This window comes from Streptomyces vastus, from assembly GCF_039532825.1.
GTDB lineage: Bacteria > Actinomycetota > Actinomycetes > Streptomycetales > Streptomycetaceae > Streptomyces > Streptomyces vastus.
Window position 1 is genome coordinate 1 of record NZ_BAAASJ010000122.1, and the last position, 54,585, is coordinate 54,585.

At 69.2% G+C, this 54,585-nt stretch carries 59 protein-coding genes and 8 pseudogenes (1 of these 67 only partly in view); 36 read left to right on the top strand and 31 right to left on the bottom strand.

Going from position 1 to position 54,585, the window contains the following annotated elements; genetic code table 11:
* Nucleotides 1-210: 210 nt before the first annotated feature.
* The 4 genes and pseudogenes from ABD357_RS40705 to ABD357_RS40720 form a co-directional block, all read left to right on the top strand.
* On the top strand, nt 211-978 hold the full coding sequence (locus ABD357_RS40705; protein ID WP_344396497.1) for an AraC family transcriptional regulator: 768 nt from the start codon (nt 211-213) through the stop codon (nt 976-978).
* A gap of 41 nt (nt 979-1,019) precedes the next feature.
* Nucleotides 1,020-1,493, top strand: coding sequence for a MerR family DNA-binding protein (locus ABD357_RS40710; protein WP_344396498.1), 474 nt, complete (start codon nt 1,020-1,022; stop codon nt 1,491-1,493).
* Between the two features lie 7 nt (nt 1,494-1,500).
* Nucleotides 1,501-1,851 carry a hypothetical protein gene (locus tag ABD357_RS40715; RefSeq protein ID WP_344396499.1) on the top strand — a complete coding sequence of 117 codons (351 nt, stop codon included), beginning with the start codon at nt 1,501-1,503 and terminating at the stop codon, nt 1,849-1,851.
* Nucleotides 1,815-1,913, top strand: a pseudogene (locus tag ABD357_RS40720) (YnfA family protein); the annotation flags it as partial. The gene ABD357_RS40715 and the pseudogene ABD357_RS40720, both read left to right, overlap by 37 nt.
* A gap of 254 nt (nt 1,914-2,167) precedes the next feature.
* Here ABD357_RS40720 and ABD357_RS40725 read toward each other — a convergent pair.
* Nucleotides 2,168-2,326 (bottom strand): hypothetical protein, encoded by a 159-nt coding sequence (locus ABD357_RS40725; RefSeq protein WP_344396500.1) that lies wholly within the window; start codon nt 2,324-2,326, stop codon nt 2,168-2,170.
* Complete coding sequence (locus tag ABD357_RS40730; RefSeq protein WP_344396501.1) at nt 2,323-2,538, bottom strand: hypothetical protein; 216 nt, start codon at nt 2,536-2,538, stop codon at nt 2,323-2,325. Before ABD357_RS40730 ends, ABD357_RS40725 begins: the two co-directional genes overlap by 4 nt.
* 92 nt (nt 2,539-2,630) lie before the next feature.
* Between ABD357_RS40730 and ABD357_RS40735 the strand changes: the two genes are divergently transcribed.
* Nucleotides 2,631-3,275, top strand: coding sequence for a TetR/AcrR family transcriptional regulator (locus tag ABD357_RS40735; RefSeq protein WP_344396502.1), 645 nt, complete (start codon nt 2,631-2,633; stop codon nt 3,273-3,275).
* Between the two features lie 73 nt (nt 3,276-3,348).
* Here the strand turns inward: ABD357_RS40735 and ABD357_RS40740 are convergent.
* The 7 genes and pseudogenes from ABD357_RS40740 to ABD357_RS40775 form a co-directional block, all read right to left on the bottom strand.
* Nucleotides 3,349-4,600 (bottom strand): annotated as a pseudogene (locus ABD357_RS40740) (IS256 family transposase).
* Nucleotides 4,601-4,735: 135 nt separating this feature from the next.
* Nucleotides 4,736-5,920, bottom strand: a complete 1,185-nt coding sequence (locus ABD357_RS40745) for an ISAs1 family transposase (protein ID WP_344396503.1) — start codon at nt 5,918-5,920, stop codon at nt 4,736-4,738.
* A 3-nt stretch (nt 5,921-5,923) separates the two neighbouring features.
* Entirely contained in the window at nt 5,924-6,145 is a 222-nt protein-coding gene (locus ABD357_RS40750; RefSeq protein WP_054237256.1) for a helix-turn-helix domain-containing protein, read from the bottom strand.
* Nucleotides 6,145-6,636, bottom strand: a complete 492-nt coding sequence (locus tag ABD357_RS40755) for a DUF2975 domain-containing protein (RefSeq protein ID WP_344396505.1) — start codon at nt 6,634-6,636, stop codon at nt 6,145-6,147. The genes ABD357_RS40750 and ABD357_RS40755 overlap by 1 nt, the downstream gene beginning before the upstream one ends.
* Nucleotides 6,637-6,928: 292 nt before the next feature.
* A complete protein-coding gene (locus tag ABD357_RS40760; RefSeq protein ID WP_344396506.1) occupies nt 6,929-7,450 on the bottom strand; it encodes an RICIN domain-containing protein in 522 nt (173 codons plus the stop codon).
* Nucleotides 7,451-8,185: 735 nt separating this feature from the next.
* Nucleotides 8,186-8,548, bottom strand: coding sequence for a hypothetical protein (locus ABD357_RS40765; protein ID WP_344396507.1), 363 nt, complete (start codon nt 8,546-8,548; stop codon nt 8,186-8,188).
* Between the two features lie 262 nt (nt 8,549-8,810).
* A complete protein-coding gene (locus tag ABD357_RS40775) occupies nt 8,811-9,566 on the bottom strand; it encodes a hypothetical protein (protein ID WP_344396509.1) in 756 nt (251 codons plus the stop codon).
* Nucleotides 9,567-10,007: 441 nt separating this feature from the next.
* Here ABD357_RS40775 and ABD357_RS40780 point away from each other — a divergent pair, with 441 nt between their 5' ends.
* A complete protein-coding gene (locus tag ABD357_RS40780; protein ID WP_344396510.1) occupies nt 10,008-10,511 on the top strand; it encodes a carboxymuconolactone decarboxylase family protein in 504 nt (167 codons plus the stop codon).
* A gap of 170 nt (nt 10,512-10,681) precedes the next feature.
* Here ABD357_RS40780 and ABD357_RS40785 read toward each other — a convergent pair whose 3' ends face one another.
* The 3 genes from ABD357_RS40785 to ABD357_RS40795 all read right to left on the bottom strand — a co-directional run bounded on the left by ABD357_RS40785 (nt 10,682) and on the right by ABD357_RS40795 (nt 12,530).
* Entirely contained in the window at nt 10,682-11,521 is an 840-nt protein-coding gene (locus ABD357_RS40785) for a transposase family protein (RefSeq protein WP_344396511.1), read from the bottom strand.
* 125 nt (nt 11,522-11,646) lie between these two features.
* The gene (locus ABD357_RS40790; protein WP_344396512.1) at nt 11,647-12,267 is read right to left on the bottom strand and encodes a dihydrofolate reductase family protein; all 621 of its coding nucleotides are present in this window, start codon (nt 12,265-12,267) and stop codon (nt 11,647-11,649) included.
* Nucleotides 12,267-12,530: an SRPBCC domain-containing protein gene (locus ABD357_RS40795; RefSeq protein WP_344396638.1), complete on the bottom strand. Its 264-nt coding sequence runs from the start codon at nt 12,528-12,530 to the stop codon at nt 12,267-12,269. The genes ABD357_RS40790 and ABD357_RS40795 overlap by 1 nt, the downstream gene beginning before the upstream one ends.
* On the opposite strand from ABD357_RS40795, the pseudogene ABD357_RS40800 reads away from it, so the two are divergent.
* From ABD357_RS40800 to ABD357_RS40815, 4 genes and pseudogenes are all read left to right on the top strand, one after another.
* Nucleotides 12,530-13,759 (top strand): annotated as a pseudogene (locus ABD357_RS40800) (IS30 family transposase); the annotation flags it as partial. The gene ABD357_RS40795 and the pseudogene ABD357_RS40800 sit on opposite strands and share 1 nt — an antisense overlap.
* Nucleotides 13,743-14,408, top strand: a complete 666-nt coding sequence (locus ABD357_RS40805) for a glycoside hydrolase family 183 protein (RefSeq protein WP_344396513.1) — start codon at nt 13,743-13,745, stop codon at nt 14,406-14,408. The pseudogene ABD357_RS40800 and the gene ABD357_RS40805, both read left to right, overlap by 17 nt.
* A gap of 12 nt (nt 14,409-14,420) precedes the next feature.
* On the top strand, nt 14,421-15,044 hold the full coding sequence (locus tag ABD357_RS40810; RefSeq protein WP_344396514.1) for a DUF6461 domain-containing protein: 624 nt from the start codon (nt 14,421-14,423) through the stop codon (nt 15,042-15,044).
* A gap of 51 nt (nt 15,045-15,095) precedes the next feature.
* Nucleotides 15,096-15,395 carry a hypothetical protein gene (locus ABD357_RS40815; RefSeq protein ID WP_344396515.1) on the top strand — a complete coding sequence of 100 codons (300 nt, stop codon included), beginning with the start codon at nt 15,096-15,098 and terminating at the stop codon, nt 15,393-15,395.
* Between the two features lie 82 nt (nt 15,396-15,477).
* Here ABD357_RS40815 and ABD357_RS40820 read toward each other — a convergent pair.
* The 8 genes and pseudogenes from ABD357_RS40820 to ABD357_RS40855 form a co-directional block, all read right to left on the bottom strand.
* Nucleotides 15,478-16,122: pseudogene (locus ABD357_RS40820) on the bottom strand (IS5 family transposase); the annotation flags it as partial.
* A gap of 82 nt (nt 16,123-16,204) precedes the next feature.
* Nucleotides 16,205-16,810, bottom strand: a complete 606-nt coding sequence (locus ABD357_RS40825) for a chloramphenicol phosphotransferase CPT family protein (RefSeq protein WP_344396516.1) — start codon at nt 16,808-16,810, stop codon at nt 16,205-16,207.
* A gap of 97 nt (nt 16,811-16,907) precedes the next feature.
* Entirely contained in the window at nt 16,908-18,203 is a 1,296-nt protein-coding gene (locus tag ABD357_RS40830; RefSeq protein WP_344396640.1) for a tyrosine-type recombinase/integrase, read from the bottom strand.
* Nucleotides 18,134-19,207 (bottom strand): hypothetical protein, encoded by a 1,074-nt coding sequence (locus ABD357_RS40835; RefSeq protein ID WP_344396517.1) that lies wholly within the window; start codon nt 19,205-19,207, stop codon nt 18,134-18,136. The genes ABD357_RS40830 and ABD357_RS40835 overlap by 70 nt, the downstream gene beginning before the upstream one ends.
* Nucleotides 19,204-20,274, bottom strand: coding sequence for a tyrosine-type recombinase/integrase (locus tag ABD357_RS40840; RefSeq protein ID WP_344396518.1), 1,071 nt, complete (start codon nt 20,272-20,274; stop codon nt 19,204-19,206). The genes ABD357_RS40835 and ABD357_RS40840 overlap by 4 nt, the downstream gene beginning before the upstream one ends.
* Complete coding sequence (locus tag ABD357_RS40845) at nt 20,222-20,554, bottom strand: transposase (protein WP_344396519.1); 333 nt, start codon at nt 20,552-20,554, stop codon at nt 20,222-20,224. The genes ABD357_RS40840 and ABD357_RS40845 overlap by 53 nt, the downstream gene beginning before the upstream one ends.
* Nucleotides 20,555-20,588: 34 nt before the next feature.
* Entirely contained in the window at nt 20,589-20,999 is a 411-nt protein-coding gene (locus tag ABD357_RS40850; RefSeq protein WP_344396520.1) for a hypothetical protein, read from the bottom strand.
* A gap of 3 nt (nt 21,000-21,002) precedes the next feature.
* Complete coding sequence (locus tag ABD357_RS40855) at nt 21,003-22,004, bottom strand: DUF6192 family protein (protein WP_344396521.1); 1,002 nt, start codon at nt 22,002-22,004, stop codon at nt 21,003-21,005.
* Nucleotides 22,005-23,237: 1,233 nt separating this feature from the next.
* Here ABD357_RS40855 and ABD357_RS40860 point away from each other — a divergent pair.
* From ABD357_RS40860 to ABD357_RS40870, 3 genes are read left to right on the top strand one after another with little or no spacing between them, the layout of a single operon-like run.
* Complete coding sequence (locus ABD357_RS40860; protein WP_344396522.1) at nt 23,238-23,612, top strand: hypothetical protein; 375 nt, start codon at nt 23,238-23,240, stop codon at nt 23,610-23,612.
* Entirely contained in the window at nt 23,609-24,217 is a 609-nt protein-coding gene (locus ABD357_RS40865; RefSeq protein WP_344396523.1) for a hypothetical protein, read from the top strand. Before ABD357_RS40860 ends, ABD357_RS40865 begins: the two co-directional genes overlap by 4 nt.
* Entirely contained in the window at nt 24,211-25,212 is a 1,002-nt protein-coding gene (locus tag ABD357_RS40870; RefSeq protein ID WP_344396524.1) for a glycoside hydrolase family 113, read from the top strand. Before ABD357_RS40865 ends, ABD357_RS40870 begins: the two co-directional genes overlap by 7 nt.
* A 645-nt stretch (nt 25,213-25,857) precedes the next feature.
* Here ABD357_RS40870 and ABD357_RS40875 read toward each other — a convergent pair.
* Complete coding sequence (locus tag ABD357_RS40875; protein ID WP_344396525.1) at nt 25,858-26,307, bottom strand: DUF5707 domain-containing protein; 450 nt, start codon at nt 26,305-26,307, stop codon at nt 25,858-25,860.
* Between the two features lie 262 nt (nt 26,308-26,569).
* Here ABD357_RS40875 and ABD357_RS40880 point away from each other — a divergent pair, with 262 nt between their 5' ends.
* The 3 genes from ABD357_RS40880 to ABD357_RS40890 are packed head-to-tail and all read left to right on the top strand — an operon-like array spanning nt 26,570 to nt 29,990.
* Nucleotides 26,570-28,951, top strand: coding sequence for a sensor histidine kinase (locus ABD357_RS40880; RefSeq protein ID WP_344396526.1), 2,382 nt, complete (start codon nt 26,570-26,572; stop codon nt 28,949-28,951).
* Nucleotides 28,948-29,628: a response regulator gene (locus ABD357_RS40885; RefSeq protein WP_344396529.1), complete on the top strand. Its 681-nt coding sequence runs from the start codon at nt 28,948-28,950 to the stop codon at nt 29,626-29,628. Before ABD357_RS40880 ends, ABD357_RS40885 begins: the two co-directional genes overlap by 4 nt.
* 32 nt (nt 29,629-29,660) lie before the next feature.
* Nucleotides 29,661-29,990 (top strand): SCO4225 family membrane protein, encoded by a 330-nt coding sequence (locus tag ABD357_RS40890; RefSeq protein WP_344396531.1) that lies wholly within the window; start codon nt 29,661-29,663, stop codon nt 29,988-29,990.
* 509 nt (nt 29,991-30,499) lie between these two features.
* Here ABD357_RS40890 and ABD357_RS40895 read toward each other — a convergent pair.
* Nucleotides 30,500-31,036: a carboxylesterase family protein gene (locus tag ABD357_RS40895; protein WP_344396642.1), complete on the bottom strand. Its 537-nt coding sequence runs from the start codon at nt 31,034-31,036 to the stop codon at nt 30,500-30,502.
* Nucleotides 31,037-31,055: 19 nt separating this feature from the next.
* On the opposite strand from ABD357_RS40895, the gene ABD357_RS40900 reads away from it, so the two are divergent.
* Complete coding sequence (locus ABD357_RS40900) at nt 31,056-31,298, top strand: hypothetical protein (RefSeq protein ID WP_344396533.1); 243 nt, start codon at nt 31,056-31,058, stop codon at nt 31,296-31,298.
* Nucleotides 31,299-31,550: 252 nt separating this feature from the next.
* Nucleotides 31,551-32,387: an SMP-30/gluconolactonase/LRE family protein gene (locus ABD357_RS40905; protein WP_344396536.1), complete on the top strand. Its 837-nt coding sequence runs from the start codon at nt 31,551-31,553 to the stop codon at nt 32,385-32,387.
* A gap of 476 nt (nt 32,388-32,863) precedes the next feature.
* On the opposite strand, the gene ABD357_RS40910 is transcribed toward ABD357_RS40905, so the two are convergent.
* A complete protein-coding gene (locus ABD357_RS40910) occupies nt 32,864-33,544 on the bottom strand; it encodes an adenylate kinase (protein WP_344396538.1) in 681 nt (226 codons plus the stop codon).
* A gap of 424 nt (nt 33,545-33,968) precedes the next feature.
* Here ABD357_RS40910 and ABD357_RS40915 point away from each other — a divergent pair, with 424 nt between their 5' ends.
* Both ABD357_RS40915 and ABD357_RS40920 read left to right on the top strand, forming a co-directional pair.
* Nucleotides 33,969-34,814, top strand: a complete 846-nt coding sequence (locus ABD357_RS40915) for a hypothetical protein (protein ID WP_344396540.1) — start codon at nt 33,969-33,971, stop codon at nt 34,812-34,814.
* 92 nt (nt 34,815-34,906) lie between these two features.
* Entirely contained in the window at nt 34,907-36,148 is a 1,242-nt protein-coding gene (locus tag ABD357_RS40920; RefSeq protein WP_344396542.1) for an MFS transporter, read from the top strand.
* On the opposite strand, the pseudogene ABD357_RS40925 reads toward ABD357_RS40920, so the two are convergent.
* A pseudogene (locus ABD357_RS40925) lies at nt 36,145-36,976 on the bottom strand (leucine zipper domain-containing protein). The gene ABD357_RS40920 and the pseudogene ABD357_RS40925 overlap by 4 nt on opposite strands.
* A 127-nt stretch (nt 36,977-37,103) precedes the next feature.
* On the opposite strand from ABD357_RS40925, the gene ABD357_RS44980 reads away from it, so the two are divergent.
* From ABD357_RS44980 to ABD357_RS40940, 4 genes are all read left to right on the top strand, one after another.
* Entirely contained in the window at nt 37,104-37,415 is a 312-nt protein-coding gene (locus ABD357_RS44980) for a transposase (RefSeq protein WP_425585210.1), read from the top strand.
* A complete protein-coding gene (locus tag ABD357_RS40930) occupies nt 37,301-37,978 on the top strand; it encodes a transposase (RefSeq protein WP_425585214.1) in 678 nt (225 codons plus the stop codon). Before ABD357_RS44980 ends, ABD357_RS40930 begins: the two co-directional genes overlap by 115 nt.
* Nucleotides 37,909-38,361, top strand: a complete 453-nt coding sequence (locus ABD357_RS40935) for an ABC transporter permease (RefSeq protein WP_344396546.1) — start codon at nt 37,909-37,911, stop codon at nt 38,359-38,361. The genes ABD357_RS40930 and ABD357_RS40935 overlap by 70 nt, the downstream gene beginning before the upstream one ends.
* A gap of 272 nt (nt 38,362-38,633) precedes the next feature.
* Nucleotides 38,634-38,831 (top strand): hypothetical protein, encoded by a 198-nt coding sequence (locus ABD357_RS40940; protein ID WP_344396548.1) that lies wholly within the window; start codon nt 38,634-38,636, stop codon nt 38,829-38,831.
* Nucleotides 38,832-39,160: 329 nt separating this feature from the next.
* Here the strand turns inward: ABD357_RS40940 and ABD357_RS40945 are convergent, their stop codons facing one another.
* Both ABD357_RS40945 and ABD357_RS40950 read right to left on the bottom strand, forming a co-directional pair.
* A complete protein-coding gene (locus tag ABD357_RS40945; protein WP_344396550.1) occupies nt 39,161-39,823 on the bottom strand; it encodes a response regulator in 663 nt (220 codons plus the stop codon).
* Complete coding sequence (locus ABD357_RS40950) at nt 39,820-40,947, bottom strand: sensor histidine kinase (RefSeq protein ID WP_344396552.1); 1,128 nt, start codon at nt 40,945-40,947, stop codon at nt 39,820-39,822. The genes ABD357_RS40945 and ABD357_RS40950 overlap by 4 nt, the downstream gene beginning before the upstream one ends.
* A gap of 233 nt (nt 40,948-41,180) precedes the next feature.
* Here ABD357_RS40950 and ABD357_RS40955 point away from each other — a divergent pair, with 233 nt between their 5' ends.
* From ABD357_RS40955 to ABD357_RS40980, 6 genes and pseudogenes are all read left to right on the top strand, one after another.
* Nucleotides 41,181-41,576 carry a DUF6223 family protein gene (locus ABD357_RS40955; RefSeq protein WP_344396555.1) on the top strand — a complete coding sequence of 132 codons (396 nt, stop codon included), beginning with the start codon at nt 41,181-41,183 and terminating at the stop codon, nt 41,574-41,576.
* 42 nt (nt 41,577-41,618) lie between these two features.
* Complete coding sequence (locus ABD357_RS40960) at nt 41,619-42,062, top strand: transposase (RefSeq protein ID WP_425585215.1); 444 nt, start codon at nt 41,619-41,621, stop codon at nt 42,060-42,062.
* 276 nt (nt 42,063-42,338) lie between these two features.
* Nucleotides 42,339-42,689 (top strand): hypothetical protein, encoded by a 351-nt coding sequence (locus tag ABD357_RS40965; RefSeq protein WP_344396557.1) that lies wholly within the window; start codon nt 42,339-42,341, stop codon nt 42,687-42,689.
* Nucleotides 42,690-42,693: 4 nt separating this feature from the next.
* Nucleotides 42,694-43,194 carry a hypothetical protein gene (locus tag ABD357_RS40970; RefSeq protein ID WP_344396559.1) on the top strand — a complete coding sequence of 167 codons (501 nt, stop codon included), beginning with the start codon at nt 42,694-42,696 and terminating at the stop codon, nt 43,192-43,194.
* Between the two features lie 669 nt (nt 43,195-43,863).
* Nucleotides 43,864-45,090 carry an alpha/beta hydrolase family protein gene (locus tag ABD357_RS40975; RefSeq protein ID WP_344396561.1) on the top strand — a complete coding sequence of 409 codons (1,227 nt, stop codon included), beginning with the start codon at nt 43,864-43,866 and terminating at the stop codon, nt 45,088-45,090.
* A 64-nt stretch (nt 45,091-45,154) separates the two neighbouring features.
* Nucleotides 45,155-46,140: pseudogene (locus ABD357_RS40980) on the top strand (ISL3 family transposase); the annotation flags it as partial.
* Between the two features lie 7 nt (nt 46,141-46,147).
* Here ABD357_RS40980 and ABD357_RS40985 read toward each other — a convergent pair.
* Nucleotides 46,148-46,798 carry a TMEM175 family protein gene (locus ABD357_RS40985; protein ID WP_344396563.1) on the bottom strand — a complete coding sequence of 217 codons (651 nt, stop codon included), beginning with the start codon at nt 46,796-46,798 and terminating at the stop codon, nt 46,148-46,150.
* A gap of 571 nt (nt 46,799-47,369) precedes the next feature.
* Between ABD357_RS40985 and ABD357_RS40990 the strand changes: the two are divergent.
* Nucleotides 47,370-48,170, top strand: a pseudogene (locus tag ABD357_RS40990) (ISL3 family transposase); the annotation flags it as partial.
* 310 nt (nt 48,171-48,480) lie between these two features.
* Nucleotides 48,481-48,954, top strand: coding sequence for a transposase (locus ABD357_RS40995; RefSeq protein WP_344396565.1), 474 nt, complete (start codon nt 48,481-48,483; stop codon nt 48,952-48,954).
* 40 nt (nt 48,955-48,994) lie between these two features.
* On the opposite strand, the gene ABD357_RS41000 is transcribed toward ABD357_RS40995, so the two are convergent.
* Nucleotides 48,995-49,609, bottom strand: a complete 615-nt coding sequence (locus ABD357_RS41000) for a TetR/AcrR family transcriptional regulator (RefSeq protein WP_344396567.1) — start codon at nt 49,607-49,609, stop codon at nt 48,995-48,997.
* A gap of 113 nt (nt 49,610-49,722) precedes the next feature.
* Here ABD357_RS41000 and ABD357_RS41005 point away from each other — a divergent pair, with 113 nt between their 5' ends.
* Nucleotides 49,723-50,745, top strand: a complete 1,023-nt coding sequence (locus ABD357_RS41005; protein WP_344396569.1) for a glycoside hydrolase family 113 protein — start codon at nt 49,723-49,725, stop codon at nt 50,743-50,745.
* 244 nt (nt 50,746-50,989) lie between these two features.
* Here ABD357_RS41005 and ABD357_RS41010 read toward each other — a convergent pair whose 3' ends face one another.
* Nucleotides 50,990-51,427 (bottom strand): hypothetical protein, encoded by a 438-nt coding sequence (locus ABD357_RS41010; protein ID WP_344396571.1) that lies wholly within the window; start codon nt 51,425-51,427, stop codon nt 50,990-50,992.
* Nucleotides 51,428-51,855: 428 nt separating this feature from the next.
* On the opposite strand from ABD357_RS41010, the gene ABD357_RS41015 reads away from it, so the two are divergent.
* Nucleotides 51,856-52,320 (top strand): hypothetical protein, encoded by a 465-nt coding sequence (locus ABD357_RS41015; protein ID WP_344396574.1) that lies wholly within the window; start codon nt 51,856-51,858, stop codon nt 52,318-52,320.
* Nucleotides 52,321-52,364: 44 nt separating this feature from the next.
* Here the strand turns inward: ABD357_RS41015 and ABD357_RS41020 are convergent, their stop codons facing one another.
* On the bottom strand, nt 52,365-52,568 hold the full coding sequence (locus ABD357_RS41020; RefSeq protein ID WP_344396649.1) for a hypothetical protein: 204 nt from the start codon (nt 52,566-52,568) through the stop codon (nt 52,365-52,367).
* Between ABD357_RS41020 and ABD357_RS41025 the strand changes: the two are divergent.
* Together ABD357_RS41025 and ABD357_RS41030 are read left to right on the top strand one after the other, a co-directional pair.
* Nucleotides 52,485-52,873, top strand: a pseudogene (locus ABD357_RS41025) (transposase family protein); the annotation flags it as partial. The gene ABD357_RS41020 and the pseudogene ABD357_RS41025 overlap by 84 nt on opposite strands.
* A 223-nt stretch (nt 52,874-53,096) precedes the next feature.
* Nucleotides 53,097-53,735, top strand: a complete 639-nt coding sequence (locus ABD357_RS41030) for an LPXTG cell wall anchor domain-containing protein (RefSeq protein WP_344396576.1) — start codon at nt 53,097-53,099, stop codon at nt 53,733-53,735.
* Nucleotides 53,736-54,021: 286 nt separating this feature from the next.
* On the opposite strand, the gene ABD357_RS41035 is transcribed toward ABD357_RS41030, so the two are convergent.
* Nucleotides 54,022-54,585 carry the final stretch of a CaiB/BaiF CoA transferase family protein gene (locus ABD357_RS41035; protein WP_425585216.1) on the bottom strand. The gene runs 702 nt beyond the window's last position, so 564 of the gene's 1,266 nt are visible here — the last part of the coding sequence; its start codon lies off the right edge, out of view — the gene reads right to left on this strand; the stop codon is at nt 54,022-54,024.

Consider the following 54,585-nt stretch of genomic DNA (forward strand, 5'->3'; position numbering starts at 1 on the left):
TCGGTAAGTTGCCTGCGCGTCACGACCATCTTCCTATCGGATCCGCCCTCCGAGCGGACCCGAATCGGCAAGATGATCACGACATCACACAGGCCCTAGGTCCCCGTCTTGAACATCCTTGCGCGGGTGATTGTCAGACCCTCGGCGTAGCGTTCAACGGTGCTCTCAGCCACCACTCTCGCTACCCGACCCGACTTCAGCGTCACAGCTGTGACATGCCAGGACGACCATGCGCGCTGGTCGCAGCCCGAAGTACGTGAGGACTACCGGGTGGTGCTCGTGCGCCGTGGCCGGTTCCGCAGGCGCGCAGCCGGAGCCGACGCCGACATCGACTCGACGATGGCCTACATCGGCGTGCCGGGCGAGGAAGAGCACTTTGCCCATCCCGCCGGAGGCGACGACTGCACATCCATCAGCCTGACGCCGGCGCTCTGGCAAGTCATGGCCAGCGACGTCGCGCGCCTGGCCACACAGAGCGTGTACGTCGATGCCCGCCTCGACCTCACCCATCGCCGGCTCCTGGCGACCGCCCGGACCGGGGACGTCGACTACGCGCTGACGGAAGAATTGCTCGGCCTGCTCGCCACCACCGTCGGCCAAGTCGTCTCCGGGCCCACACCGCTTGGCGCACAGGCCCCTAGAAACGAAGCGACTCTCGTCGCAGCGGCCCGCCAGGCGATCGCCGAAGGCCACCCGGCCTCGGACGGACTGCTCCCGCTCGCAGAAGTGCTGGGCGTCTCGCCCTACCGCCTGAGCCGATCCTTCAGCCGCGAACTGGGGGTGTCGGTGACCCGCTATCGCAACCGCATCCGCATCGGCCGCGCCCTGGACCGCTTGGAGGAGGGCGAGAGCAACCTCGGCGCCCTCGCCGCAGACCTCGGCTTCGCCGACCAGGCACACATGAGCAGGACCATGCGCCAGTACCTGGGCCGTACACCGACAGCACTGCGACGCCTGCTCGCCCCTCGGACGCCTTGACGCTCCCCGTTGCTCGACAACGTCTTCGCCTGGGGAATTACTTGGCGTCGACAACCCGACCCATCTCAATCGAACATCGGGGTGACGCTCCGCGACCGCTCCCCAAGATCTGTGCCAGAGCCCAAAACTCACCGATACGTACTCCGCCCGCGCCAGGTGGAGTCAGAACTCACCTTCCGCTGGCCTCACTTCTCACCAATAGAGCCAGGGGCCACCGCCTCTATGGCGAGGATGCGGTCACTGCGCTGCGCGTGATCAAGGCTGCCCAGCGGCTCGGGTTCACGCTGGAGGACGTCGCCGAGCTTCTGGAGGCCGGCCGCCACCGCCACGGCCGCCCCGTGGCGGTGCTCCAGGAGCAGGTTGCGGCCAAGCTCGCCGAGGTCGACGCGAAGATCGCGGATCTGACCACCATCCGCACCGCCCTGGCTGCTGCTGTCGACGCCGGGTGCGACGACTTGACCGTCTGCGCGTCCAGTTCCTGCTGCCCCATCCCCTTCACCGACCTCGCTGAGTAGAACCGTCATGCCGGACCCTGCTGCTGACCCCCGCCCTGGGCGCGCTCCGAAGGCGCTCGGGGGCCTGGCCGCGCTGGCCTGTGTGGCGTGCTGTGCGCTGCCCGTCCTGATCACAGCGGGTGTCGTCGGTGCCGGCACCGGGGCGGTGGTGGGCTGGCTTCCTGCCCTCACCGTCGTTCTGGCCGTGCTCGCCGCCGGAACCTGGTGGCTTGGCCAGCGCGGCCGTTCCTGCTCCGGCGCGCCGAAGACCGCAGGCGAGGGCGAATGCTGCTACACGATGTCCGCCGACCGCGGGCGGCCCCGCCCACGCCGCCGCCCGCGGTCGCCGACGGCCATCGGTCCGACCGTTACGACGTGATCGGCGCTCTGGTCTGCATGGAAGGGATGGCCGTGATCATGTACACACCCCGCACCCATTGATCGGGGCGGCAGAAGCTTGCCCGGTGCCCAGAGGGGCAGTTCAGAGCGTTGAGGGTTGCGACCAGCACGGTCGTCTCGTATCGGACGGTGAGTTCGTCGTATCCCGTGGGCGACCGCCCTGTGAGCTTGAGGTGATTGATGCCGCAGCGGCGGCCGACTCCTCCCGCCTGCCCTGTACGCATGCTTTCCCTCACCCGGCAAGAGGCGTCGGGGAGGAATAGTCAATAGCTGTGGATCAGTTGAGTGTCATTGACTCAGTCGAGCCGCTTGTTTGCACGTCCAGCCCTCCGCCAGATCACCGTCATCCCGAGCGCCAGGATGCCCAGGGCCAAGACCACGATGACGACCTTGATCGCGCGGTCAAGCAACAGGTGGTGCAGGAGGTCCGACGACTCCGCTCCGAGGCCGGTCATCGCCGGCCGTCCTGTCGCCGAGACCAGGATGCCCCGCTCTTCCCGCCCTCGAGCCGTCGGGCAGCGACACGCAGCCCGGCCCTCATCACGGGGTCCGCATACCGACGTACCTCGTCGAGCCTGCCCCTGCGCTTGAGAGTCAGGGCAATGGCGAAGATCAGCAGCGCCAGCACCACGAGGCCGCCCGCTATCAGGGCGAACCTGATGAGCATGAAATTAAGGTACGTCTCCACGAAGAAGCCTCCACTGGTTCTATCACGCCTGTGATACATCCGTTGTATCACAGGCGTGATAGAAAGGCTTCATGCCTAAGCACGTAGACCCGGACGCTCGCCGTCGCCTCGTCGTCGACGCGTTGTTCCGAGTCGTCGTCCGCGAAGGTCTGCAGCGCACCTCGCTGCGAGCCGTCGCCAGCGAGGCCCAGCTCAACATCGGCTCCCTGCGGCACTATTTCGCCAGTCAGCAGGACCTGATGCGCTTTGCGATGCAGTCGATGCTCGACCGGGTCGGCAGTCGACTGCTCGAACACGTTGAGCGGATCGGGGACCTGGGCCGCCGCCCTCGTCCCGAACAACTCCAGCTCGCAGCCGGGCTCCTGGCCGAGCTTCTGCCACTCGACGAACACCGCCGCGCCGAGGTCACCGTCTTCCTGGACTTCAACACCGCCGCCCGCACCAGCCCGGCCTTCGGCGACCTGTCGCGCCAGGCCGCCGAAGGCGAGAGAAGGCTGGTGCGCCGCGTGCTCACCCGGCTCGACGCATCAGGCGCCCTGCGCCCCGGCCTCGACACCGACGTCGAGACCGAGCGGCTGACGGCACTCCTGGACGGACTCAGCCTCAGCGCCGTCCTGCACCCCGAGATCCTGAACCCGCGGGAATGTGTCGATGTGCTGCTCACACATCTGGGCGATCTGTCACGGCCCGATGGGACTCCTGGCTCGGCGCACTGACCTCAGCGCCTTCTGCTGTCTCGTCTCGCGTGATCTTGTATTGCCAAGAGACCTGTGAATCAGTGGAGGTGAGTCAGGCTGCGTGAGCCTCGGGGCGCTGGACAAGGTGTCCGCGTTCAAAGCGGGCTCCGGCTCTGACGAGGGCGACGAGGTGGGGTGCGTTCACCGCTCGCCAGCGGGCCTGAGCGGACTCGACGAGCTTGAAGACCATGGCGAGGGCGGCGGCCGCACTGCCGGCGCCCCGGGTGACCTTGGTCCGCAGGCGGACGGTCGCGAAGGTCGACGCGATCGGGTTCGTGGTGCGCAGATGGATCCAGTGCTCGGCTGGGAAATCGTAGAACGCCAGCAGCTCGTCGGCGTCGTCGGTGATCTTCTTGACGGCCTTGGGGAACTTCGCCCCGTAGGTCTTTTCGAACGCCTCGACGGCCTTCAGCGCATGCTCACGGTCCTCGGCGTTGTAGATCTCCCGCAGCGCCTTCTTCGCTCCGGGCTGGGCGGATTTCGGAAGCGCGTTCAATACGTTGGCGATCTTGTGAACCCAACACCTCTGATGGCGAGCCTCGGGAAACACCTCGGCCAGGGCCTTCCAGAAGCCGAGGGCGCCGTCGCCGACTGCCAGGACCGGTGCCCGCATGCCCCGGCGCCGGCAGTCCCGCAGCAGGTCAGCCCACGAGTCAGCTGACTCGCGGTAGCCGTCGGCCATGGCGATCAGTTCCTTGGTGCCATCGGCGCGCACGCCCATCAGCACCAGCACGCACGACTTCGCCTCGGCCGAGGCGTATGCGCAGGTGGATGCCGTCGGCCCAGACGTACCCGTAGTCCGAATCGGACAGGTCGCGTTCGCCGAACGCCTGGTGGTCAGCCTGCCACTGGGCGGTCAGCCTCGTGACGGTGGCGGGCGAGAGACCGGCCGAGGAGCCGAGGAACTGCTCCAGAGCGGGCACGAAGTCACCCGACGACAGGCCATGCAGGTAAAGCAGCGGCAGTACCTCACTGATCTTCGGGGACTTCCTCGCCCAAGGCGGCAGGATCGCCGAGGAGAACCTACGCTCGCCCGTCTCCTCATCGACGCTCCTGTCGTTGACCCGCGGGGCCCTGACCTCGATGGTTCCGGCAGCGGTGGCCACCTGCCTCGACTGGTGATGACCTTTGCAGACCACGAGCCGCCGTCCACGCTCGTCCTTCTCTTGGGCCAACTCAGCTATATACGCGTCAACTTCGGCCTCCAGGGCGGCGGCCAGCATCCGCCTCGCCCCCTCCCGGACGATCCCATCGAGCAGGGACCCGTCTCGCGTCGAGCCGTCCTCGGTGACTACCGTGAGCATGGGCGTACCTTCCCGGCCGGCGCTGCGAACGCCGGTCTACTCGGTGACCTTCAATCGATCACTCGGGAAGGTACGCCCTTCGCGTGCATCCCCGAGGCCCAGGGCTTCGGCGTAGTCGCGTGACGTCCGTTTTGATCATGTGAGTCCGAGGAGGGCGAGAGGTCGGCTGGCGTCGCGGGCGTTGCGCCGGAGGCCGGCGGCGATGCTGCTCTTCCCGGCGAGGCGAAGGGCGCCGATGGCGAGGTTGCGCCAGGTCGCCATGGCGCGAGGTGCGGAGCCGGTTCGCAGCTGGGAGGCGTCCTCGGCGAACGTCACGTCTCGGACGTGGTGCAGGGCTTCGATCTTCCAGTGGCTGCGGATCAGCCGAGCGAGCTCGGCGGGTGTGGCCTGTTCCGCAGCGAGGCTGGTGACCGCGTAGACGGTCTTGATGCTGACCTTGCCGGTCTTGCGGTCCATTCGGCGGCGTTTGAGCCGGATGGCCTGGCGGGCGCCGGGAAAGAGCAGGCTGTTCGCCGTGCACACCTTGATGCGGCGGATCTCACCGCGGCCGTGGCCGGTGTCGTGGGTGCGGCCCTGCAGCGGGATCTGCTTCCAGGGAAGGGATTTGAGCTGCTTGTGGAGCTTCTTCTGGTTCCCTTTCGCGATCACGATGTACTGCGCGCCTCGGCCGAGCAGGTAGCTGGCGTGCTCGCGCTGGGTGTGCATGGCGTCGCTGGTCACGACCACGCCCGCCAGATCGGCGAGGGTCTCCAGCAGAGGCTGGAAGCAGGTGATCTCGTTGGTCTTCTCGCCAACGTCGAGTTGGGCCAGGACCAGGCCGGAGAGGTGGTCGCAGGCGGCGAGTAGATGAATCTTGCGGCCCGTGGCCCTGGCCGCTCCGCGCAGGGTCTTGCCGTCGACCGCCACTGCGTGCAGCCGGCCGTCGGCCCCAGCGCGCCGGTCAGCCAGCCAGCGGCCCACCGCCCGGTCCAACGCGTCGCCGTCGATGCGGCCCAGCAGCCGACGCACCGTCGCCTCCGCCGGCAGGCACCGCTTCGGGGACAGCGGATCGGGCCGTACGCCGAGACGCTCCAGGACGGACGGCGGGGCGTCGTTGATCCACTCACCCACCGCCAGCAGGGAGGTCGCTCCGGCCAGAACCGCGCACGCGGTCAGCGCAAGCAGGACGACCAGAGCGTGCCGTACGCCGCGCGGATCGCGAGGGTCGGGCACCTCGGCCAGACGCTCCAGCAGGACCGGGATCTCCCCGGGTACGGCCCCGGGATGCTCGCGGAGTTGGTCAAAGGCATGCGGGATCGGCGATGACGCGTCGGCAGGCACGGTTCATTCGCCCGCGGTGTCCTCGGCCTCCCAGCGAAGCAGGTCGCCCGGCTGGCACTTGAGCACCTCGCAGAGCGCGGCGAGCGTCGCAAAGCGCACCGCCTTGGCGCGGCCGTTCTTGAGTACCGCCAGGTTGGCGGGCGTGATCCCTACGCGGTCCGCGAGCTCGCCCACGGACATCTTCCGCCTGGCCAGCATCACGTCGATGTCGACGGCGATCGGCATCAGATCACCTCGTCCAACTCGGCCTGCATCTGCGCCGCTTCGACGTCGCGCGCGACGGCCTGGGCGAGCAGCATCCGCAGCACGAGCACGATGAGCGCGACTCCCAGGATGGCCACGCCAATCCCGCCCATGATGAGGGTGACGCCCGGGTCGTCCCGCTGGCCGGGCGCATTCAGGGCCGTGACTGCGAACCACACGAGAGCAGCCGCAACGATCGCGCCGATGATGACGTCCACGTACCGGAAGGCGGCGCGGGAGAACACGGTTCCGCGTCGCACCATCGTTACCAGTCGCCATACACAGACCAGGGCGACCTGGGCCGTCCCGATGCCCAGGATCGTGATCACGCGCAGCGGGGTCAGCGGGAGCGACCCGTCCTCCGGGTCACTCCCGCTGACCAACGCCCACACCATCAATGCCTGTACGAACACGGTGCCGGTGAGCACCACCACGAGCACGGCGCGCAGCGCGCGCACTGTCAGCTTTCCCATGACCCATCCTTCCATCGAGCTACGATGGGAATCTATCGAATCTCGATAGGTGAAGCAAGGGCTGGGTCGGAGGGCGGGCGGCGGTTTCGCACCATGGCGGGATGCCGTCGCCCCCTCCCGCGGCATGGCGCGATGCGAAGGTTTTCGATCTTGCCGAAGTCGACCTCGCTTAGCCACAAATCGGACGCCATACGACTACGCAGAAGCCTTGCCCCGAGGCCGATCCACAGATACTGAGCATTGCTCGCGTCGGGTGAGGGAGAGCATGGTCTGGTTCACCTTGGTGGGTGGATCAGGAATTCGGCTCGAACTTCCACAGCCGGTCGGCGCTCGGGTACTTGTAGGCGGTATCGAGGTAGAGGTGGTTCCACGCACCGGGGCCCACATAACTCTTGAGGGTCATTGCCAGACTCTCGTCGGTCTTCGGGCGGTATTGCCACCAGTTGGTGCCGCCGTCTGTGTCCGGGGTCGCCAGCCACAGTTGGTCGTCACTTCCGTTGCAGGTCTTGACCACGATGGTGCCCCCGCGCTGTGGCTGCGGGTCGGACGGCTGGAGGCATTTGTTGGCGGCCTCGTTCCGCACTGTGCCGTACCAGTTTCCCTGGCTGTCCTTGGTGAAGTTCGATTCCCACTGTTCTGTCTTGTATTTGTATTGGGGGTCGCGGAGTGTGATCGCCTGAGCTTCCTCTCCGGTGCTGTCGTTAAGGAGCGCGAGCCGGCTTCCGTCCATCCGGTTGACCATGTCCACGTGGGGTTCGACTGAGGCCGCCTGCGGTGCGGTGGCGAGCATGGTGCAAGCGATGGTGGCGGCCAAGACGACGGCGTTACGAATCGAACGAGCCTGATTGGGCACAGGGAACCCCTCTTTTCGGAATACTTCGGTGAACACTAAAAAGCGTGAGGGGAGGGATTGATCTCCAACAAGGCCTGGAGGGTGGATTCACCTGCTTCAGCGACTCTCGTGATAATTGCATTTTCCAGGCGGGGAGTTGGAGCTGTCCCCGCCTGGACTGTCCTTTCCCGCCCTCGCTGAACTGCCTGGAGGGGCACTCAGGCGACGCGTCTCGTCCGTCGTCCGATACGAGGCGACCGTGCTGGTCACAACCCTCAACGAAGGGCTACGACCAGCACTTTCACAACAGGCCCTATAGCTCCGACGCTGCAGCCCACAGCAGTCCGGCTGGCCTAGTTGTGCTGCCCTTCGGGATCTGTAGTCGGCTACCACTCGCAGCGCTGGGGCAGTCGGCGAGCGGCGAGGCGGCCTTCTCCGGCGGCACCGTCGACTTCTCTCATGCGACCGGCGAGGTGCCGTCCGAACTGGTGCCCGCGAACGGGTCCCCGGCGGCAGGGTTGCTCCTGCCCCCAACCTGGTCCAGCTGGCACCGTTGTGACGCCGGAGAACCTACCGGGCCTGACACGAGGCGGGCCCTGCCCGGGAGTTGGGCGTGCTCGCTGTGGTGTGCTGGTGCAGCGTCCGGGGCCGGTAACGACGGTCCCGGACGCGTCAGTACGGGAGGATCGGCCGTTCCCGGCTTCGGCGGGCGGGACGTCAGGGGCGGGTGGCGATGATGGCTTCCGCCCGTACGAGCTCGTCGAACGTGCCAGCAGGGCTGAACTCCGTCAGGGCCCGGCGCACATCGCGCTCGAAGGCGTCCTTCTGGTCACCCAGCTGCGCGGGGCTGGAGTAGCTGTAGGAGAACTGCAGGCCGAGGACCTCGTCCAGGTGCGGGTGATGGTGCAGTCCCAGCGGGCGGTGTCGACGTTGGAGAACGGGGAGCGGGCCGTCCTGGTGGCGTTCCTTGGGATGGGAGTAGGTGCCGGACCCGGCCCTGCGCTCGGGGCCGGAGTCCCCGCCCCCTATACGGACCCGCCCACAAATCAGCCCCCGGCCGCCGGGGGCTGCGTGCCCCACGGAGGAGCCCACCGTGCCGACCTACAAGACACTCCCCCGCTTCACCTCGGACTCCACCAGCTCACCCCCGAACAGCGCTGGCGCTTTCGTCGCATCGTCACCCTCCCGGAACGGCGTCCACGCGGAATCCAGCGCTCGCCAGGTCGGGGCCCCAGGCACCGAGTTCCGCCGGGCGGCGGACATGTCCGGAACACGGCAGCACCGCGTCACAGGCGGTCCTCGTGCGTGTGGTGGCCGCGCACCGCACCGATGCAGCGCACTCTCACCCCGAGCGGGCCCGGGTGCCCTCCGGGCCCGACCTGTCCGGGAGGTCCAGGAGGAAAACCGTCAGCCAGTCGGCGTCCGACGCGTGGTAGCCCAGGCCGACCAGGGCGTCGGCCGCGGCGCGCATGTGCTCGGCGCCGTAGACGACGCCGATGGTGAAGGAACCGGTCCTGTCCGCAGAACCGCGGTGGAAATCCATCAGCGCTCGCACGAGCAGCCGGTCGCGGCGCCGCATCACCAGATCCTCAAGGCCCGGCAAGAAGTCCGCTGTCGCCTCCTCGGCCTCACTCAGCAGGTCCTCGGTGGCCAGATACCGGGCGAGGTAGCGGCGGGTGCCGAACAGCCGCATGCCCGCCGTGACGGCCGGCACCATCGCGGCCAGCATCACCCGTTCCTTCAACGGCAGCCGCCGGAAACCCTCCTCGAACTCCTCCCCGCCCATGTCGGGGCACACCACGGGCATGCCGAGCGTGTCGAAGTCGATGTCCTGCACGACGAGCCCCAGCCGCTCGTGCCCGTCCAACCGGGCGTACGAGGCCACCAGCGCGTCCGCGCTGACCGAACCCTTGCCGACTCCCTCCGCGATCACCAGATCGCAGCGGCGGCGCAGCCGGACCGTCACCTCCTGGTAGAAGTCCGCCTCGCCGAGGTGGATCATCGGGAAGAGCAGGAACTCGAGCCCCGTCCCCGGCTTGCGAAACCGTATGACCGCCGAGCGCACCCCCGCCAACTCGGTCACCTCTATGAACTGCATGCGGCCCCCGTCCCCGCCCCATCGAGGAAGCAGCGCGAGACGGCAATGCTGACCGTACCCGCACTCCCGCGCCCCTCGTTGCGGGATTACAAACAGACCTGCTGACGTCAGGACGCCCCGAAGACGCTCAACCGAACGTGTCTCCGTGCTGCGGCACTGGGAGCACGTGGCAGAGATTCCGCCAGCTGCCGCAGACCGGACCGCGGGCGGCGACGGTGGCGCGGTCACCACCCACGAGGCATCCGACACCTCAGAGCATCCCTCACGACGAGCTCAACGCCCCGATGATCCGACGCTTCAGCGACATGGCTTGTCGTCGGCGTTTCCCCCGGACTGCCCTTGGCGTAGCGTGGCCGCGTGCCAGAGCCCCCGCTGTCGCCCGCCGCGCCCCGCATTCCTCCGCAGCCCGCGGATGAATGGGCTGAATCCGTGCGGGAGACGTTGTCCGCCGACATCGGTTCACTAGGCCTCGGCGTGTCTTCGCTCGGTGAGGCACATGTGTTTACAACCCTTGCTCGCCATCCGGAGTTGTTCGCCGCCTGGCTTCCCTTCAGCAGCCAGTTGCTGCTTGCGGGCGACCTGCCCTTCGCTGAACGCGAGTTGGTGATCCTTCGAGTGGCGCGCAATTGCAAGTCGCCCTACGAGTGGGGCCAACACGTGAGGATCGCCGCGAAGGCCGGCCTGTCATCGGACGACATGGCGCGGGTCGCTGCGGGTCCCGACGCGCCGGGTTGGACGGAACGGCAGTCGTTGCTGCTGCGGGCCACGGACGAGTTGCACTCCGGCGCCCGGATCGGCCAGTCGACGTGGGAAGGGCTGGCCCAGCACCTGACGGAGCGCCAGTTGATCGAGCTGCCGATGCTGGTGGGTCACTACCATCTGCTGGCCTTCACCCTGAACTCCCTGCAGGTGCTGCCGGAACCCGGACTGCCCCCCATGAGCTGACGGGATGTCTCGGGCAGCAGCCAGGTCCGCTTTTTCCGAACCCGGTTGTGCGCACTCGTCCTCAGTGAGCAGGGTGCATCGTGAAAACTGCACGTCAGATAGCCTGGTGTGCGTAGGCGTCGGGAGGCTCGGGCAGGTCCGGAGCGGTAGTCCACCGACAAGGTCATCCGTCAGCGGGCGACTTCCCGGTTTGTCAGCAACAGCAGGGCCCGCACCAGCGCAGTCGCCCACCTCGGATCCGTGCGGACCTTGCCGAGGACACGCCAGTTCTTGAGATGGGCGAAGCCGTGCTCGACCGGGGCCCGCACCGCGGCCAGTGCCTTGTTGGACAGCTTCTGACCACGGGTCAGGGGCCGGTTGCGGGCGGCCTTGTAGCCGGTGATCACCGCCGGGTCGGCGTCCGGACCGGCATCGTCGAGTCCGACGAACCCCAGGTCGGCGATGGCGCCGAGACCGGCCACCCGCAGGTGAGCGGTGAGTTTGTCGTGGCGGCAGGCGGTTATCTCCGAAGACCGTCCGGGCCGCACCGCGGAGACCCATGACAGTCGGCCGCGGTCGTCGGTGAGAGCGATCACGAGCAGGCCGTGGCATTTGTGCTTGCCCGAATAGTTCTTCCGGTTCTCGGTCCCGGTGCGCCGCCGGGTGCGTATCAGGGAGCCGTCCAGCAGCACCACCCCGCCACCCTTCCGGGCGATCTTCCTCAGCGCGCGGTCCAGACGCGGGGCACGGGCAGCCAGCAGTCCGACGACTTCCCGCACCCAGCGGGTGACGGTGGTGCGGTGCACCCCGTTCCCGCCGGCCAGATCGCCGGGCCGCTGGTCACAGCGCAGGACTGCCAGCACGATCCCCGCGATCTTTCCCGAGGGCAGGGCCCGCCACCGCGAGCCGATCTTCTTGCAGTGGCCGCGTATCAGGCCGGCGAGATAGTTCAGGGTGGCGCTCGACAGCGGCAGGCGGGCGGTGTAGACAAGGCCGTCAGGGCCCTCGGTGAGACCGTTGTTTTTCTTCACACCAAACTCAACTGCCGCCGGGGGTCCGCCAGTTACGCAGCTATTCGCAGTTGGCCGTGGTGGCCTGCTGATTCAAGCGTGTGCGCCGTGGGTGCTCGGGTCGCTGAGGTGGAGTGGTGGCGCGGCTACCGTGGGTGCACGGCGTAGGTCAGGTGCGTCACCCGCGACGATGGCTCCGAACGGACCGGCTCCAGCGCGACCCTGGACGCGTCCACGCCCTCGAACAGGCGGATTCCGGAGCCGAACAACACGGACGACAGCGCGATCGAGAACTCGTCGACCAGGCCGGCGTTCACGTACTCCAGGATCGTCGCGCCGCCGCCCGCGATGCGGACGTCGCGGTCGCCGGCGGCCTCGCGGGCCTGGTCGAGCGCGGGCTCGATGCCGTCGTTGACGAAGTGGAACGTGGTCCCGCCCGGCCGCTCCCAGGGGTCACGCTTCTCGTGCGTCACGACGAAGACCGGCGTGTGGAACGGCGCCTCCTCCGGCCACATCTGCTCGCCGGCGTCGAACATGCGCTTGCCCATGACGCTCGCGCCGGTGCGCTCGAACGTCTCCCGCACGATGTCGTTGTCGCGCCCCTCCTCGCCGCCCTCGCCCAGCTTCAGGTTCTCCCGGAAGAACCGCTGCGGGAAGATCCACTGCTGCAGTTCCATCCACTGCTGCCCCATCAAGTCCCCGAGGGACTCGGGCGCGATGAACCCGTCCAGCGACATCGACACGCTGAAGAACACTTTCCCGGCCATCAGCCCTCCGCCCCCTTCCGAACGATCTCGGTGACGTAGGCCGCCAGGTTGCTCAAGGTCTGCCGGCCGCCCTCGACCGCGTGGTACTTCTCGACCGCTTCGTCGCGCAGTTCCTTGGTGGGGAACACGGTGCGCATCACGATCCGGGTCGCCGCGCCGTCCGGCGCGAAGGTCAGGACCGACTCGAAGGCGTTCGGGTCGTCGCGGGACTCACCGTGCAGCAGCGCGATCCGCTCCGGAGGGGCGATCCGCAGCCAGCGGATCCACTCGGAGTAGTCGTCACGCTGGCGGCATGCCGCCCATCAGCCTGGACGAGCCCACCGGCCGCTACCTGTCGTTCGCCGAGCGCGAGGAGATCGCGCTGCTGCGCGCCCAGGAACTCGGCGTGCGCGAGATCGCCCGCAGGATCGGCCGCGACGCGGGCACGATCTCACGCGAGCTGCGCCGCAACGCGGCGACCCGCGGCGGCAAGCCGGTCTACCGGGCTCTGGTCGCGCAGTGGAAGGCGCAGCAGGCCGCGAAGCGCCCGAAGACTGCGAAGCTCGCAGGCAACGACAGGTTGCGTGAGTACGTGCAGGATCGGCTCGCCGGCAGTGTCCGTCGTCCCGACGGCACGATCGTCACCGGCCCCAAGACGCCCGCGTGGAAAGGGCTGAACAAGCCGCATCGGCAGGACAGACGATGGGCGACGGCATGGAGCCCGGAGCAGATCTCACACCGTCTCCATGCCGACTTCCCCGATGATGAGTCCATGCGCATCAGCCACGAAGCCATCTACCAGGCGCTGTTCATCGAGGGCCGTGGCGCGCTCAAGCGGGAGCTGGTCACGTGTCTGCGTACCGGCCGGGCGCTGCGGACTCCCCGTGCACGGTCACAGAACAAGCCGCAGGGGCATGTCACCGCGGACGTCGTCCTCAGCGAACGCCCCGCCGAGGCTGGGGACCGCGCGGTCCCCGGACACTGGGAAGGCGATTTGATCATCGGAACGGGCCGATCCGCAATCGGCACGCTCGTCGAGCGCAGCAGCCGCTCCACGCTCCTGGTGCACCTGCCTCGGCTCGAGGGCTGGGGCGAGATTCCGCCCGTGAAGAACGGCACCTCACTCGGGGGCTATGGCGCGATCGCGATGAACGCGGCGCTCACGACGTCGATGACGCAGCTGCCCGAGCAGCTACGCAAGACCCTCACCTGGGACCGTGGGAAGGAACTCTCCGGCCATGCCCAGTTCGCTCTCGACACCGGGACGAAGGTGTTCTTCGCCGATCCGCACTCGCCCTGGCAACGACCGACGAACGAGAACACGAACGGGCTGCTGCGTCAGTACTTCCCGAAGGGCACCGATCTCTCCCGGTGGTCGTCCACGGACCTCGAAGCCGTCGCCATGGCGATCAACAACCGGCCCCGCAAGATCCTCGGTTGGCGGACGCCGGCCGAGGTCTTCGAAGAACAGCTACGCTCGCTGCAACAGCCCGGTGTTGCAACGACCAATTGAACTCGCCGTCTCCGACCTCAACTCCCCGCTGAGCGTCGTACCGTTGCCGTCGGCGGCGGGCGTCACCTGGGGATCGGGGATCCTGCCGTCCAGCAGGAGCGGCGACGGATACACCTACATCTACGGCGTGGACGACGCCCCCACCGGGAAATCCATGCGGGTCGCGCGCGTCCTGGGCGACGACCTCAACACCCGCTGGGAGTTCCTCGACCCGGCGCACAACCGGTGGGCCCTCGACGAGCGGCGCACCTCCAACTCCCTGAGGGGCGTGGCCAACGAGTACAGCGTCACCCCCTGGAACGGCCAGTTCATGCTGCTCACCCAGGACAGCAACCTGGCCTTCAACGCCCAGGTGTACGCCTATTCCTCCTGCGATCCAGCGGGCGGCTGGTACAACCAGGCCGAGGTGTACAAGATGCCGGAGACCGGACTGTGGGGTACGTACGGCGACGAGAACGTCTTCGCCTACAACGCGCACATCCACCCTCAACTGAACTCCGACGGAACACACTTCACGTTCAGTTACAATGTAAACACGTTCGATAGCCGGGTGTCCGACGAGGGCTCGCACTACAAGGACCCCAGTATCTACAAGCCCCGCTGGGTGTCCTTCGCCGCCCACCCCAACCCCTGCCCACCGAGATGCTGACGAGGTGACGGAATGACGGACGGACTCCGCTGGGTGTACGAGGCGTATGACTTCGGCTACAGCCTCGTCTTCTGCGAGGACCTCACGCCGGAGGAGGTGCTGGAACGCCTCGGTGCCCGGCGCGAGTCCGTCTTCCCGCTCACCGCCTTCGAGGCCCGGGAGATCGAGACCCGCAACGCGGCGGACGAGCCGTATGATCTCGACCACCTGGACGATCTGGATGTGGAGGCCGTGGAGGAACTGGGCTTCCTGCGCCCTTCGACGAACGCCGTGATCCGGGCCGGCTCAATCGAGGGCTGGGCCTTCGCGATCCAGGCTTCCGTATCGTACGTCTCCGCCGTGAGCTACCTCCCCACGCTCTCCCGGGGCATCCGCGTCATCGCCGTCAGCCGGGACGTGAACGCCGTACAGCGGGTGGAGTACGCGGTGGACGGGCGTGTCCTGTCGTCCTTCGACCCCCTTTTTCCGGCGTACGACGACGGGGCCGAGCCGTTGGCGCTCGGCTGGCCGTCGGGCGAGCGCATGTCCCCGACGCAGGTTCTGGAGCAGTTGGAGAGCCGGTTCGGGCTGTGGGTGCCAAAGGACTCGGAGGAACGTCGGCTGCCGGCGGCGGGCCTGTCGACGACAGACCGATGAGTTCTTCCCGCCCCTGCCGGTCTCCCTTGTCGTTAAGTCCGTTTCTGGTAGATGCCGTTTGCGGACCCGGAATGCCTGGTCGGGGTGCTGGTTGAAAGCGTTCAGGATGGCCTGGTAGGCGGTGGTCGTCTCGGGTGGATCGGGTTCGTCTCTGGTCGGCGCGAGTTCGGCGATGACCTTCCGGGTGGTGGCCAGGTCGGCGAGGCGCGCTATTCCGGATCGACCATGCGAGCGACCTCGTCCGCAGCGCGGCGCGGGCCGCGGACGGTGATGGGCACGAAGGAGCACTTGGCCACGCTGGTCGAAGCCGGACCAGAGAGGTTGACCTCGAACCAGATCGCGGCCGGGTGATGTGGCAGAGCGTCGAGTCCTGCGCTGGCGCGAGTAGTTCGGCGACGACGGCTCCGAGTCGTCCTCGTAGGCCGGATCAGCCGGTCGTCTTCGGCTTCTTCGCCCAGTCGCGGGCGGGCTTCTTCCGGGTCAGCCGCCTGGTCATGAGGGTGATGAGCGACCAGTTCAGATGAGCCTCGGAATGCTGTGGGAGACGTTCGTAATCTCGCGCGTTGCGGCGGGCGTTCATGATCCACCCCAGCGTGCGTTCGACACGCCAGCGGCGCGGGAGGACGACGAACCCTTTAGCCCCTTTGGGGCGGGAGACGGTTTTGAGGGTGATGTGGAGGAAGTCCTCGGCCCAGGTGACGAGTCGGCCGGCGTAGGCGGAGTCGGCCCAGACCTGGGTGATCTGCGGGTGCGTGAGACGAAGGCGCCAGAGTAGTTCGCGTGCGGCGTCCCGGTCCTGCATGTCGGCGGGCGTCACCATGATCATCATGGGGAAGCCCTTCGTGTCCACCGCGAGGTGTCTCTTCCGCCCGTTGATCATTTTCGCGGGATCGAATCCGCGAGTCGCCCGGCTCACCGTGGTGGCGCCTTTGACCGACTGCGAATCGACGATCAGCGTGACCGGGTAGGGGCATCGTCCCAGGCCAGTGCGGAGACGGCGGCGGAGCTGGTCACGGATGAAGGTGACGACGCCCCGGCGGTTCCAGCGGGCGAAGAACCCGTAAACCGTCTCCCACGGAGTTCTGTGGAATCAGATTTGTCAAGCTCCTGCCGCGCGAGGAGGGGACGGCCCCTGCGGCGGATCTTGAGTCGGAATTCACTCAAAGTTCGCTCATCGAGTGCAGTTGGGTCGCCGTCGGGGGTTGCTTGCCGTCGGTCAGGTAGCGCCGACGGAGGCGGGTGAAAGCGGTGGGGCTGGGGCGGTGCGGGAGGAACTCCTTGATCCGCTGGGCGCATTCGTGTGGGCTCGCAGTGCTGGTGTCGCACTCCAGGTCGTAGTCGCCGTGACGGTGAACCAGGTCGTACTGGTGCGCCGCAAGGCCCGACGGGCGGTCACCTCGCACCTGCTCGCGGCGGGTCAGTTCGTCCAGCGGGCAGCGGATGCCGATGAAAAGGACGTCCTCAGGTCGCAGCACCGTTAGACAGTCGAGCAGTCGCCACTGCTCGCTCAGCACATGGTCGACCACGATGTCGTTGCCCGCCTCGGCCATGGCTGCGATCGAGCGGTGGAAGCCCATCCGGGTGCGCCGCAGCGCGGCGTCGAGTTCCTCCGCTCCAAGCTCGCGCTTGCTGCGCATCGCGTTGAAGGCATCGACCGCTAGGTGGAAGAAGACGCCGTCGTCCAGGATGTCCAGGAGTTCCCGCGCGACGCTCGACTTGCCTGAGCTGGACGTGCCGTTGAGGAAGATGATCCGACCAGGTGTCATATCCGCATGGTCACATGGTGCTGCCCCGGCGCCGCGTTCAGGGGATTTGAAGTGGATCTCGGCGCCTGGCAGGGTTCAAGGCTTGCCTTGGCGAACGTCAACGACCGGCAGCAGCGTCGCGGTGGCGGGGGACTCCGATCTGCTGTGGCGTCGGTCCGGCGGGAGTGGGGACGTCGGTGAGTCGTTCCAGCAGTTGGTCGAAGGCGGCCTGGCCCTCGTCGACAGCCGCGCGTTCGTCGTCGGTGAGCGGGATGCTGGCGAGCATCTTCTGCAGGTTCTCCTTCGCCTCCAGTAGCTGGCCCTTGCTGGAGTCCTTCGGGGTGTAGAAGTCGCAGCGTGCGCAGGCCATGCGGTGCTGGCACTGCTCGAAGAAGGTGTAGGTGCACCAGCCGTGGCCGAGGTCGTAGTACTGCCATGGCTCGCCGTTGGCGGCGGCGCCGGAGGTGACCGCGTCGCGGTCGACGAGCACTTCGATGGTGCGGACGTTGCGGGCGAAGTACCCGGCGTCGTTGTAGGCTCTGGCCAGCGTGTTCGGGGTGATCTTCGCGTAGTGCGCGGTCGCCTCGGGAGTCCGGTGCCCCAGCCACTCCTGCAATTCGAAGAGCGTCATCGGTTCCTTGGCGTTGTAGAGCTGGCTGGCGATGGTGGACCGGGCCCGGTGGCTGGTGATGTTGCCGCGGACGTCGGCGGTGGGGACGCCGGCCTTGCGGCAGAGCATCGGGATGATCGCCGTGTTGATGTAGTGCTTGGCGACCCGGCGGGCGCGGTGGGCGAACAGGAAATCGGCGTACTCGCCCGTCTTGGGGTCGAGCATCGCGGGCTGCTCGGGCCGGATGGCCTGCCATGCCTCGATGGCCTGGCCCAGCAGCGGGTCGACGGGCTTGGTGAACGCGGTGCCGGTCTTGTGGGTGGGCACATCTAGCAGGCAGACGGCGTCGCGGGCCAGCACCTCGCCGGAGTCGCCGGGAATGGGCATCCCGTCGTGCTGCCAGCGGATGCAGCCGACCCGCAGCCGGGCTATCTCGTCGCTGCGTTGTCCGGCGAACAGCCAGGTCAGCGTGATCGCGCGGATGAGTTCGACTGGGTAGGTGCGACTGTCGGCGGCCGGCAGGTCGCCGGGCTCGACGTTCAGGCCGGCCCACAGCAGCTTGGCCCAGATGTCGTCGGCGATCACCCGCGGGTCCGGGCCCAGGAGAGCCCGGACGCTGCGAGGAGTGCGCAGCGCGTGAGCGGGGTCGAAGCGGCGCGGGATCCACTCCCATTCGTGCAGGTCGCGGAAGAACGCCCGCGGCACCTTCAGGTAGCCGGATTTCGACTCGGGCGTCAGCGGCTTGCCGATCCGGTCCTGGGAGCGCATGCCGTGGATCCACTGAGAGAAGTCGCCGACTGCCATGCGGTCCACCGTCGCGACCCAGGACGCGCAGGTCTGGCGGGTCCACTGGCCCGGCTCGGTGATCTCGGGGTGTTCGCAGGCCAGCCACCGGCCGATCTTGGCCAGCACGCTGCGGTAGCTGGCGCGGATCTTCGGGGTGAGGGTGGAGGTCGCGTACCACCGCTCGGCCCAGTCCGCCCAGGCCGGCGAGGTGCCTTCGATCGCGGCGAGGCCGGGGCCGTGCCGGGGCCGTGCGGCGGCGGGTCCGCTTGCCCGAGGGCGGCGACCGCGCGGTGGATGCCGTGGAGATCGTTGCCCCACTGCCCGTGCATGGCCGGAGCCGTGCGGATGGCGGCCAGGGCCTCGTCGGACAGGTCCTGCAGGAGGGGGCTGCGGTTGAGCAGCAGGATCTGGCAGATGGCGGAGGTCAGCCGGTCGGCTCCGCGGCGGTAGCCCCAGTCGGCCAGTGTCGTGCAGACCTGCCGGATGGTGTCATCAACGGGCTCCGTGCCGAAGACGCGGTGGGCCAGGCTCGGCCGTTGGAAGCGGCCGAGCCGGTCGAAGGCAGTGAAGTCGCCGAGCAGGTAGGCGTAGGCGATGAGGAACGGGCGGGCGTTGGGGCCGATCTGGCCGCCCCACGAGCGCCGGAACTTGGCGCCGTCAGTGTTGATCAATTCCACCCAGTCCTGCACCGACCAGCCCCAATACGTGCGGCCCAGTTCGCCGCAGCGGATCAGCACCAGTCCGGCCGCGTCGCGCGCATACCGCCGCTGGTGACGGTCGTTCGGCGGCCAGTGCAGGGCGCCAAGGGCATCCGCCAGGGGCCGGACCAGCCGGGCGACCGGACGCAGCGCAGGCGCGGCGATAGCGAGGCCGACGTGTCGGAGCTGGTCGACGCTCAACGAGCGGAGGGCGTCCGCCTCGGTCTCGGCGAGCAGGCCGCGGCGGTCGTAGCGGGCCAGGTCCACCGGCCACGGCCAGGCCAGGGCCTGGCCTGCGGAGGACGGCATGGACTGTGCGGTCACCGGGCGACCGTCCCGGTGGCGTGGCCGGGGCGGACGAGCATGTCCACCCGCCAGGAGTGGATCTGCTCCATGCCGCGGCTCAGCTTCTCCGCCAGGTCCCGGCCGGACAGATGGATGTAGGTCATCGTCGATTCGGTGCTGCGGTGGCCGGCGAAAGAGGCGATGGCGTGTAGTTCCCAGCCCATCCTGGCCAGGACGGTCATGCACAGGTGCCGCGTGGTGTGGGTGGAAAAGCGCGGCAGGTCAGCGGTCAGAGCGACGCGTCGGATCACCTTCGACCAGGTCCACAGGCTCAGCGGCTCACCGTAGTTGCGGCGGGACTCGGACAAGAAGAGCGGCCCGCGGGCCCGGCTGATGGTGGCTCGGTGGGCCAGGTAGCCGGACAGCAGTACCCCGGTCGGCGCGGAGTACGGAACGATGCGCTCACGCCGGGTCTTTGTCGTCTCCGCCCGGATCCGCAGCGTGCGGTGGGCCGGGTCGAGGTCGTCGGTCCGCAGCGAGCACAACTCCTCGCGCCGCAGGGCCGCATCGTAGGCGAGGGCGAGCATCACGCGGTTGCGTACGGGCTCGTCACGCACGACATCCAGCAGGCCAAGCCACTGCTGTTCGCTGGGGATCCAGGGCAGCTTCACTATGCGCGGCACCAGGCCGCGCTGGTGCCCGCCGAAGCGGCGGCCGGGAGTGTAGCGGCCCCGGCCGACCGGGTTGGACTCCCGCAGCCCCTCCTCGATGAGGTAGTCGTAGAACAGCCGCACCGGCACCAGCCGCTGCTGCAGCGTCGCGTTCGCCAGCCCAGTCCCCGAGTCGAGCACGACGACGTTGCTTCCTCGGCGGCTCGGCCGCGTGGTCAGCTCCTTCACGAACGCGACCACGTGCAACCGGTTCGCGGTGACCGGGTCGATCCCCTCTCGCTCGCAGACCAGCAGGTATTCAGCAAGTCCCCGCGCGTACGCGTCAATCGTCCGTGGAGCCCGCCCCAGATCCGTCCATACCCGCAGCCACTCGGCCGCCCGCTCATGCCGGCCCAGGACCGGCCACTTGTCCTCCAGCACCACCGCGCTGCCCACCAGATCTGCTCAGTACGTGGCGACGCCGCAGGACACGAGGAGCCTCCCACGGCGCTTGATTCCACGTAACTAATAGGTAGTCGGACGGCAGCGCGCGCCACTTCGCGCCGTTGTCGGTGATGTAGCGGATGGCGTCGACGATCTGGCGCCGGGGCCACTTCTCGGGGTGCGCGCCGGTCTTGGTCTGGCAGGCCGGGACGGGCAGGAGCGGTTCGAGTAGGGCCCACTCGGCGATCGTGGTGTCGGACGGATAGCGGCGACGGCGGTCAGGGCTCGGCATGGCGGACTCGTCGATGGCGTAGAGAGGACAGGGGTTACTTCGAGAGCTGGGCGAGGGTCGCGGGCACGCCGGTGAGCTGGGCGGATACCAGCTGGGCCCATTCGTCGTCGGGGCAGCGGGCCAGGTGCGGGGCGAGCGTGCCCGTGATCATCCGGGTGAGGCGTCCGAGGACCTGGGCGAGTTGCTTCTTCTCGTACTCGATCCAGTCCGCGGGGTCGTCGGAGAACATGTAGCCGTCCTTGCGCCGCCAGATGATCGGGGTGAGGTTCTCCGCGGCGCCGACATCGCGAAGGTGCCGGACACCGCGCTGGACCTGGGACTTCTTCAGCCTCGTGGCGGCAACGAGCTGGACGGTGTGCAGGCCGGCCGGTCTGGCTTCCATCAGCGCGACGCGGACCAGGTCGCCGTAGTGCTCGGACAGCGGCTGGCCGGTGCGAAGGGCCATCGCCTACTCGCCCTTGAGGAGCTGGGTCAGCTGCTCGTCCAGCGTGAACTCGCCGTTGTCGAGGGCGCCTTCGAGCCAGTCCGCCGCGGCCCGGACACGGCCGATCTGCCGCCGCACGGTCTCGCGCTCGTCGTCGGTGAACTCCTGGCCCCGCAGCTGGGGGACCAGTCGTCCGAGGGTGGCCACGAAGCTGTGGCAGGAGCCCACCAAGTCGAGGTACTCGATGGTGTGCTCGATCTTGCGGACAGCCGGGGTGGTCTCCCGGATCCGCTCCCTGGTCTCCTCGGAGTTGTCGAACTGGGCCCGGTTGACCAGCATGCGCGCGCTGTCGTCCCGCATCACCGACCGGGCCACCGTCGGCCTGCGCAGCAGGTCCGTGGTCACCTGCTGAGCGACGGTGTCGTCCCTCGTCAGCTCCGTGACGACCCGCATCCTCTCCGCCGGCGTGACGTGCTCGGTGACCTCCGGCCGCTTGAACAAGCCGGCAGCCACCTGGGCGGCGACCTCGCCGTCGCGGGTCAGGTCAGTGACGGCCTGGACCTTCTCGTCGACCGTGACGGGACGTTCGACCCGCTGGCCGACGACCCGCCTGGCACCGTCTGGTGTCCACTGCCGGGCCCCGCTGCGCGGGTTGAACGGCGCGTCCTCGATCACCGCCCACCGCTCGTCCTCATCCACCACCGACGCCAGAATGCGGTGAACGGTAAACGACACGCCTTCCTTACGCCTCGCCTTCGGCCAACGGTTGGCGGTGTACCGCCAGTCCTCCACGGTCCGGCGTTCCACGCCGATGTCGTCCGCGAACAGCTGCAACGACTCCGTCACGGTGAACAGGTCGTCCGTGCCGTTCGGCATCGACCCGCCCACCACCCTCATAGGCTCGATCTCCAACGCCATGTCGCCCAAGGCGAACTGCGCGCGGGAAACCTGCGCGATCAGCTCTTTCGCCTGGGTGACGAGCTGTTCGTAACGTTGCCGGGTGACGTTCCCAATCCGGTCGGTCATGATGGTCACCGCCTTTGTCCTGGGTCCGGCCCCGGTCACTCATGCGCGACCCGAGAAGGGCGGCCGGCCCCGGTCACCATCGCGGTGGCGCGGGCGCGACACGCGGAGACAGAGCGTGAACCGGGGGCGCTCGAAGCACCCGTTATGGGCCACCAATTCGCTGCAAAACAAGGGATGTTGATGGGGACAGCGAGGCGTTCCCCTACGGCGTTTCCGTAACGCCCTTCCGCAACGCCTGCCGCTGCCGACAGGCCCGCACCCGACACCGGTCCGAGCAGAACACCGCCGACGCCGACCGCTCCACCCCCACCGTCCACGAACGACCGCACACCGGGCACTCCGCCTGCTCGCCCCGCTGCAACGCGATCACCCTTTGCCGGGTCCGCCGCAGCCTCCGCCACCGCCGTGACCTGCACCGACCCGAGCAGAACACTGCCTCCGCCGCCATGGACATCGACGGCGGATCACCGCACTCCCGGCAGTACCGCCGAGCCGTCCCACCAGCCACCACGAATCAGATCATCCAGCGGTACACACCTCACGGCCAGAGTTCAAAAACACTCACTGAGAATGTCATCGTCGCCCAGGCGCTCGTCTGGCCGACACTGCCGTAGCGGCCTTGGGAGCAGTGGTGTCGCGATCGGCCCGTGACGTGAGAAGGGCCGTACGGGTTGGGTACTTCGTTCACGGCGCAGCACTGTCGACCACACCGCTTTCCGGTCGGGCGGCTTTCAAGCGACCCCGACCGCCATCAGACGAAGATCAGCAGTCAGGCTGCGTACGCCGCCACAAGGTGTGGACCAGAGCCTGGGAGCCGACACCACTTATCGCTCAGAGCGGGGAACGCCCGGTTTCGCCAGAGGGCGGTGTTGCCGAGTTCTGCAACACCCGGGGCCTTGCGATGGGAGCCTGGGGGTGCTCTGCGGGATGAGGGTGCGATGGCGCCGCCGGAGTCCAAGGTCGATCTGTACGCGGCGATCCGCCGTGATGCCCGGGTGGGGATGTCCTACCTGACTTTGATGCGCGAGCACGGTGTGGGATTCCATACGGCAAAGCGGCGTTGGAGTCGGTGTGGCCGGAGGGCCGCGCAACTTTGGATGCAAGTCATGCGCTCCTGGACGAAAGACGGATGCCCGACCGCCGGCTGTCTCTCTAGCGTCGACCGGACCGACGACGACTCGGCCCCCAAAGGATGCTCATGCCCGTAACATCCGCTCCTGCCGCGCTGCCGCGGTGTCGGCACCGCTGGGCGGCTGTGGCCGGCCTGCTGGTCCTGTCCCCGATCAGCGCGGAGTACCTCATCGGCTACGGCGAAAGCACTGTCGGCCGCTGGAACTGCTGGCGGGCCTGCTCATCCTCGCGCCGCTCTACGGAACCGTCGCGGTGCTCATCCGCGAGATCACTCGGCGGACCGGTCGCGGCTGGCCGACGATCCTGCTATTGAGTGCGGCCTTCGGGGTGATCCAGGCCGGTTTGATCGACCAGAGCCTGTTCGACAATGAGGTCGACGCCGATGATCCCGACTGGGCGACCCAGGCGCTGGTCACCCTCATCCCGGGTCTGGGGGTCGATGCGGCGAGCCTGCTGAACTACGTCGGGGGCATGTGATCTGGAGTTTCGCCGCTCCGATCGCGGTGGTCGAATCCTGTGCCCCGCGCATCGCGAACCGGCGGTGGCTGGGCCCGGTCGGCGTCGGCGTCATGGTGCTGCTTTGGGCGCTGAGCGCCGTGCTGATCTTCAACGACACAGCAGCGGACTCCACCGCCGGCCCGGCGCAGCTGAGCGGCGCCGGGTTGGTCGCCGTTGCCTTGATCGTCGCCGCGTTCACCGTCCGGCCCGCGAGGGACCGGTCGTCTGCGGAGGTGCCGTCGTGGTGGCTGGTCGGCGGTGTCACAGGGGTGGCATGGTGCGCCAATCAGCTGCTGCCGACGACCTGGGTGGGGGTGACGGTGAATGTCGTCGCCATGGTCGTACTCGGCTGGCTGCTGCTGCGCTGGTCGCGCCGCCAGGGCTGGGGCCGTCGGCACGTACTGGCCGCTGCGGGCAGTGCCGTCGTTGTCCGCGCCGGGCTGTCCTTCCTGGTCGAACCGCTCGGCGGCAACGTGGATGGCGCGGTGAAGTGCGCGGTCAACACCGCGATGCTCGGTGGTGTCGCCGCTCTTCTCCTCATGGCCGCCCACCGTCTGCGTCGAGGGGAGCCGAGCGCATGCTGACCGTCCGCGGCATCTCCTACCTGGTCGGCGAGGCAAGCACCGACGATGTGCGGCGGGACCTGGAGGTCATCTCCCGGGATCTGCACTGCACCACGGTGATGCTCATCGAGGACGGGAAGCGGTTGATCGATGCCGCCCGCACCGCCCTCGAGACCGGTCTCGGCGTCTACATCCGGCCCAGCGTTCCCGAGCTGCCTCAGCCGAAACTCCTGGAGCACCTGGACGCCGTCGCCGAGGCGGCCGAAGAACTTCACCGGGAACACCCGGACCGGGTGACGCTCCTGGTCGGCAGCGAGTTCTCGCACACCGTGCCCGGCATCGTCCCCGGACCTCGCTCGTTCCTGCGCTTGAAGCTCATCGTGCGTTTCCACCGCGTGCTGCGGCGCAGGATCGACCGGCGGCTCCACCGGCTGCTCACCGCCGCCGTGACCACCGCGCGGCGCCGCTTCGGCGGGCCGGTCACCTACTCCGCGGCCGGGTGGGAACACGTCGACTGGTCGCTGTTCGACCTGGTCGGCGTCAGCCTCTACCGCTCCAGCCGCAACCACCCCACCTACGCAGACCGCCTGCGCAGCCTGGTTCGCGACCACGACAAGCCCGTCGTCATCACCGAGTTCGGGTGCGGTGCCTTCACCGGAGCCGACCAGCGGGGAGCCGGTTCCTTCTGGATCGTCAACTGGTTCGCCCTACCCCCGCACTTCCGCGGCGACCACCCCCGCAACGAAGCCGTCCAGGCCCGCTACCTCGGTGAACTCATCGACCAGTACAACGCGGAAGGCGTGCACGGCTGCTTCGTGTTCACCTTCGCCATGCCCGACTTCCCGCATCACGACGATCCTCGTCTCGACCTCGACAAGGCCGGTTTCGGGGTCGTGGCGGTGAGCGGCGACGGTGCGTGCAGACCCAAAAAGGCGTTCCACGAGGTCGCGCGGCGCTACGGCGACATAGCCGTGGCCCGACAGGACCGACATGAAGACCCAACGGGGTCCCACTGAAGGCCCACAGCCGAAACGGCCCGCCGGAGAAGCCGACGGACCGTCACGACACCTTGATGCTGACTCGCAGCGCCTGTCAGTACTGGTGCCATAGGGGAATCCGGCATTCCTGGCGGCGTTGTAAACATTCAACGCTGCCAGGTCGAAGTACGGGCTGTTCAATCGCTGTCGCCCAGTGCGGTCGTCGGCGTGATATATGCGTCGCGCGGTGGGCGGGCGGGAGGTAGGCGAGGGCGGTGAGGACTGCCTGCAGTTGCCCTGCGGGCAGTCGCAGGGGTGGGTCGGCGACGGCGGTCCGGATGAGCAGCCAGGCGTAGGGGATGGCAAGGGTCAGGCCACGGACGCCGAGGACTCCGTACAGCCCGGCTTCCGTGGTGATGGTCGGCGCAGTGCGCCGCCGCCCGGTCCCAGAGCGCGCAGCGGTCCGAACTCGCGGGTACGTTCGATCAGGTCAGGCTGGTGGTGGCGGTGACGCCGACGACCACGATGAGTACGGTAAGGGCGACGAGCCCGAGTGCGGTCGTGCCCGTGACCTGGAGCGTGTCCCGTCTGCTGTCCCGGGCGACCCCCGCACCCAGGTCCCCGGCCTGGGCCGGGCGGCAACCGGGTCGGCCGGGCGTCTCGGAGGCGCCCGACCGCGGTGGGTCAGTGCGTGACGTCGAAGGTGGCGGCGCGGGGCACGAACGTCGAGTCCCCGTCCTCGGCCGTCGCCAGCGCCGAGACGTACCAGGTGCCCTTGGCCAGTTCGGCCGCCTCCCGCTTCGTGACCTTCAGCGTGTAGGTGCAGCGGGTCGTCTCGTCCGAGGCGCTCTGGCACTTGGCGCTCTCCGCCGAGCCAAGCTCCGCCTCGGTCGGGTCGAGCTTGGAACTCGCGGGCCAGGCAAGGACCTTGAGGTCCCGGATGCCCGAGTCGTCACTCACGTCCACGGTGTAGGTGAACGAGCCCGCGCCGCCGTCGGACGGGGCGACGTAGCGGGCCGAGCCGTTCTCCAGGGTCGGCTCCGCGGGGGCCGAGGCCAGGGCGAGACCGCCGGCGGCCACTCCGCCGAGGGCGACGGCGCCGATGAGCGAGGAGAAGAGGATGCGCTTGGACATGGGAGAACCCCCTGAGTTCGTTGGAGAGTTGGATACGCGGGAAAGCGTGGAAGAACCGCTGGTAGAAGCGGTGGCCGACCGCGTTCTCGATGTGATCGAGCCTATGGCCGCAGGTATGGCGCCGTCCTCGCGCTGCGGGACGATTGGCGCGTCGAACCGCAGATAGAGCATCTGCAACCCAGGTAAGAGACCGGGATCCGCCTTCAGCCGGAGTCGGGCCGCTCACCTGCGGCCATAGCCTTGATCCGCCATGAAATCCGTCATGAACCGAACCGACGACCGGCTGCTTCCGGTCCTGCTGATCTGCGCCCAGGCCGTGGTGTGGCCCGGGGCGGCGCTGGTGCGCGGGGCCGTGCCGCCCGCGTCCGCCCTCCTCGTGGCGGCCTTGGTCGCCGGAGTGGTGACGGCCGCACTCGCTCTCCGCCATACCCGCCCGGTGGCTACCCTCGTCGTGGTCGCCGCCGCCTGTGCACTGGGCGCCGGGCCGCTGCCCGCCGGGGCGATGGCGGTACTCGGCACCGCGGGTGTCGCCCTCGCCCTGTTCACCGTGGCGACCGAACGCGACGCCTTCACCGCCGTGTTGTGCGTGGTGGCGCTCGCCGCCTGGCAGCTGCTCCAGGGCATCAGCCTTTACGGGCTCAGCGACCGCGACGGACTCGACCTCGTCCTGACCGCGGTGCTGTACGCCGCCGCGTGCGGCGCCGGCCTCCTCGTACGGCGGACCCGTCGCACGCGGCAAGCGGCCGAACAACTGCTGAAGCGGGCCGAGTCCGAGCGCCACCGGCTCCCGGCGGCCGAACGGCGCCGGATGGAAAGGGAGTTGCATGATGTAAGCGCCCACCATCTGACGGCCGTGGTGGTCACGGCGGGGGCGGCCCTCGGGCTGCGCGAACGTCGTCCCGAACTGGCCGAGGAGGCACTGGAGTTCGCGGTTGAGACCGGCCGCGAGGTCAGCCGGGCTCTCGGCGCGGTACGAGCGCCGGCGCCCTCCCGCGAGGACCAGCCGTCACCACAGGAACGGCTGCTGGACCTGGTCGCGGGGTTCCGGCGCCTGGACCAGCAGGTGGACTGCAAGATCGGCCCCCTGCCGGACGGCGCCGTCGCGGACGCGGCGTACGGCATCGTGCGCGAGGCGCTGACCAACGTGGCACGGCACGCCCCCGGTGCGCATACGAGGGTGCAGGTCCGGTACGGCGACACCCGCACTGACGTCGTGGTGACGAGTGCGGCACCGCCGGCCGGTGCGACGGCGCACGGTGCGGGACTCGGCGGGGGACGCGGCCAGGGCTTCCTGCGGTCACGGGCCCGGGAGGCGGACGGCACCCTCACCACCGGCCCGACGCCGGAAGGCGGTTGGGAGGTGCGCGCGGTCCTGCCCGGCCGGACCGCCGCCCCGGTGGAGCGGTCCGTTGCGCGGAGCTACCGTCTGGCGCAGCTGACGGCCGCCGTCGGCATGGTCGTCCAGCCGCTGCTCCCGGTGCTGGTCGTCCGGGCGGAGGACGCGTCGAGCGGCACGCGGGTGTCCGCGGGCGTGCTCTTCGCGCTGCTGGCCGCGGCACAGGCGGTGGCACTGCTGTGGCTGCGCCGTGCGCCCCGCGTGGCCCAAGGAGTCCTGTTCGGTCTGGCCCTGCTCTGGCCGGTGGCGATGGCCACGGGCGACTACACCGGTCCGGCGGTCCTGCCCCCGGCGCTGAGCCTGCTGGCCACCTGCGCGGCGCTTACGGCGGACGCCGCCCGTACGGCAGCAAGTCCGTCCCTGGCCGAAGACCGCCCGCGCCTGGCCTTGTTGCCCCGCACCGCCGTTCCGTCTGCTGCCAATGTCTGCCCGCGCCTTCGTCTGTCGGCCCTCCCGGTCGCCGCCGTGGCAGCGCACGCGGCGGCCGCGACGGCAGCCGTCCTGGACCGGGGTACGACAGTGCCTGTCCTGGCGGTAGTCGCGGGGACGACGGCCGCGGCGTCCCTGGCGGCCGGCGCGGCCCGCTGGGCCGGAGCCCTGCGCGGGCGGCGCGACCGGGCTGCCCAGGGCACGCGGAACGAACGCCTCGCGGCCTGGACGGAGGAGGCCGTCCGGGACGCGTGGGCCGAGCGGCGCCGGATCGCCGCCGGACTGGAGACCACCGTGCTGGCGCGCACCGCCGACATGGTCGCGGCGGCGGAGGCGGGCCGTCTCGACGCCACAGCCGAACGCGCCCGCGAGGCCCTGGCCGCGATGCGCGCCCTGCTCGACACGGTCCGGGAGGGCGAGACAGGGCCCGAACTGCGGCCGCAGCCCACCCTTCAGGCGCTCGACCTGCTCGCCCACCAACTCCGGGCCACCGGCCGCGAGGTCGAGATACGGCTGACCGACCGCGTACCGGAACGACTGCCCACCGCCGTCGACCTTGCCGCCTACCACGCCGCCGAGACGGTGCTCGCGGTCGGCGGCGAGGAGGCCGCGGTGCTCGAACTCGACGCGGACGACGGTACGTTGACGCTCACGGCCACCGGGGTGCCCCGCGCCGCCGACCCCGCCGTACGGGAGCGGCTGACCACGCGAGTCTCGGCGCTCGGCGGCACGCTCACCACCGGCCCGCAGGGCACCGTCCGCCTGCGGCTGCCACTTGCGGTCGCGCCGGGCGACGAGGAGAGGGAACGAGAGCTATGAGCCTCAACGTGCTGGTCGTCGACGACCAGGGCATCGTACGGGCGGGGTTCGCCGCCGTGATCGACGCCGAGGAGGACATGACGGTCGTCGGCGAAGCCGCAGACGGCGCCGCGGCGGTGCGGCTCGCCGAAGAGCTGGCACCCGACGTGGTCGTCATGGACGTACGCATGCCCGAGCTGGACGGCATCGCCGCCACCCGCATCATCACCGGCAGGGAGAACGCGCCCAGGGTCCTCGTCCTGACCACCTTCGACCTCGACGCGTACGTCTTCGACGCGCTGCGCGCCGGCGCCTCGGGATTCCTCCTCAAGGACGTACACGCCTCCGAACTGCTGCAGGGCATCCGGGTGGTGGCGGCCGGCGAGAGCGTGCTCGCCCCGTCCGCGACCCGCCGCCTCATCGGCCACTACGCGTCCGGACCGCCCGCCGCCGTCCCGGCCGGGAGCTCCCCCGAGCTGGACAGCCTGACCGGCAGCCAACGGGGCGTCCTCACCCTGGTCGCGTCCGGCCTCACCAACGCGGAGATCGCCGAGCAACTCGGCATCACCGTAGGCACCGTGAAGTCCCACGTGAATGCGCTGCTCCGCAAACTCGGCCTGCGTGACCGCGTTCAGGCGACGATCCTCGCGTACGACCTCGGCCTCGCCCGCCCGAACCCACCCGGCACCCATCTCTGACCACCACGACGCAACCAAGGAGTCCATCCCCCGTGACCGGTACCGATTCCGATTCCAGCCGATCCGTCCCCCGGCGTCTGCGCGACCACTTCGGCGTCGTCGGCCTCGTCTACCTCGTGGTCTGTGCCGTCCTGCTCGTGTGGGCGCTCGTGGTGACCGTCGCCGACAGCTCGGACGAGTCCATGGCGGGCGTCATCCCGCTCCTCGCCACCGCCCCCGCCAGCCTCGTGTTCCTCGTGTTGCCGGACAACAACGTGATGTTCATCAGCGCCGTCGCCATCGGGGCAGAGGTCAACGCCGCAATCATCGGCTGGTGCACCCGCGCACTACGGCGCGGCAACAGCCCCGGCTCCGCATCCTGAGCCCCGGCCGCACGACGATCGGCGGGCCGGGAGGTGTCCGCTCCGGGGCTCCGGGGCTCCGGGGCTCCGGGGCTCCGGGGCTCCGGGGCTCCGGGGCTCCGGGGCTCCGGGGCTCCGGGGCTCCGGGGCTCCGGGGCTCCGGAAGACAGTGGGATTGAGGTCAGGCCTCAGATGTCTGCGGCGGGTGGGTCACATCGTCCAGGATGGCGTCGAGTAGACGGGGGAAGCGAGCGTCGAGTTCCGCACGGCGCACAGTCACGTCCTCGGGAACCATGACGACGTGCCAGCCGTGACCGGCAGGCGCTGCCTGGTCCCGCATGCGAAGCCAGTCTGCAGCGCGCCCTGGCCGCTCTTGCGTGAAGGATGGGCGGTGGCGGCGAGGTGCTCACCGCAGCCGTCGCCGGCCGAGGTGGTGCCGCGGCTCAGATGAGACGCCTGTCTGTTGACCGCCCGCTACGCGTCGCCTGAGCGGCTTCCGTGAAGCCGCTCAGGCGGTCGGTGTCAGGCGGTCACGACAGGCATCGCCTCGAAGGTGTGGTTCTGCCACAGGCGGCGCGAGGTCTCCTCGGGGTACGTGGTGACGACGGCGGCGTGTCGAAGATCCGCGTCAGGCGCTGCCCGGCGTCGTACGTGGGCCAGCCGGGGTCGCCCGAGGCGGCGAAGGAGGTCCAGGCCGTGCGGATCTGGGACGTCAGTTCGCGGGCCTCGGTGTGATGTTCGGGGCCGATGGCCACCGGGCCCAGGTGGGCGTCGCAGGTGCCGAACAGCAGCGGGCCGTCCAGGCCATGGCAGGCGCGCAGCAGTCCGCCGCGGCCCGGGGACTGCCAGGCGAGTTCGTACAGGTATGCTTTCCCGCCCCCGGCGGCCTGAGCCTCGGCGAGGTGCACAACGGGCATACGGAACAGCCAGTCGGTCTGCACGAGTTCGAACAGGTCCTCGGCGGACTTGTCCGGGAACGCCTCGCGATAGGCCCGCTCGCCGCTCTGGCCGGGGCCGAAGTGGCACAGCGCCTCCGCCGCCTGCTCCTCGGTGACGTTGCCGAACAGGTTGCCGAAGAGGAAGAACGTGCGCCACTCGTCGCGGCGCGAGCACTGGCACGTCGAGGACCATCACCACGTCCGGGACACCACCCTCGCCGAGGACGTCTCCAAGATCCGCACCGGGAACACGCCTCGCGCGATGGCCACTTTCCGCAACCTCGCGATCGCCCTGGCCCGCCTCACCGGCTGGACCAACATCGCCCACGCCACCGACTACTACAAGTCACACCCCGACCACGCACTCGACCTCGTCCAACCCGACAGATGAGAACGCAGGTCCCCTGCATCCGCACCGGTACCTCTTCCCGCGTCATGGCGACCCTGCGCAACCTCGCCGTCGGTCTCCTCCGGACATCGCGGCTGCCGCCGACCACCATCGGTCACGTCCCGAACGCGCGCTCGACCTACTTCATCTCGCAGCCTGAGACGCATCAGCCTGGCTCCGAATCGCGGTGCGGACCGCGATGAGTTCCGGTGCCCGGGCAGGTCTATCCCTCTACGAAGCGAGAGGAGAAGCGTGATGAGCGCACCCGAGGTCCTGATGGAAGGCGTCGTGTTCGGCGAGTCACCGCGCTGGCACAACGAGCAACTCTGGTTCTCCGACTGGGGCGCGAACCAGGTGATCGCGCTTGACGCCGACGGCCGCCACGAGGTGGTGGTAACCGTCCCGTCATTCCCGATGTGCATCGACTTCCTGCCCGACGGGCGACTGCTCGTCGTGGACTCGGCACAGCGACGGCTGCTGCGCCGGGAACCCGACGGATCACTCGTCCAGCATGCCGACCTTTCCAAGGTCTCGGAGAAGCCGTGGAACGAAATCGTGGTCGACGACCGGGGCAACGCCTATGTCAACACCATCGGTTTCGACTTTCCCGGCGGTGAGTTCGCGCCGGGCTTGATCGTGCTCGTCACGCCGGAAGGCAACGTCGATCAAATTGCCGACGACCTCGCGTTCCCCAACGGTATGGCGATCAGCCCAGACGGTGCCACGCTGATCGTTGCTGAGTCGTATGCGAACCGGCTCACCGCCTACGACATCGGCAGCCACGGCGGCCTCGGCAACCGCCGTGTGTGGGCGGAGACACCCGACGACCACCCGGACGGAATCTGCATGGATGCCGAAGGCACCGTCTGGTATGCCGACGTCGGCAACCAGCACTGTGTTCGTGTGCGCGAGGGCGGTGAGGTACTCGCTGCAGTCGACCTGGATCGCGGCGCCTTCGCCTGCGCGCTCAGCCGCGGGGACGACCCCCGCCTGTTCGTCGTCGGCCAGACCTGGGGCGGACCCGAGTCGCGGCAACCCAGCGGGCGGGTTGTGGCGTTCCCGGCACCAGCACCGGGTGCCGGGAAACCCTGACAGAGCCAGGCTCGGCGTCCAGTGTCGGTATGGACCGCCTTCGGTGTCCCGCTTGTGGCCGGGCAACCCCATCCAGGGAGGATGGCACGCGAGCACGGCCTATTGTTCATGATCAACGGCTTTGGTGACCTTGATCGTCAGGCGTTGCGTCTCTCGCCGGCGAATCGGACGCACCGCCCATGACAATGCATAAGCAGCCGGTCAACTCATCTCACCAACTGAGAACGCATTAGCCATGGGTGTCGGCGTACTTGCCCGCGAAATGATGTGAAGGTGGGTCTTCGTTACTTCAATCAGACCGGCTGGACACCAGCTGACCAACGACCTGGCGACAGTCCGGCTCCGTGGGGCGAACCAAGGGGTCGTCCCAGCCGGCCACGGCATAGCTTGGGGCGCGGCGGCTGGGGCGGGCGGAAGCCAGCCGTCCTCGGCGGCAGACGTCAGGGACGGCAGCCCTGCACCTTCTCAGCGAAGGTTCAACAGCTCGACGCGCCCGAGGCATCGACGTGGCCCTGGCCGATCGCAACCAGCCCGCGGTCCAGGACCTCCTGGACCTGGCCGAGGGCCGAGATCGTGGTCACCAGGCCCTGGGCCTGGTAGTGGTCGACGACTGGCGCCGTCTCGCTGCGATAGACCTCCAGTCGCTTACGAACAGTTGCCTCGCGGTCGTCATCGCGCTGGTACAGCTCACCGCCGCAGACGTCGCAGGCTCCTGCCACTGCAGGCGGGCTGTAGTCGACGTGGAAGGTGTGTTCGCGGTCCCGACGGCACAGCCATCGTCCAGCGATCCGCCTGACCACCTCGGCTTCGGGAATGTCCAGGTCGAGCACGGCATCCAGCCTCGACTCCGAGTCGGCCAGGATGCCGTCCAGCGCCTCCGCCTGGGCAAGATTGCGGGGGAAGCCGTCCAGCAGGAATCCGCGCTCGGTGTCCGGGCGGGCAAGGCGCTCTTTGATCACCCCGATCGTGACCTCGTCCGATACCAGAAGGCCGGCGCGTATGTGCGTGTGGGCGTTCTGCCCAAGCTCGGTGCCCTGGTCGATGTGCTCGCGGAACAGGTCACCGGAGGAGATGTGCTGGATCGACAGATGCGCGGCAAGGCGCACTGCCTGCGTGCCCTTGCCGGCTCCGGGCGGCCCGATCAGGAGGATGCGCATCGATGAGGTGTCCCTTCGTCGTGCGTGGCCAGGGTCAATCCCGGGATTCGAAGTAGCTGGGCGTCGTGACTGCGTAGACGGCCGTTCTGTATCCAGCAGATGATATGCACCGTGAGGTCTTTTCTCCTGGCTGCCCCGGTGTTTCCTCGTCGTCCGGCGTGGTGGTGCATTGATCACTTGAGGGTGCCGGTACTTGCTGACCGTCCGCCAGTTCAGCCCGGTCTCCTTGGCGACCTCCGACAGACTCAACGCCCCGGACTCCACCAGGCCCCAGAATCGCCGGAGTTTCAGCCACCGCTGCGCGTTCAAGACCAGGGCCCACCCCTCTCTGCAACCTCGGACAGGTCCTGCGCGACGGGGCCCGGAATGTAGGGGATGCCCAGGCCGAGGGTTTCGGTCTCGAGCTGTTCGGGGTCGACGTCGGGTGGGGTGTACAGGGCGGGGCCGCAGCGTCAGCATCGACAGCCCGGCCGTCGACTGGGCCCGCGTCATCATCATCGAACACCCCGGCCCCCCGCAGGAGTTGACTGTTCCCACGCAGGACGGCAGCACATCGGTGATCGCCCTGTTGCGGCGGGACTGGGAGTTCTTGTTCAACCAGCTGCGCTCCACCCATGCCGTGGTCGGCTACCTGCACCCTGTCGCCGCCTCGGCGCCCGTGCTGGGCGGCGAGCCGGAGCGCTACTACGAGCTTGCCGCCGCGGACGCCGAGGCGGTGCCGGGAGCGGTCGACCCGTCCTGGACGCGGCGCGGCGGACAGCCACACAGCGTGCCGCTGCTGCCCGCCGCCCCGGCTGTCAGCGACGATGACGAAGCCCACACCATGGTCCGCATCATGGTCGAGGACGTGGCCACCAGCCCGACCGGGCCCGCCGAGCGGGAGGCCTGGCAGCGGATAGGAGGCCTCCCTCGGCAGTTTGCCGGTCGGGTACCGCACGGACCTGGGCCGTTTCCTCCTCGACGCCCTGGACACCGTCACCGGGGCCGAAGAGGGCACCACGGCATGGCGGATGCGTACCTTCATTGCCGGGCCCGACTGGGACCAGCTCGGCTTCGCCGTCTGCTCCCCCTGACCGACCACACCCGCGCCGCGTTCTCCGCCTGGCTCCAGCTGCGCCACCATGAACACGGCGAGCACTCGGACCTCGTCGACCTCAGGTCGGTGTGTGTACTGCTCACGCTCCGCACCGACGGCTACCGGGACTGGGACACCACCGTGGTGGCCGTCAGCGGCAACCCAGGCGGTGTCTTCAACGCGCGTACCTGCTGAGCTTGTCGAACATATTCCGTTGACTGAGGGACGGCCGAGGTACGAGACTGCCGCCCTGGTCGGGATCAACGGCATACGTGGGACGGTGTGCGGTGGCTGGCTCGGACATGGCCCGTGACCTGCAAGCCAAGGAGACCCTGCCGCTGTGGACAGCGGACTTCCGGCTGTTCTTCACCGCCCGTACCACCTCTCTGCTGGGCGACGCGATGCTCCCCGTCGCGATCACGGCCGCCGTGATCCGGGCGGGGTACGGCGCGAGTGGGGTGGGCTATGCGCTGGCTGCGCTCGTAGCGCCGTTCGCAGCACTGATCATCTTTGGCGGGGTGCTGTCCGACCGCTTCGGTGCCCGGCGGCTGATGGTCATCTCGGACACAGTCCGGTTGTGCTTTCAGGCGGTACTCGCGCTGCTGTTCTTGCTAGGGACGCCGCACCTGTGGCAGATCCTGGTGCTGCTGGCCCTGGTCGGGGCGGGTAGCGCAATCTTCCAGCCGGGAGTCGCCAGCATCACCCCGCGCATAGCCCGGGACGTGCAGAAGGCGAACGCCACCCTCCGCATTTCAGAGTCCGTCACCGTCGTGATTGGCCCGTCGCTGGCCGGCCTGCTGCTGGTGGTTTCCTCACCGGCAACGGTGGTCGCCCTCGACGCCTTGACCTATGGGGTCAGCGGCGCCTGCCTACTCCTGCTCCGCTCGGTCCCGATGGGCCCGGCCGGGCGAAGCGGCGAATCGTCGTTCCGGGCCGATCTCGTCGAGGGGTGGCGGGAGTTCCGGGCCAGGACCTGGCTGTGGAGTGTCATCGTCGTCTTCATGCTCTGGCAGGTGGCTGGCGCAGGCCCCACCATGACCCTAGGCAACAGTACGCTGGTCACCGACTACGGAGCATCGGCGTTCGGCTTGGTCATGTCGTCCCTCGGGGCGGGAAGTGTGCTGGGCGGGATCGTCGCGATCAGGCTCCGCCCGCGGTATCCGCTCCGTGCTGGCGCCCTCTCCATGATCCTGTGGGCGCTCATGCCGTTGGGGGTCGCTCTCGGCCTTCCCGCGCCGCTCATCGCCGGGTGCTACGGGGTGAGCGGCGTGGGCATGGCGTTCTGGATCGTCATGTTCCACACGAGCGTGCAGACGCACATCCCGCAGGACGTCCTCGGCAGGGTGCACGCGTACGACGCGGCCGGCTCGCTGGTGATGAAGCCAGTCGGGCAGGCGGTGGCAGGGCCGCTCGCGGTCGTCGTGGGGACGGTGCCGCTGCTGTGCGTGTCCGCGTCCATGGCGCTCGTCGTCTGCGCCCTGCTGCTGGCAATCCCGGCCGTGCGCGGCCTGAAGCGCGTAGAGCGCTAGGTGTATTGCCCCGCAGCGTTGTTGACGCGGCTGATGGGTGGCTGGCCTCGGAGTGCGGTGTGGCAGCGGTGGTGGTTGTAGGTGTGCAGAAAGTCTGGCAGGGCGTCGGTAGGTCGGCCAGCGTCTGCTGCCAGGCGAAGCTCTTGCGGTAGGGCCAGGCGTTGTCGGTCAGGACCCGCTCGATGCGGTCGATGCCCGATGCGGTGAAGAAGGCCGCCGCCCGGCGCAGGAAGGCTGCGCAGGTGGCGGCTTTCTCATCCGGGTGGATCTCGCTGTAGGCGAGGCGGCTGTGGTCGTCGACGGCGGAGTGGACGAAGTCGAAGCCCATGGCGCCGCGTGTGGCCCGGCCGGCCTGGCGGCCCAGCGCCTTGTGCCCGCCGCCGTCGGGGATCCGGCCGAGCTTTTTGACGTCGACGTGGACCAGTTCGCCGGGCCGGTCGCGTTCGTAGCGGCGGATGACCTGGCCGGTGGGCCGGTCCAGGAAGGACAGGCGGTTCAGGCCGTGCCGGGTGAGGATGCGGTGCACGGTCGAGGCGGGCAGGCCCAGGATCGGGCCGATGCGGGCCGGGCCGAGCTTGCGGTCCTGCCGAAGACGGCACACGCGGGCCTCGATCGCCCCCGCCCTGCGGTGCGGTGTCGTGCGCGGACGGCTGGACCGGTCGTGCAGTCCTTGCTCGCCTTCGGTCCGCCAGCGGCGCATCCACTTGTGAGCGGTGACGCGGGAGATGCCCATCTCGGCGGCGACATGCGCGACGGGGCGTCCGGTGCGGACACGTTCGACAGCAGCTGCCTGCCGTGAACGGTCAGCCGGGCATTACGGTGGGACACGAAGACCTCCGTGCGGTGAAGACTCGACACCTCCACCACACCGGAGGTCTTCGCCATGATCAAGCACGGCCAGTGTCAACAACGCTCTTGATCAATACAGGTGTAGCCCGTCTTCAGAGATTATCGGATGGTGGATCATGGTGAGGTGATACGCCGTCATGAACTCACCGATGAGGAGTGGGAGTTACTCGCTCCGCTGATACCGCGGGCTGCGACGGGCCGGCCGCGGGTGTCGGACCCGCAGGTCATCAACGGGATGGTTTACAAGATCCGGACCGGGATCTTCTGGCGCCAGCACGCCGCCGCCACCGACCGAAAAGGGGGATCAACAGACCGGACGAACCGGACGATCACGCCCTCGGCCGATCCCGAGGCGGACTGGCTAGCAAAAGCCACCTCGCCTGCGACGGCAAGGGGCGCCCGCTCGCAGTCCTGGTGACGCCAGTGCAACGCCACAACAGTATCTGCGCGCGACCTCTTCTGGAGCGCATCCGTGTCCCTCGCGCCGGCATGGGCCGACCTCGATGCAGGCCTGACCAGGTCATCGCCGACAAGGCTTACAGCTCCCCTGGCTTCCGCGTCTACCTGCGCAAACGCGGCATCGGGCACACCATCCCAGAGAAGGGCGACCAGCAGCGACACCGGCACAACCACGGCAGCCGCGGCGGACGACCACCGACGTTCGACCGGCAGGCAGACATTCTGCGGCTGGGCATGGACGACGAGATCACCCTGAAGCTGGACGCCAAGACGTCTGTGACCCAGCGCGTGGTGGGCATCTACGACGCGACGGAGCTCCAGGCGAGCATCTACCTGGACGCGGCAAAGGCACCCGAGGCGCTGCGCCGGCAGATCACCCTGCTGTACGCCACGGGCTCCGACCGGACAAGGCGCGGGCCGGTATCGAGGCGGCGTTCCGGGACCGTCCCGATGTGGCCGTCACCGACCGGGAGGGCCTGGTCGAACAGGGCGTCGACCAGCAGCGGTTCGCGTTCACGCTGATGTACGCCATGTTCGGGGTGGCGATCGTCATCGCGGTGTTCGGCGTCGTCAACACGCTGGTGCTGTCGGTGATGGAGCGGACCCAGGAGATCGGTGTGATGCGGGCGGTGGGGACCAAGCGGCTCCTGGTGCGACGGACCATCCGGGCCGAGAGCATCGTCATCTCGATGTTCGGGGCGTTGCTCGGCGTGCTGGTGGGCGTGCCGGTGGGTGCCGTGATGCAGCACGCGATGTTCGGGCAGTTGCTGTGGGACTTCACGATGCCGTTCACCGTGATCGGGATGGCACTGGTGGGCATCTCGGTGGCCGCGGTGATGGCGGCGATGTGGCCCGCCCGGCGGGCGGCCGGTACGAACATGCTGGAGGCGATCTCCGGCAAGTGACGGCCGCGACGCGAACGGGGGCGGGGCAGGTGCTGTCCACCTGCCCCGCCCCCGTAGCGTGCGGGTAGGGGACGTCAGCGGGCCGCGGGGACCTGCCGTGCCGTCAGGTCCGGGTCGTCGCCCGTGCGCAGAACGGTCAGGTCGTCCCCGGGGCCGGGGGCACCAGCGCGGCGCCGGGACCGGCCGGGCGTGCCACGGCCCTGCGGTGGGGCGCGGTGTCCCCGGGGCGGCTGGTCCACACCTCCGCGTCGCCGTCGACGCCGTGCCGCAGGGTGAGCACACGGCCGTCGGCCGCGGGGGTGGCGCTCGGCGTCCACCACGTGCCCGCCGGGGGCGAGCAGCCCGGCGACGAGGACGTCCGGCCAGTCGTCGGGCACCGCGGGGAACACGTCCACGGCGTCGCTACCGGCACCGACGAGGAGTTCCAGAAGCGCCTGCCCGGCCGGGAAGGGGGCGGCGGCGCGCGGTGAGACGGCGTGCCGGTACAGGGAGTTGGGCCTTCATGGAACGTCTTCCTTCCGATCGGCCGGTGATACCGCGTGCCATGCTGATCGATAACCGCCGTGAAAGTCACCGCTCCTACTCAGGCTGAATCCGCGATGTCCGGGGTGGTGTGACGGGTCGTGATCCCTGCGGTACGACCACATCATGCGGTATGCGCAAGGGGGCGAGCTGACGCCTGCCGAGCAGAAGAAGCGTGAGGCGGTGCGGCTGGAGGCGGCCAAGCGGTTCGAGGCGGGAGCGGGTACGGGGCAGATCGCGGCGGCGCTGCGGGTGACGCGCCGGTCGAGGGGGGATGTCAGTGATTGCGTGGGGCGACCAGGCCGGATTCGTAGGCGAGGACCACCAGTTGGGCGCGGTCGCGGGCGTGGAGCTTGATCATGGCCCGGTTGACGTGGGTCTTTGCGGTCAGCGGGCTGATCACCATGCGGTCGGCGATCTCGTCGTTGGACAGGCCGTGGGCGACCAGGGCAACAGCCTCGCGTTCACGGCTGGTCAGCTCCTCCAGCCCGGTGCCGACAGCGGTGGGCAGCGGCTGGCTGACGTACCGGTTGATCAGCTTGCGGGTGATGGATGGTGCGAGCAGGGCGTCGCCGCGAGCGGCGACACGCACAGCGTGCAGGAGGTCGTCCGGCACGATGTCCTTGACGAGGAAACCGGCGGCGCCGGCGCGCAGTGCGTCGAGGACGTATTCGTCCATGCCGTAGTTGGTCAGGATGACGACATGCACACCGGCCAGGGCGGGGTCGGCAGCGATCCGGCGGGTGGCCTCGATCCCGTCGACGAGGGGCATCTGGATGTCGATGAGCGCGACGTCGGGCAAGTGCTCCCTGACCAGGGCCAGCCCCTCGCTGCCGTCGGCCGCCTCGGCCACCACCTCGATGTCGCCCTCGAGGTCGAGCAGCGCGCGGAATCCGCTGCGGATGAGCGGCTGGTCGTCGACCAGCAGGACACGGATCACGATGCTCCGTTCGCGGGAAGTTCGGCCTGCACGGTGAAGCCGCCTTCACTGCGCGGTTCTGCACGCAGCCGGCCGCCGAGGGCGGTGACGCGCTCGCGCATCCCGAGCAGCCCCAGACCGGGCGTCGGCGCGGCGCCAGGGATGGCCCTGCCGTCGTCATCGACGCGGATCGCGAGGGCGTCGGGGCGGTAGGCGATACGGACCGACGCGGTGGCCGCGGCGGAGTGCCGGACGATGTTGGTGAGCGATTCCTGCACGATCCGGTAGGCGGTCCGGCCCACCGCGGCCGGCACGTCGGTTCGGTGTCCTTCGATGGTCAACGAAGCCTCCAGGCCGGTCGCTTGGAACCGTTTCACCAGCTCCGGTATGTCGTCGAGACCGGGCGGCGGGGTGGTGTCGTCGTCGCGCAGCGCCTCCAGGGTCGCACGCAGCTCCCGACTCGCTTCCCGGCCGGCCTCCTGGATCGCCAGCAGGGCCTCCGGCACCTGCTCGCCGCGCCGACGGGCCACGTGGACGGCCACTTCGGACTGCACCTTGATGACCGAGATCTGGTGGGTGAGCGAATCGTGCAGCTCCCGCGCGATGCGCAGCCGCTCCTCATCGGCGCGGCGCCGCGCGGTCTCCTCCTTCGTACGCTCGGCCTCCGCCGCCCGCCGCTCGGCCTGCCGCAGCGCCTCACCGGCGGCGAACGCGGCGATCAGCCAGGCCACTTCGAGTACGTGCCGGGCCTGCGCCAACACCTCGCCCGCAGGCCCGTCGCGGAAGACCAGGGCCGTGAGGTGCAACGCGGCCAGCAAGGTCACGGATGCCGCCACCGTCAGGGCGCGGTACCCGGCCCGCACCGCGCCGTACACCGCGACCAGGTACGACACGGCGAGCACCTCGAAACCGGCCGCCTGGTAGCCCACCGCGCACAACCCGGTGACGGCCAGCACGGCTCGCGGAGCCCGGCGACGCGCGACCAGCGCCAGGCCGCCGGCAGCAAGGAATGCGTAGCCGAGCCAGGCGGGATCCGCGTCGGGCCGCTTCCCGGACAGCCCGGTACCAAGGAGCAGCGCCGCCACGCCGAGGGCGATCGCCCAGTCTACGAACCAGGCCGGGACACCGAACCGTCCTTTGTCCATGCGCGCACCCTAGCCGGATGCCCAGGCGGCCCGAGTCCCGCTCGGGGACGAGCGGCCTTCTACCGCACCCGCGGTACCTGCGTGACTCCTGCCGCACCCGGAGTATCCGGGTGCGGCATCGGCAGCAGCGCGAAGTGTCTGCGCCTGCGGGACGACCGGCGGCGCGGTCGGCAGGCACGCTCGAGCCCTATCGGAATTCGGGCATCTGCCGCGGACGAAAGAGGAGAAGGACCATGAGCGCTTCGCAAGCAATCCTGGCGGCCGCAGAGGGCGGGATCATCGGCGACGGGCGGACCGGGGCCAACCTGGCCCTCGGGGTAGGGCTGCTCGGCGTGGCCATCGGCTGGCTGGCCCTGGCCCGCGCCGCCGGACGAATCAACGCCGGCAACGCGCGCACCGGCGCCCTGTCGGCCATGGCAGTCGGGTTGGTCGGCACGGCCCTTGCGGTGCTGCACCTGGCCACCTCCAGCGGTGGTCCCGGCACCGGCAACGGGCTCGTCGGAGCCATCGTGGCCGTCCCGTTGGGACTGGTCGCCATGGTCCTCGGCCGCCGGGCGCTGACCCGCTCCCACCGCACCGGTCGACCGGCCGAGCGCGGCGAATACAAGCGCACGCTCGGGTCTGCCTGAACAGCGGCCGGCAAGTTCGATGGGTGTAGTTCCCTGCGCCATATCTGCTTCGCGGACGAGATTGGTCAGTCACTGATCCCACCCAAGGGGCGGACCTGGGCCCCGCGCGGCGCCCGTCCGATCGTACGGGTGGCCGGCCGTCGCGGGGGCCGGGTCACCATCGCCGGCGCGGTGTGCTTCAGGTCCGGACGGCGCCCACGGATGTTCTTCAAGGTCCAGGTCTACCGCGGGCGGCGGGGAGGGGAGCCGAAGGCGTTCACCTGGAGCGACTATCGGGACTTCATCCGCACGGTGCACCTGCAGCTGGGCACCCCGGTGGTGTGGGTGTGGAACAACCTGAACGTGCATCTTCAGCAGGAGTTGTTCGACTTCGCTGAGGAGCACAAGGATTGGCTGGTCCTCTTCCACCTGCCGCCGTACGCACCGGAGATCAACCCGCAGGAGGGGATCTGGAGCCTGCTCAAGCAACAGCCGAGAGGCTGGTAGCGGTAGGTGCGGCGGCGCGTGGACCAGAGTCCCCTCCACACCGCGTACGGCGCCATCGCGTCGTGCCACACGCAGGTGCTGAGCGCCGCCCGTGCATCCGGTGGCGGGGCGGGCAGCCGGTCAATCTCTGTGCCGTGCTTACCGGGCCCGGCCCTGGCAGCCGGGACTGCATCAGGCTGCGCGTGTACGGCAGTTGTCCGCGTGGACCGCCGAGATGATCGGATACGGTCGCAACGACGCCGGCGTCGCCGCATCCGGCCGACAGGAGCGGATCCGATGACCACCGATGCTGGGCCTGCGTCAGTCAGAGAGTCCCTCCAGCTCGCGCTCCTGGCCGAACCCGAGGGCAGCCCGCTGGTGGACGAACTCGCCGAAGCCGCCGCCGACCACTACCACTTGAACTACAGCAAGCACCCCGTACCGGTGCTGTTCCGGGGGGCCGCGCCGCCCGCGCCCTGCTGGCCAGGCTGCTCCCCGACGCGGGCGGCACCGAGCCGCACCGCCAGGTCGGCCGGCTGTCGGGGCTGCTGGGCAACCTGGCCTTCCACCCGGACGACGCAGCCGACGCGCGCACCCACCGGGTCACTGCCGTGTCGTACGCGAATCGGTGCGGTGATGCGGCTCTGACCGCGTGGGCCTACGGGGGCGCTCGCAGCACCGGCAGCCTGACCTCCGCGTTCACCTATGCCGAACGCGGCGCGGCCGCCGCCCCGGCGGCCTCGTCCGTGCCCAGCTCCACGCCTGGGCGCTGCTGCCCACCCTCGCCCAGCAGGGCCGCGACCGGGAGGCCAACGCCGCCCTCGACGTGGCGCTGACCGAACTCGACGCCGACGAGGTCGGCCAAGCGCCGGGCCGTTTTGGCTTCGACGAACCCGAACTTGCCCTGCACCAAGCCGAGGCGCACCTCACACTGGGCCGCACCGAACAGGCCCGCGCCCTCGCCGAGGACTCCGCGGCCGCCTGCACCCCCGGATGGGCTGCCGCCACACGCCGTAGTCGTCGGCGGCCGGATCGCGGAATGCCCGCAGTGGCCAGAGTGGGTGCCGAGCCGGGCGAGGCGTCTGTTCAGCGCGGCTCGGTCGCCCTCATGACGCACGAGTTCCGCGCAGCTGTCGCCTCGGCGAACGCCTGACCCGGCACGACGAGGGTGAATGCGCAGGTCAGGAACCTCTTCACAGCTCCTGAGGCAAAAGGACGCCTAGGCGCATCTAGCCCTGTCCGGCCGATTTTGCGGGGCTCGTGTGCCCTGGCACGGCACTCCCCCGTAGCCATTCGGGCATGGGAGCTGCCCCCATGCTGCGTTGCGTCACTCGCCTACGCTCCGCGTGGGCTCTCCCCCTGCCTTCGGCGGGGGGACCCGCATCCTCCGGCCTGCGATGCACCACGCCAGACCCCGCTCGCTGATCCGGCCTGATCGACCGGACAGGGCAGGCCTCGCAGGGAACCGTCTACAGCGCAGTCAGCGCGGCTGTAGCCCCACCGGTACGTCGCCGGCCATGACAGCCTGCCGCTCCTCCTGGCGTTGGGGCGCGGTCCGTTCGGAGGACCGGTGGGAGTGGCGCTGCGGCCCGGGCGACGCAGGCTCCTAGCGTGTCCGGGCATGACGAACGCATCCTCAGACCGAGCGGCGAGGCCCACCCGAAGGGGGGCGCTCGCAGGCCTGGCGGCCGGAGCCGGAGCGGCCCTTGTGGCCTCGGCGCCGACGGCCTCTGCGCTGGTACCCGCCGGAATTCGTGGGTCAGCCACGTCCAGCCCGTCGTCCACGACCGCGGCCACGGCCGCGTCGCCGACGCCCGGAGCCATGCAGTTGTTCACGGACCCCGCGCTCAACTTCGCCGCGCTGCTGGCCCTGGGCGGCGCCGGGTTCGGCTCCAGCGAGGTCGGCGAGGTCCTGACCGCGGTCAACGCGATCAACGCCGCGGGGGCGGACCAGCAGACCTTCACCGCGGAGTTCCGGCGCTGGGGGGACCGGCTGACGGCCACCGCGACCCGGCATCCGCAGAGCCGGCGCTCCCGCTCGCTGCGGGCGGCCCAGTACTACGACCAGGCGCTGTTCTTCGTGCTCGGCTCGGACACCCCCGGCGACGAGGAAGAGCTCTACCTCGCCGGGCGTCGCTCCTGGGACACGTTCGCCCGGCTGTGCACACCGGCGGCGATCACCCATCAGGTCCCGTACGAGGGCGGGACGTCGATCCCTGTCTGGTTCTTCCGCCCCGATACCTCCGGCAGGGCCAGGCCGACCGTCATCCTCACCAACGGCAGCGACGGCCAGAACGTCGACATGTGGACGTACGGGGTCTCCGCAGCGCTCGCCCGCGGATGGAACGCGCTCGTGTACGACGGACCGGGCCAGGGCCAGCTGCTCTTCGTCGACCAGGTCGTCTTCACCCCTCGCTGGGAGCGGGTCGTCTCTCCCCTGGTGGACTGGCTGGAGCGCCGCAGGGACGTCGACGAGCGGCGCATCGCCCTGACCGGGCTGTCGATGGGCGGCGACCTCGCGCCGCGCGCAGCGGCCTTCGAACGCAGGATTGCAGCGCTGGCCGCGATGCCGGGAGTGCTCTCGCCGTGGCTGGCTTTTCCGCCGGAGCTCCGGAGCATCGTGGGCCCCGACAAGGCGGAGACCAACCGCATCTGGAACGAAGAGGTAGTCCCCGAGCTGAGCCCGGAGGAAGCGGCGACGATCGAGAAGCGGGTCGAGCCGTTCTCGATCCCCGCGATGCTGGCCGCCCGTCAGGGCCGCATCTTCACCGACTTCTGGACACCGGCCCAACGGATCATGGCGCTCGACATCACCGAGGTCGTGGGCCGTATCAAGTGCCCCACGCTCGTGCTGGACTACGACGACGAGCAGTTCTACCCCGGCCAGCCGCGCGCGTTCTACGAACTGCTGCGTGCCCCCAAGGATTTCCAGCTGCTGACGGCGGCCACCGGTGCCCAGCTGCACTGCTCGCCGATGGCGCCACAGCAGCACTGCGAGCTCGTCTTCGACTGGCTGGAGGACACCCTGGGGCGGGGCCACCGCCCATAGGCCTGCCGTCAGCGGTTCGGCGTACGCCTGCCCGCACGGCCCGGCCGACAACAGTGGGATGCCCCTGCTCGCGTGGCTGCGCGAGCAACCCGGGGCGGAGTGCGTCTGCCGGGACGGCTCGGGCTCCTACGGCGGGGCGATCCGCCAGGCCTCCCGGAAGCGGTGCAGGTCAGCGACAGGTGGCACCTGGGACCAACCTGTGCGGCAAGGTCCTGGCCGAGGTCCGCTCCCACGGCGCCTGCTGGGCCACCGCCGGGAACCCCGCCCAGCCCGGGGGCGTCCGCGAGGAGACCACCCGCGAGCGCTGACGGCAGGTCCACGACCTGCTCGACCAAGGCGTCGGCCTGCTCGAATGCGCCCGCCGCCTTGATCTCGCCCTGAACACCGTCAAGCGGTACGCCCGCATGAAGGAGACCGCCGCGCACCCCGCTACAAGCCCACGCTCGTCGCCCCCTACGGCGACCACCTCCGCGCCCGCCGCGCCACCGGCCCGGCCGTCGCCGTCAAGCACCTGTTCCGGGAGATCCAGGAGCCGGGCTACACCGGCAGCCTCAACCTGCTGTACCGCCACATCACCCAGGGCCGCGCCGAGGGCGAGCGGTTCGTGACCACCCCGCAGCGCTTCGCCCGGCTCCTCCTCACCCGCCCCGAGAACCTGCGCGACAAGGACACCGCACTCCTGCGGGAACTTACCAAAGCCTGCCCCGAGATGGCCGAACTCGCCCGTCTCACCAGCGAGTTCGCGCAGCTCCTGACCCAGGCGGAGGGCAACGACGCCAAGCTCACCGACTGGATCACCCAGGTCCGCCCCGCCGACCTGCCCCGCCTGCACTCCTTCGCGAAGGGCCTCGAACTCGACCGCGCCGCCGCGACGGAGGGCTCACCCTCCCCTACCACAACGGCCACACCGAGAGCGTCAACACGCAAACCAAGAGGATCACGAGGCAGATGCACGGCCGAGCCGGGTTCCCCCTGCTCCGCCACCGCATCCTTCTCCAGCGATCACTACACAGCGCTACCACCGATTACGGGGCAGAGTCGTTCGTTTGACAGACCCCTACTGGGCGCCGAGTTGCTGGGCGGCCGCGCGCAGGCGCTTGCCCCGCCCGCCGGTCACGGACTTGACCGGGATCAATACCGCCCACCACAGTTTCGCGCCCGTCGGGGACACGAAGGCGAGCGGCACGGCGACGGCGAAAACCAGCACAGTCGACGCCAGATCCGCCACGTCGTTGCGCGCGACGGGATCGGGTAGCGGTGTGCTGCCCAGCCACGGGCGTTTCCACATTACGACCGTCAGTGCGAGTTGTGCCGCCCCCACGGCCGCGACGGCGCCGGAATAGATGGCCACCGATTGCGGCAGGTCCCCGTACTCGGCCAGCAGGGTGGTAGGGAAGGGCATAAGGGCGATCAGCCCAAGGCACAGCAGCCCGATCCGGACGGCGGTCCCGTCCACCTCTCGCGCGTACCGGAAAATCTGGTGGTGACCCCGCCAGAACGCCGCAATGACCACAAAACTGAGAGCGTACGCCCACACGTTGGGCATCACATCCCCCAGCGCTTGCCGGAAACCGGCGGGGTCCAGCCCGTCGGGCAGCGTGATGTCCAACGCCAGCAGCGTCATCGCGATGGCGAACACACCGTCCGACAGCGCGAGGAGTCGGGCCGCGCTTCCCTCGTCGTCTTGCACCCGCTGGTGGCCGTTCACAACCCAAACCATAGGGCTAATTACCTCTAAATATTATGAATTTAACTGCTTCGACGTGTTCGCCCCCCCGGGACTTCGCAGGCCTGGAACAGAGGGAGCGCCGAGCGTTCCAGTTGGCCGAACGCGCCAACCGATGCGGTGAGCCACAGTGGTGCTGCCAGCCGACGTAGGTGTCGCGGGGCGGGAACAGCATTGGGAACAGGAACGCGCACTGCAACAGGCCGAGCGGCAGGAGATTCTCCAGGCCGCGCAGATCCCGAGCCCGGCCGCACCGCATTACCGTCTTCGTAGCCCCACAACGGGGTTATCGGCCTTCCGAGTTGGCATGACTACACTTCCTCCACCAGCACCCCGCCCAGGTGCGGCAGCAGGGACTTCAGCAGCTCTTCACACGCCCCGAGTGTCCATGCCGTCGTGACGGAGCGTCACGGGCGCACAGAGGCATGGACCCGCTTCACGGAAATCTTGGAAGAGCCCACGGGATGGCTCTGATCCACTTCTTGTGGGGCGGTGACGCGGCGTCACATGGAGCTGCAAGGATGGCCGTCCGTGTAATTGCAGCGTGTTCTTGATGGCCTTCTCCCATCTGGCACCCGTGGTGGTCGAGGAGGTCACGGTGGACGACGAGGCGGTGGCCCTCGCCGCGCGGACGGTGACCCGGGAGGCAGCCTGCCCCGGATGCGGCGCGGTGTCCGGCCGCGTCCACGGTGGCTACCGGCGGCGCCTGGCCGACCTCGCGGTGGCCGGGCAGAAAGTCGTCATCGACTTGGCGGTGCGACGGTTCCTGTGCCCGGTAGCGGAGTGCGATCGCCGCACCTTCGTCGAGCAGGTGGACGGTCTCACCGAGCGGTTTGCGCGGCGCACACCGTCTCTACGCCGCGCGCTGGAGAAGATCGCGCTGGCCCTGGCCGGGCGCCCGGCAGCCCGGCTGGCCGCGCATCTTTCGGTACCGACGAGCGCGAACTCCCTGCTCAGGCTGGTGCGAAGACTTCCGGACAAGCACGTGGGCGCTGCACCGCGGGTCCTGGGTGTGGACGATTTCGCTCTGAAGAAGGGCCACGTCTACGGGACGATCATCTTGGACGTGGAGACCGGGGAGCGAGTGGACGTCCTTCCCGACCGCACTGCGGACACCCTCGCCGCCTGGCTGCGTGCGCACCCTGGAGCGGAGATCGTCTGCAGGGACCGGGCCAGCGCCTACGCCGAGGCCGTGCGCACCGCCTGTCCCGACGCGATACAAGTGGCGGACAGGTTCCATTTGTGGAAGAACCTGTGCGAGGCGGTCGAAAAATGCGTTGCCACTCACCGCAGTTGCCTGACCAAGCCCACCGGCGAGCCGACACCGGACGCCACCGCGCCGTCCTCCGAGGCGGTGGAGCAGGAGGTGCCGGCGCCGATGGAAGGGCTGCGCGCCATACAACGCCGCGAGCGCCACGCCGCCGTGCACGCCCTGTACGACAAGGGCGTGCAGATCCAGGTGATCGCCGAGACCCTCGGCTTGGACCGTAAGACAGTGCGCCGCTACGCGTACGCCGCCACCCCCGACGAGGTTCCGCCCTCAGGGACCGGCGCACGACGGGGCGGGCGCATCCACCCCTACCTGTCCCATCTGTACCAGCGGTGGAACGAGGGCTGCACGGACGCTGCCCGACTGTGCACGGAGATCCGCGAGCGCGGCTACCGTGGCAGCGGGCGCAACCGTCCGCCGCCACCTGCAAGACATCCGAGCCAGCGGCAAGCCCGCACCCGACAAGCCGGACGAGCTGACCGTCCGCAAGGCCACCTGGCTGATCACCTCGCACCCGGACCACCTGGAAGAGAGCAGCACACTCAAGCTCAAGAAGCTGCTGTCCCGCTGCCCCGAGCTGGACGCCGTCGCCGCGTGCGTCCGCTCCTTCGCCACGATGATGACCGAGCGCCGCGGCAGCGACCTGGCCGACTGGCTCACCAGCGCAGAGAACACCGGCTTCAAGCCTCTGCGCAGCCTGGCCCGCGGCCTGCGCCAGGACTTCGACGCCGTCGCCGCCGGACTCACCCTGGAGTGGAGCTCCGGCAAGGTCGAGGGCAACGTTAATAGGGTGAAACGGATCAAAAGGGACGGATATGGTCGCGCCGGATTCGACCTTCTCCGCCTGCAGATACTCCTCGCTGACTGAGGCATTCCCGGCAACAGCCGCTCACGCCGTCGCCAGCCCGTCAGCCCGTGCCGCGGCCGCGTACCAGCGGCAGGTACACCTCGTCGACGATCTCGACGAGAACCTCGTCCGGCGCAGTGGGGACGCCGCGCACGACAAACTCGTTGCGGAGCAGGACGATCGCCGCTGTGGCGACCCGGGGGTGCAGCACCTCCGGCGCGGCCTCGCCGCGAGCGACCGCGCGCCCCAGGACAGTCAGCCAGGTGGCGGTCACGGCGTCGGTGGACTGCCCCGGCAACTGGGCGAGGAACTCTGACGCGCCGCCGGCGGCGGCCATCAGGTCCCGCAGGATCGCGCCGAGCGGGGAACTCCAGTGCCGGTTCGCCGCGCGCAGCAGTTCCAGGGCGTCGCCGCGCAGGCTGCCGGTGTCGGGCGGCTGGACGGTCGTAGTCATCTGCCGGTAGGCGGCGGCCCCAAGGGCCAGGCGGTTCGGCCAGCGCCGGTAAATGGCGTTCTTGTTGGTGCCGGCGCGCTTGGCGACCTGGTCCATCGTCAGCCCGGCGTATCCGGACTCGGTGAGCTCGTCGACGGCCGCCTTAAGGATCGCGTCTGCCAGAGCCGCGCCGCGGCGTCGCGTCTGTCCGGCTCCCGCCTGTCTCGTCGAAGCCTCCGCCATGGACCCTTCCCGCTACCGGTACCAATCGTTCCCTCCCATGGTGGCCTTGACCTTGTCACATCGGCAAGTAGGGTACGTCAAGTACCTAAATAATGATCGAGGGGAGCCGTAGTATGCGCGCCAATGGCATCACCTACGACACCGGCTTCATCCGCGGCGGGCTCTCCCGCGAGCACGTCGACCCTGCGGTGGTCGAGCGTGAACTACGCATCATCCGCGACGACCTGCACTGCACCGCGGTCCGTGTCGTCGGCGGCGACCCCGACCGGCTGGAGCAGGCCGCCGGACTCGCCGCAGACCTTGGCTTGGAGGTGTGGTTCTCGCCGTACCCTCTGGAACAGACCGCCGAGGAGATGCTGGCGTTGTTCGCCGACTGCGCCGACCGGGCCGAGCGCCTGCGGCGGCGCGGTGTCGAGGTCGTGTTCGTCACCGGCGCCGAGATGAGCATCATGAACCTCGGCTTCCTGCCCGGCGACACCTTCGACGAGCGCCTGGCGCTGCTGAGCCGGCCGGACCGGCTACGCGAGCACATCGGCGCGGTCAGCAGACGGGTCAACGACTTCCTGGGCAAGGCAACAGTCGTGGTCCGCGAACGCTTCGGCGGCCCCATCACTTACGCCGCCGTGCCACTGGACCGCGTGGACTGGACCCCCTTCGACCTCGTGTCCCTGGACCTGTATCGATCCGCCGAGATTGCCGACCAGTTTGCCGACGGCGTCCGCACCCTGGTCGCGCAGGGCAAGCCGGTCGCGATCACCGAGTTCGGCTCGGCCACCTACCGCGGCGCGGGCGCCGCCGGTGCCCGCGGCCTGGAGATTGTCGAGAATGACCCGGACAGCGGCAAGCCGCTCCGGCTGAACGGCGAGTACACCCGCGATGAGGCGGCGCAGGCCGCGTATCTGCGCGAACTTCTGGAGGTTTTCGACGCCGAGGGCGTCGATACGACGTTCGTGTTCCTCTTCGCGCTGCACTCCCATCCGCACCGCCCCGACGGCGGCTCCCGCGACGACCTGGACCTGGCCAGCTACGGCATCGTCAGGGTCCTCGAGGACGGCCACGGGTACGCCTACCCCGACATGCCGTGGGAGCCCAAGGCCGCGTTCAGCGCCGTCGCCGAATACCACCGCGAGCACTGAGCATCGCGACACTCCGCAACGGCCCCCACAAGAAGTGGATCAGAGCCCACGGGATTCCCCACGTACGGCCAGATATCTCCCCGCTCGCTATGTACGCATGCCGCTCGGCGAGGCTCGGGCGGGTGAAGAACAGCAGGGAGATCATGGAGATCCTTGAGGCGTACGACCACACGGGCAGTTACCGCGCCGCGGCCGTGCTGACCGGCGTCGACCACCACACGGTGGCCCGGTATGTGACCTGAGGTCAGCGGCTGACCGGTTCCGAGTAGCGCTCCCTGCGAGGGGACGGGTCGTCCACACCGATCTCGTGCCACGGCCCGCCGCACTTCAGGGCGGACAGCGTGATGGCGCGCACGTCCCAGGCGAGCGCCTCCAGGCGGTTGTCGAGCAGGTGCTCGGGCCTGCCCGCCAGGACCTCGGGCGGGGTGGGGAACCGTCGCTGCGGATGTAGCGGTAGCGCTGCCAGAAGGCGTACGTCTTGCCGTTGGCGCCGCTGACACCTTCCCAGATGCGGTTCCCGGCATAACGCTCGTAGTCCCAGACCTTCTTGGCGAGCGGGCCTGGGACAGGTGCCGTTGTCGAGCTCGAACAGCCGCACCTCGCTGGACTCGGTCGGCTGGCGCAGGACGGCGTCCGTGTCGAAGTTCAGGCCGGTCTCCTCAGCACAGCAGCACCGCGTCACAGGCGGACCTCGTGCGTGCGGTGGCCCCGCACCGCACCGATGCAGCGCACACTCACCCGAGCGGGCCCGGTATCGGCCGTGCCCGCCAGGCACCCTATCCGCGCCTGCGGGCTCTCCCGCGGGCTGTCGGAGACACTCCGGCAGGAGGTGGACGACAAGCGCAATCTGCGCTTCGCTCTGCAGGGTCCGGATGGCCCGCAGCCGCTGCGCCTGGACGAAATCCCCCTGCCCGCAAGCACTCCAGCCCCGTACCCGCGCCCCTGCCAGCAGAAGCCACCGGCACCTCCAGTCCCTGAACGTCCAACGGCGCGCGAGGTGGCTTCCTGAACTATCTGGGGCCCGGGACGGTCCGTCGTGTCCGTCGTGGTGCGGCGGCGCCGAGGCTGCCCGGCGGTGTCAACTCCCCGCGCAGTGGCCAGACTCGGGCCATGGAGTGGATGACCTTGGTCAGTGCAGGCGTGGGTGCCGTCATCGCCACCGCATCCGCGGCTTTTCTCGAGCGCGGCCGCTGGCGCCGCGAGAGCCGGGAGCGCGAGACGACCGTACGGAGGGTCCTTTACGGGGAGTATCTGGCGTGCTTGTCCGAGGCGCGCAACGGATTCCGCAGTCTGGCCCGCGACACGGCCCTTTCAGTGCAGGACCGCGCCGTTGCCGCACGCGAGTGTTTCGCCCCGTGCTACGGGCTCCGCTACCAAATGACGATCACCGCCCCGCCAGCCGTGGTGGAGGCATCCGAGGACGCCTTCCGCCGGCTTCGTGATGTCCGGGACTTGGCGGGCGAGGGTGCCCTGTCGGACAGCAACGTCTACGCGCAGGGAAGAGGCCGGTACGAGGACGCGCTGACGCGCCTGCGGGCGGCAATGCGCATCGACCTCGGGGCGGACGCCGGCTGATGCCGTGGTCCCGCGCGAACTGGGGACGAAGACCGGCGGCGGCATCAGCGCTGGAAGAGCACCGCGGCGGATACGAGCAGCATCACCAACGTCCCCACGCCCGCCAGCGCGAGTGCCACCTTCGGCATCTTCGCGGTGAGCCATTCCAGCACCTTGCGTCGGGCCGAGGCCGGCCGTGGAAACTGCCGCTTGCCGACCGGGGGCTGCTCGTTGCTGCGTACTGGCGGACGCACCTGACGCTGCGCCAACTGGTCCCACCGTTAGGGGTGTCGAAGTCGGCCGCCGCCCGAGTGATCGACCCCCCGGACCCCAACTCGCGCTGCAGCCATGCAAGCGGTTCGCGAAGGACGCCGTGCTCATCGTGGACGGCACCCTGGGCCCGACCCGGGACCACACCATCGCCGCGCAGTCGAAGAACTACCGGTACTCGACCAATCACCAGGCCGTCATCGATGCCGACACCCGCCTGGTCGTCGTGGTGGGCCGGCCCCTGCCCGGGGACCGCAACGACTGCAAGGCGTGGGTCATGCGTGGGCGCTCGGCGGCGCGGGGTTGACGCTTGTCACGGCGGCTTTCGTGGCTCTCGGAGCGTTCTGGTTCGCCTTCACGTCTATGGAAGATCTGTACGTTCTCGGATCGTTATCCCGGACTAAGGGGGCGATACGTTACTGATGGAACGCGGCTGACGTTCTGGTGCTTGACCGTGGTCGGGCGGAACGGGAAGCTGAGCCGCCCCCTCCACATCTTCCGTGTCACTACTCGAAGATGGACTGCCCATGCGCACCCTCCCTCGCGCCGGCTCCCTCGCCGTCGCCGCGGCAGCCGCGCTGCTGACCGCCCCCGCCGCGCACGCCGCCCCCACTGCCGAGGTCCTCGGCGACAACGGCACCGTGAAGATCCATGACGCCGGCACCGGCGAGGAACTCCGCAAGAACGAGCCGCACGTCTGCACCTTCTACCTCGACGGCTTCGGCTTCGACGGCGGCCAGCAGGTCGACTGGCACATCGAGGCCTGGGCTCCGACCGCCGACGTCAAGGGCGAGACGGCCGAGTCGGGTTCGCTGTCGCTCGATGCCGAGGGGCACGGCCGTACGCAGGAACTGTCGCTGCCGGACGGCCACTACAAGCTGTTCTGGAACTTCGACGGTGAGAAGGGCGCCGCGAAGCACAAGGTGTTCTGGACGGACTGCGAGGAGTCGGCGGAGGACTCCACGGGCTCCGCGGACTCCGCCCCGGCCGCCTCCGGGTCTCCTGCCGTCCAGGGGGCGGCGTCGTCCCCGTCCGCGCAGGACGGCGGGGATCTCGCCGAGACCGGCAGTGGCGCTCCGGTCGGCCTGATCTCGGCGGCCGCGGCAGCGCTGCTGGGCGCGGGCGGCTACCTGGTGTTCCGCCGCCGCAGGGCATCGAAGGGCTGACCTTCTGACAAGGCGGTGCCCCCGTGTTCGAACGTACGCAGCACGGGGGCACCGTCACGCCCAGACGACAGTCAGCCGGTGTTGCGCAGGCCGGCCGCGACGCCGTTGACGGTCTGGGAGGTAGGAGATCGGGTCGGGGTAGGCGTCCCGGATGGTGACGGTCTGCCTGAGTATCGGCTGGGCGTCGAGGAGTTCCTGATCGACTTCATAAGCCGACGACTGACCCGTGAATCCACCCTGCCCGACGGTCATGCCGATGGCGCCGTCGAGGCATGGATCCGGCACCTCAGCGAGGCGCCGGGGCCACCGCGCCTTGTGCGCGCAGCACGGCGATGTCGTCCTCGGTGACGCCGAGTTCGGTGAGCAAGGCTTCGGTGTGCTGACCGAGTGCGGGGATCCCACCCATCGGTGGCTCGTAGCCGGCGATGACCGGAGGTGGAAGCAGAGCGGGTACCTGACCGTGAGGTGTGTCGATCCGGCGCCACCGGTCGCGGGCCATCAGGTGTGGATGGGCTATGACCTCGCTCGGTGTGTTGAACCGGGCATTCCCGATCCCTGCGGCATCCGCGTCGCTCTGCACCCGCGTCAGGTCATGGCGTGCGCACCAGTCGGCGATCTCCGCGTCCAGGAACTCACGGTGCTCAGCCCGACCCGAGGTGGTACGAAAGCGTTCGTCGTCGGCCAGGTCGGGCCGGCCGAGCAGGTCACGCGCGAATCGCCGCCATTCGCGGTCGTTCGTCGTGCCCAGGACGACGGTCTGGCCGTCCGCTGTGCGGTAGGCGCCGTACGGCGCCACCGCGGGCGAGCCCATGCCGACCGGCTGTTGGTCCACACCCGTGTGCAGCGTGTA

What these genes read in the sequence shown, in the direction of transcription:
- ABD357_RS41000 (WP_344396567.1), bottom strand. Translation starts at nt 49,609, where the DNA reads ATGGCGGAGGCTTCGACGAGACAGGCGGGAGCCGGACAGACGCGACGC.
- ABD357_RS40885 (WP_344396529.1), top strand. Translation starts at nt 28,948, where the DNA reads ATGAGCCTCAACGTGCTGGTCGTCGACGACCAGGGCATCGTACGGGCG.
- ABD357_RS40750 (WP_054237256.1), bottom strand. Translation starts at nt 6,145, where the DNA reads ATGCCGATCGCCGTCGACATCGACGTGATGCTGGCCAGGCGGAAGATG.
- ABD357_RS40855 (WP_344396521.1), bottom strand. Translation starts at nt 22,004, where the DNA reads ATGACCGACCGGATTGGGAACGTCACCCGGCAACGTTACGAACAGCTC.
- ABD357_RS40715 (WP_344396499.1), top strand. Translation starts at nt 1,501, where the DNA reads ATGCCGGACCCTGCTGCTGACCCCCGCCCTGGGCGCGCTCCGAAGGCG.
- ABD357_RS44980 (WP_425585210.1), top strand. Translation starts at nt 37,104, where the DNA reads ATGGTGGATCATGGTGAGGTGATACGCCGTCATGAACTCACCGATGAG.
- ABD357_RS40965 (WP_344396557.1), top strand. Translation starts at nt 42,339, where the DNA reads ATGACCACCGATGCTGGGCCTGCGTCAGTCAGAGAGTCCCTCCAGCTC.
- ABD357_RS40830 (WP_344396640.1), bottom strand. Translation starts at nt 18,203, where the DNA reads ATGGCAGTCGGCGACTTCTCTCAGTGGATCCACGGCATGCGCTCCCAG.
- ABD357_RS40950 (WP_344396552.1), bottom strand. Translation starts at nt 40,947, where the DNA reads ATGGACAAAGGACGGTTCGGTGTCCCGGCCTGGTTCGTAGACTGGGCG.
- ABD357_RS40905 (WP_344396536.1), top strand. Translation starts at nt 31,551, where the DNA reads ATGAGCGCACCCGAGGTCCTGATGGAAGGCGTCGTGTTCGGCGAGTCA.
- ABD357_RS40815 (WP_344396515.1), top strand. Translation starts at nt 15,096, where the DNA reads ATGCCGTTTGCGGACCCGGAATGCCTGGTCGGGGTGCTGGTTGAAAGC.
- ABD357_RS40725 (WP_344396500.1), bottom strand. Translation starts at nt 2,326, where the DNA reads ATGACCGGCCTCGGAGCGGAGTCGTCGGACCTCCTGCACCACCTGTTG.
- ABD357_RS41015 (WP_344396574.1), top strand. Translation starts at nt 51,856, where the DNA reads ATGGAGTGGATGACCTTGGTCAGTGCAGGCGTGGGTGCCGTCATCGCC.
- ABD357_RS41030 (WP_344396576.1), top strand. Translation starts at nt 53,097, where the DNA reads ATGCGCACCCTCCCTCGCGCCGGCTCCCTCGCCGTCGCCGCGGCAGCC.
- ABD357_RS40850 (WP_344396520.1), bottom strand. Translation starts at nt 20,999, where the DNA reads ATGGCCCTTCGCACCGGCCAGCCGCTGTCCGAGCACTACGGCGACCTG.
- ABD357_RS40755 (WP_344396505.1), bottom strand. Translation starts at nt 6,636, where the DNA reads ATGGGAAAGCTGACAGTGCGCGCGCTGCGCGCCGTGCTCGTGGTGGTG.
- ABD357_RS40735 (WP_344396502.1), top strand. Translation starts at nt 2,631, where the DNA reads ATGCCTAAGCACGTAGACCCGGACGCTCGCCGTCGCCTCGTCGTCGAC.
- ABD357_RS40825 (WP_344396516.1), bottom strand. Translation starts at nt 16,810, where the DNA reads ATGACACCTGGTCGGATCATCTTCCTCAACGGCACGTCCAGCTCAGGC.
- ABD357_RS40910 (WP_344396538.1), bottom strand. Translation starts at nt 33,544, where the DNA reads ATGCGCATCCTCCTGATCGGGCCGCCCGGAGCCGGCAAGGGCACGCAG.
- ABD357_RS40810 (WP_344396514.1), top strand. Translation starts at nt 14,421, where the DNA reads ATGACGGACGGACTCCGCTGGGTGTACGAGGCGTATGACTTCGGCTAC.
- ABD357_RS40730 (WP_344396501.1), bottom strand. Translation starts at nt 2,538, where the DNA reads ATGCTCATCAGGTTCGCCCTGATAGCGGGCGGCCTCGTGGTGCTGGCG.
- ABD357_RS40775 (WP_344396509.1), bottom strand. Translation starts at nt 9,566, where the DNA reads ATGCAGTTCATAGAGGTGACCGAGTTGGCGGGGGTGCGCTCGGCGGTC.
- ABD357_RS40790 (WP_344396512.1), bottom strand. Translation starts at nt 12,267, where the DNA reads ATGGCCGGGAAAGTGTTCTTCAGCGTGTCGATGTCGCTGGACGGGTTC.
- ABD357_RS41005 (WP_344396569.1), top strand. Translation starts at nt 49,723, where the DNA reads ATGCGCGCCAATGGCATCACCTACGACACCGGCTTCATCCGCGGCGGG.
- ABD357_RS40880 (WP_344396526.1), top strand. Translation starts at nt 26,570, where the DNA reads ATGAACCGAACCGACGACCGGCTGCTTCCGGTCCTGCTGATCTGCGCC.
- ABD357_RS40955 (WP_344396555.1), top strand. Translation starts at nt 41,181, where the DNA reads ATGAGCGCTTCGCAAGCAATCCTGGCGGCCGCAGAGGGCGGGATCATC.
- ABD357_RS40875 (WP_344396525.1), bottom strand. Translation starts at nt 26,307, where the DNA reads ATGTCCAAGCGCATCCTCTTCTCCTCGCTCATCGGCGCCGTCGCCCTC.
- ABD357_RS40975 (WP_344396561.1), top strand. Translation starts at nt 43,864, where the DNA reads ATGCAGTTGTTCACGGACCCCGCGCTCAACTTCGCCGCGCTGCTGGCC.
- ABD357_RS40870 (WP_344396524.1), top strand. Translation starts at nt 24,211, where the DNA reads ATGCTGACCGTCCGCGGCATCTCCTACCTGGTCGGCGAGGCAAGCACC.
- ABD357_RS40845 (WP_344396519.1), bottom strand. Translation starts at nt 20,554, where the DNA reads ATGCCGAGCCCTGACCGCCGTCGCCGCTATCCGTCCGACACCACGATC.